At 59.8% G+C, this 57,671-nt stretch carries 45 protein-coding genes, 5 tRNA genes and 2 pseudogenes (2 of these 52 cut by a window edge); 17 read left to right on the top strand and 35 right to left on the bottom strand.

All coding sequences use genetic code 11. The annotated features are described in order from the left end of the window. The 7 genes from PspR84_RS10175 to leuC all read right to left on the bottom strand — a co-directional run. Positions 1 to 736: the 5' portion of a FimV/HubP family polar landmark protein gene (locus PspR84_RS10175; RefSeq protein ID WP_160057148.1), read on the bottom strand. Its footprint begins 1,907 nt before the window's first position; the window shows 736 of its 2,643 coding nt (coding positions 1-736); the start codon lies at positions 734 to 736; its stop codon lies off the left edge, out of view. Positions 737 to 944: 208 nt separating this feature from the next. Next, entirely contained in the window at positions 945 to 1,955 is a 1,011-nt protein-coding gene (locus PspR84_RS10170) for an aspartate-semialdehyde dehydrogenase (RefSeq protein ID WP_160057147.1), read from the bottom strand. Positions 1,956 to 2,205: 250 nt separating this feature from the next. Next, positions 2,206 to 3,318, bottom strand: a complete 1,113-nt coding sequence (gene asd / locus PspR84_RS10165; RefSeq protein WP_007913448.1) for an aspartate-semialdehyde dehydrogenase — start codon at positions 3,316 to 3,318, stop codon at positions 2,206 to 2,208. 66 nt (positions 3,319 to 3,384) lie between these two features. Then, positions 3,385 to 4,467 (bottom strand): 3-isopropylmalate dehydrogenase, encoded by a 1,083-nt coding sequence (gene leuB, locus PspR84_RS10160; protein ID WP_160057146.1) that lies wholly within the window; start codon positions 4,465 to 4,467, stop codon positions 3,385 to 3,387. 54 nt (positions 4,468 to 4,521) lie between these two features. Continuing rightward, a complete protein-coding gene (locus tag PspR84_RS10155) occupies positions 4,522 to 5,289 on the bottom strand; it encodes a class I SAM-dependent methyltransferase (protein WP_160057145.1) in 768 nt (255 codons plus the stop codon). Positions 5,290 to 5,426: 137 nt separating this feature from the next. Then, a complete protein-coding gene (gene leuD / locus PspR84_RS10150) occupies positions 5,427 to 6,071 on the bottom strand; it encodes a 3-isopropylmalate dehydratase small subunit (protein ID WP_007913445.1) in 645 nt (214 codons plus the stop codon). Positions 6,072 to 6,082: 11 nt separating this feature from the next. Further along, positions 6,083 to 7,501: a 3-isopropylmalate dehydratase large subunit gene (leuC, locus tag PspR84_RS10145; RefSeq protein WP_016984527.1), complete on the bottom strand. Its 1,419-nt coding sequence runs from the start codon at positions 7,499 to 7,501 to the stop codon at positions 6,083 to 6,085. A gap of 140 nt (positions 7,502 to 7,641) precedes the next feature. Here leuC and PspR84_RS10140 point away from each other — a divergent pair, with 140 nt between their 5' ends. From PspR84_RS10140 to PspR84_RS10130, 3 genes are all read left to right on the top strand, one after another. Further along, the gene (locus tag PspR84_RS10140) at positions 7,642 to 8,526 is read left to right on the top strand and encodes a LysR family transcriptional regulator (protein WP_160057144.1); all 885 of its coding nucleotides are present in this window, start codon (positions 7,642 to 7,644) and stop codon (positions 8,524 to 8,526) included. A gap of 74 nt (positions 8,527 to 8,600) precedes the next feature. Then, the gene (locus PspR84_RS10135) at positions 8,601 to 11,879 is read left to right on the top strand and encodes a bifunctional diguanylate cyclase/phosphodiesterase (RefSeq protein ID WP_160057143.1); all 3,279 of its coding nucleotides are present in this window, start codon (positions 8,601 to 8,603) and stop codon (positions 11,877 to 11,879) included. A gap of 86 nt (positions 11,880 to 11,965) precedes the next feature. Further along, positions 11,966 to 13,657, top strand: a complete 1,692-nt coding sequence (locus tag PspR84_RS10130) for a molecular chaperone HscC (RefSeq protein WP_160057142.1) — start codon at positions 11,966 to 11,968, stop codon at positions 13,655 to 13,657. Here the strand turns inward: PspR84_RS10130 and PspR84_RS10125 are convergent. From PspR84_RS10125 to gltX, 12 genes are all read right to left on the bottom strand, one after another. Further along, positions 13,654 to 16,356, bottom strand: a complete 2,703-nt coding sequence (locus PspR84_RS10125) for a DUF805 domain-containing protein (protein WP_160057141.1) — start codon at positions 16,354 to 16,356, stop codon at positions 13,654 to 13,656. The genes PspR84_RS10130 and PspR84_RS10125 overlap by 4 nt on opposite strands. Beyond that, complete coding sequence (locus PspR84_RS10120) at positions 16,353 to 17,048, bottom strand: DUF1266 domain-containing protein (protein ID WP_160057140.1); 696 nt, start codon at positions 17,046 to 17,048, stop codon at positions 16,353 to 16,355. Before PspR84_RS10120 ends, PspR84_RS10125 begins: the two co-directional genes overlap by 4 nt. Before the next feature lie 188 nt (positions 17,049 to 17,236). After that, on the bottom strand, positions 17,237 to 17,683 hold the full coding sequence (locus PspR84_RS10115) for an Hsp20 family protein (RefSeq protein ID WP_016985252.1): 447 nt from the start codon (positions 17,681 to 17,683) through the stop codon (positions 17,237 to 17,239). Positions 17,684 to 17,804: 121 nt separating this feature from the next. Then, the gene (locus tag PspR84_RS10110; protein ID WP_160057139.1) at positions 17,805 to 18,764 is read right to left on the bottom strand and encodes a tRNA-dihydrouridine synthase; all 960 of its coding nucleotides are present in this window, start codon (positions 18,762 to 18,764) and stop codon (positions 17,805 to 17,807) included. Between the two features lie 165 nt (positions 18,765 to 18,929). After that, complete coding sequence (locus PspR84_RS10105; protein WP_160057138.1) at positions 18,930 to 19,379, bottom strand: thioesterase family protein; 450 nt, start codon at positions 19,377 to 19,379, stop codon at positions 18,930 to 18,932. A gap of 46 nt (positions 19,380 to 19,425) precedes the next feature. Continuing rightward, positions 19,426 to 20,259, bottom strand: a complete 834-nt coding sequence (locus tag PspR84_RS10100; protein ID WP_160057137.1) for an alpha/beta fold hydrolase — start codon at positions 20,257 to 20,259, stop codon at positions 19,426 to 19,428. Positions 20,260 to 20,289: 30 nt separating this feature from the next. Then, positions 20,290 to 20,829, bottom strand: a complete 540-nt coding sequence (locus PspR84_RS10095; RefSeq protein ID WP_007913421.1) for a TetR/AcrR family transcriptional regulator — start codon at positions 20,827 to 20,829, stop codon at positions 20,290 to 20,292. 182 nt (positions 20,830 to 21,011) lie between these two features. Further along, positions 21,012 to 21,087: transfer RNA gene (locus tag PspR84_RS10090), tRNA-Glu, on the bottom strand. Between the two features lie 78 nt (positions 21,088 to 21,165). After that, positions 21,166 to 21,241 (bottom strand) — tRNA-Ala (locus tag PspR84_RS10085). A 53-nt stretch (positions 21,242 to 21,294) separates the two neighbouring features. Continuing rightward, positions 21,295 to 21,370, bottom strand: a tRNA-Glu gene (locus tag PspR84_RS10080). Between the two features lie 79 nt (positions 21,371 to 21,449). Continuing rightward, positions 21,450 to 21,525 (bottom strand) — tRNA-Ala (locus PspR84_RS10075). Between the two features lie 256 nt (positions 21,526 to 21,781). After that, complete coding sequence (gltX, locus tag PspR84_RS10070) at positions 21,782 to 23,263, bottom strand: glutamate--tRNA ligase (RefSeq protein ID WP_160057136.1); 1,482 nt, start codon at positions 23,261 to 23,263, stop codon at positions 21,782 to 21,784. A 228-nt stretch (positions 23,264 to 23,491) separates the two neighbouring features. Between gltX and PspR84_RS10065 the strand changes: the two genes are divergently transcribed. Together PspR84_RS10065 and PspR84_RS10060 are read left to right on the top strand one after the other, a co-directional pair. Next, positions 23,492 to 24,541: an HlyD family secretion protein gene (locus PspR84_RS10065; RefSeq protein ID WP_127926569.1), complete on the top strand. Its 1,050-nt coding sequence runs from the start codon at positions 23,492 to 23,494 to the stop codon at positions 24,539 to 24,541. Further along, positions 24,531 to 26,081: an MDR family MFS transporter gene (locus tag PspR84_RS10060; RefSeq protein ID WP_160057135.1), complete on the top strand. Its 1,551-nt coding sequence runs from the start codon at positions 24,531 to 24,533 to the stop codon at positions 26,079 to 26,081. The genes PspR84_RS10065 and PspR84_RS10060 overlap by 11 nt, the downstream gene beginning before the upstream one ends. Positions 26,082 to 26,194: 113 nt before the next feature. On the opposite strand, the gene uvrB is transcribed toward PspR84_RS10060, so the two are convergent. After that, entirely contained in the window at positions 26,195 to 28,210 is a 2,016-nt protein-coding gene (uvrB, locus tag PspR84_RS10055; protein WP_008083013.1) for an excinuclease ABC subunit UvrB, read from the bottom strand. A 336-nt stretch (positions 28,211 to 28,546) separates the two neighbouring features. On the opposite strand from uvrB, the gene PspR84_RS10050 reads away from it, so the two are divergent. Together PspR84_RS10050 and PspR84_RS10045 are read left to right on the top strand one after the other, a co-directional pair. Then, a complete protein-coding gene (locus tag PspR84_RS10050; protein WP_160057134.1) occupies positions 28,547 to 29,743 on the top strand; it encodes an amino acid aminotransferase in 1,197 nt (398 codons plus the stop codon). A 224-nt stretch (positions 29,744 to 29,967) separates the two neighbouring features. Further along, complete coding sequence (locus PspR84_RS10045; RefSeq protein WP_053118898.1) at positions 29,968 to 30,168, top strand: hypothetical protein; 201 nt, start codon at positions 29,968 to 29,970, stop codon at positions 30,166 to 30,168. Here PspR84_RS10045 and PspR84_RS10040 read toward each other — a convergent pair. After that, entirely contained in the window at positions 30,165 to 30,395 is a 231-nt protein-coding gene (locus tag PspR84_RS10040) for a hypothetical protein (protein ID WP_160057133.1), read from the bottom strand. The two genes, PspR84_RS10045 and PspR84_RS10040, sit on opposite strands and share 4 nt — an antisense overlap. 220 nt (positions 30,396 to 30,615) lie before the next feature. Between PspR84_RS10040 and PspR84_RS10035 the strand changes: the two genes are divergently transcribed. Further along, positions 30,616 to 30,691, top strand: a tRNA-Asn gene (locus tag PspR84_RS10035). A gap of 226 nt (positions 30,692 to 30,917) precedes the next feature. On the opposite strand, the gene PspR84_RS10030 is transcribed toward PspR84_RS10035, so the two are convergent. Next, positions 30,918 to 32,441, bottom strand: coding sequence for a nucleobase:cation symporter-2 family protein (locus PspR84_RS10030; protein ID WP_007913403.1), 1,524 nt, complete (start codon positions 32,439 to 32,441; stop codon positions 30,918 to 30,920). Positions 32,442 to 32,651: 210 nt separating this feature from the next. On the opposite strand from PspR84_RS10030, the gene PspR84_RS10025 reads away from it, so the two are divergent. From PspR84_RS10025 to PspR84_RS10015, 3 genes are read left to right on the top strand one after another with little or no spacing between them, the layout of a single operon-like run. Further along, positions 32,652 to 33,146 carry a PAAR domain-containing protein gene (locus tag PspR84_RS10025; RefSeq protein ID WP_102900938.1) on the top strand — a complete coding sequence of 165 codons (495 nt, stop codon included), beginning with the start codon at positions 32,652 to 32,654 and terminating at the stop codon, positions 33,144 to 33,146. 49 nt (positions 33,147 to 33,195) lie between these two features. Then, positions 33,196 to 33,945, top strand: coding sequence for a hypothetical protein (locus PspR84_RS10020; protein ID WP_160057132.1), 750 nt, complete (start codon positions 33,196 to 33,198; stop codon positions 33,943 to 33,945). Next, a complete protein-coding gene (locus tag PspR84_RS10015) occupies positions 33,946 to 34,371 on the top strand; it encodes a DUF4952 domain-containing protein (RefSeq protein WP_150751578.1) in 426 nt (141 codons plus the stop codon). Here the strand turns inward: PspR84_RS10015 and PspR84_RS10010 are convergent. Further along, the gene (locus PspR84_RS10010) at positions 34,353 to 35,195 is read right to left on the bottom strand and encodes an arylamine N-acetyltransferase (protein WP_160057131.1); all 843 of its coding nucleotides are present in this window, start codon (positions 35,193 to 35,195) and stop codon (positions 34,353 to 34,355) included. The two genes, PspR84_RS10015 and PspR84_RS10010, sit on opposite strands and share 19 nt — an antisense overlap. 101 nt (positions 35,196 to 35,296) lie before the next feature. Continuing rightward, complete coding sequence (gene xth, locus PspR84_RS10005) at positions 35,297 to 36,091, bottom strand: exodeoxyribonuclease III (RefSeq protein WP_160057130.1); 795 nt, start codon at positions 36,089 to 36,091, stop codon at positions 35,297 to 35,299. A 129-nt stretch (positions 36,092 to 36,220) separates the two neighbouring features. On the opposite strand from xth, the gene PspR84_RS10000 reads away from it, so the two are divergent. After that, positions 36,221 to 36,796, top strand: coding sequence for a GNAT family protein (locus PspR84_RS10000; RefSeq protein WP_160057129.1), 576 nt, complete (start codon positions 36,221 to 36,223; stop codon positions 36,794 to 36,796). A gap of 4 nt (positions 36,797 to 36,800) precedes the next feature. Here PspR84_RS10000 and PspR84_RS09995 read toward each other — a convergent pair whose 3' ends face one another. The 3 genes and pseudogenes from PspR84_RS09995 to PspR84_RS09985 all read right to left on the bottom strand — a co-directional run bounded on the left by PspR84_RS09995 (position 36,801) and on the right by PspR84_RS09985 (position 39,838). Then, positions 36,801 to 38,243, bottom strand: a complete 1,443-nt coding sequence (locus PspR84_RS09995) for a mechanosensitive ion channel family protein (protein ID WP_160057128.1) — start codon at positions 38,241 to 38,243, stop codon at positions 36,801 to 36,803. A 209-nt stretch (positions 38,244 to 38,452) separates the two neighbouring features. Next, positions 38,453 to 38,885 (bottom strand): annotated as a pseudogene (locus PspR84_RS09990) (hypothetical protein). 86 nt (positions 38,886 to 38,971) lie between these two features. Continuing rightward, positions 38,972 to 39,838, bottom strand: a complete 867-nt coding sequence (locus PspR84_RS09985) for a pirin family protein (RefSeq protein ID WP_160057127.1) — start codon at positions 39,836 to 39,838, stop codon at positions 38,972 to 38,974. A gap of 104 nt (positions 39,839 to 39,942) precedes the next feature. Here PspR84_RS09985 and PspR84_RS09980 point away from each other — a divergent pair. Together PspR84_RS09980 and dkgB are read left to right on the top strand one after the other, a co-directional pair. Beyond that, a pseudogene (locus PspR84_RS09980) lies at positions 39,943 to 40,491 on the top strand (LysR substrate-binding domain-containing protein); the annotation flags it as partial. A gap of 218 nt (positions 40,492 to 40,709) precedes the next feature. Beyond that, positions 40,710 to 41,513 (top strand): 2,5-didehydrogluconate reductase DkgB, encoded by an 804-nt coding sequence (gene dkgB / locus PspR84_RS09975; protein WP_160057126.1) that lies wholly within the window; start codon positions 40,710 to 40,712, stop codon positions 41,511 to 41,513. A gap of 18 nt (positions 41,514 to 41,531) precedes the next feature. Here dkgB and PspR84_RS09970 read toward each other — a convergent pair whose 3' ends face one another. The 7 genes from PspR84_RS09970 to PspR84_RS09940 form a co-directional block, all read right to left on the bottom strand. After that, positions 41,532 to 44,750, bottom strand: coding sequence for a transporter substrate-binding domain-containing protein (locus PspR84_RS09970; RefSeq protein WP_160057125.1), 3,219 nt, complete (start codon positions 44,748 to 44,750; stop codon positions 41,532 to 41,534). A 10-nt stretch (positions 44,751 to 44,760) separates the two neighbouring features. After that, on the bottom strand, positions 44,761 to 45,387 hold the full coding sequence (locus tag PspR84_RS09965; RefSeq protein WP_160057124.1) for a response regulator transcription factor: 627 nt from the start codon (positions 45,385 to 45,387) through the stop codon (positions 44,761 to 44,763). A 135-nt stretch (positions 45,388 to 45,522) separates the two neighbouring features. Further along, entirely contained in the window at positions 45,523 to 45,966 is a 444-nt protein-coding gene (locus PspR84_RS09960) for a chemotaxis protein CheY (RefSeq protein WP_160057123.1), read from the bottom strand. 113 nt (positions 45,967 to 46,079) lie between these two features. Next, entirely contained in the window at positions 46,080 to 46,796 is a 717-nt protein-coding gene (locus PspR84_RS09955) for an MgtC/SapB family protein (protein WP_007913384.1), read from the bottom strand. A 128-nt stretch (positions 46,797 to 46,924) separates the two neighbouring features. Continuing rightward, entirely contained in the window at positions 46,925 to 49,624 is a 2,700-nt protein-coding gene (gene mgtA, locus PspR84_RS09950; protein WP_160057122.1) for a magnesium-translocating P-type ATPase, read from the bottom strand. Positions 49,625 to 50,196: 572 nt separating this feature from the next. Next, entirely contained in the window at positions 50,197 to 51,531 is a 1,335-nt protein-coding gene (locus PspR84_RS09945; protein ID WP_160057121.1) for a SidA/IucD/PvdA family monooxygenase, read from the bottom strand. Between the two features lie 134 nt (positions 51,532 to 51,665). Next, a complete protein-coding gene (locus PspR84_RS09940; protein ID WP_160057120.1) occupies positions 51,666 to 52,148 on the bottom strand; it encodes a sigma-70 family RNA polymerase sigma factor in 483 nt (160 codons plus the stop codon). 322 nt (positions 52,149 to 52,470) lie between these two features. Here PspR84_RS09940 and PspR84_RS09935 point away from each other — a divergent pair, with 322 nt between their 5' ends. Genes PspR84_RS09935 through PspR84_RS09925 form a run of 3 tightly spaced genes read left to right on the top strand, consistent with a single transcriptional unit; the run spans position 52,471 to position 57,013 of the window. Beyond that, on the top strand, positions 52,471 to 53,643 hold the full coding sequence (locus tag PspR84_RS09935) for an efflux RND transporter periplasmic adaptor subunit (RefSeq protein WP_160057119.1): 1,173 nt from the start codon (positions 52,471 to 52,473) through the stop codon (positions 53,641 to 53,643). Further along, the gene (locus PspR84_RS09930) at positions 53,644 to 55,617 is read left to right on the top strand and encodes a MacB family efflux pump subunit (RefSeq protein ID WP_160057118.1); all 1,974 of its coding nucleotides are present in this window, start codon (positions 53,644 to 53,646) and stop codon (positions 55,615 to 55,617) included. 7 nt (positions 55,618 to 55,624) lie between these two features. Then, entirely contained in the window at positions 55,625 to 57,013 is a 1,389-nt protein-coding gene (locus PspR84_RS09925) for an efflux transporter outer membrane subunit (protein WP_160057117.1), read from the top strand. A 131-nt stretch (positions 57,014 to 57,144) separates the two neighbouring features. Here PspR84_RS09925 and PspR84_RS09920 read toward each other — a convergent pair whose 3' ends face one another. After that, positions 57,145 to 57,671, bottom strand: partial view of a PvdJ/PvdD/PvdP-like protein gene (locus PspR84_RS09920; RefSeq protein WP_160057116.1) — the 3' portion only. It continues 1,093 nt past the right edge of the window; the window shows 527 of its 1,620 coding nt (coding positions 1,094-1,620); its start codon lies beyond the right edge, outside the window; it ends in the stop codon at positions 57,145 to 57,147.

Genomic DNA, 57,671 nt, shown 5'->3' with positions numbered 1-57,671 from the left:
GACGGCCCTGACGCCAGGCTTCGTTCTGCGCCGCCACTTCGGCAATCGCTTTCGATTGTGGCAACGCAGTGCTTTGCACCGAATCCGGCAGGCGCAGCACTTGACCGGTTTTCAGGCGGTTGATGTTGCCGCCGATGAACGCATCCGGGTTCAGCGCTTGAATGGCCAGCATGGTCTGCTGCACCGAACCGCCGGTACGCGCCTTCGCGGCGATTTCCCACAGGGTATCGCGCGGCGTGGTGGTGTACTGCGTCGGGTGCGTGGCGCCAGTAGTCGGCGCAGCAACGGTCTGCGACGGCGCCGGTTGCGCGGCGGCGTCAGCGGTCTGCGGCGAGAACTTCGACGGATCGAGCAGCACACTGTAGTCGCGCAGCAGACGGCCGTTCGGCCACATCACCTGCACGAGGAATTTCACCATCGGTTCCGACAGCGGCTTGCTCGACGTCACGCGCAGCACGCTTTTGCCGCTGGCGTTGAGCACCGGAGTGAAAGTCAGGTCATTGAGGAAGGCCTGGCGATCGACGCCGGCCTTGGCAAAATCTTCAGGTGAAGCCAGGCTCGGCACCACTTCGGCAGCGGTGAGATCCTTGACGTCGAGCAGCTCGATTTCAGCCACCAGCGGCTGGTTCAGGGTCGACTTCAGGGTCAGCTCCCCGAGCCCGAGGGCATGCGCCATACCGGAGGACAGCGCCGAGGCGGCCGCTATTGCTAACACCAGTTTGCGAACTTGAACCATAGCCTCATCCTTTGTTTGAACGTTCCTCGGCCAGCGAGAAGATGTTGAATACCGCTGCCGTAAGGCATTGCGCGCGACGACGACAGATGTCGCGCGCGATCATTTCTTTGATGCCCCGGAATGTCCCGGAGGGTGACACGTTATCGATCAATCTGGGCAAGCATAGCGCTCACCTAGAATCAGTCGACAAATTGTTGCCAAGTATCTTTTACAGCAGGTCTTTTATCAACAATTCAGCCACCTGCACAGCGTTAAGGGCCGCGCCTTTGCGTACGTTATCTGACGTCAGCCACAGATTTAGTTCCGCCGGGTCGTCGACACCACTGCGCACGCGACCGACATAGACAACATCCTGCCCTACCGCGTCACCGACTGCAGTCGGGTAATCACCGGCTTCGACCAGCTCGATACCCGGCGCATCTTCGAGTGCAGCGTTGACTTTCGCCAGGTCGACAGCCGACGTTGACTGCAAGGTCACGCTAAAGCTATCGCCAAAAAACACCGGGGCTTGAACGCAAGTTGCGGAAATCTTTAATAAAGGCTTGGCCAGCACCTGACGCAACTCGCGCACCAGACGTTTTTCCAGCAGCGTATGGCCCTGCGCGTCGGGCGTGCCGACCTGAGCCAGCAAGTTGAACGCCATCTGCCGATCAAAGAAAGTCGGCTCCAGCGGGCGCATGTTCAACAGCTCGGCGGTCTGCCGCGCCAGCTCGGAAACGGCTTCGCGACCCTGGGCGGAAACGGCCAGATTGGCGGTGACATTGACGTATTGCAGGTCAATGAGATCGAGCAGCGGCGCCAGTACCACGGCCAGCGAAGTAGCCGACGGGCTCGGGCTGCTGACCTGGAACGGTGCTTTCAAACCAGCGAGCACTTCGGCGTTGGCTTCCGGTACCACTTGCGGCGCTTGATCGGCCGGCAAGGCGCCGGACAGGTCGATCAGCGAGCAGCCGGCAGCGTGGGCACGGGCGGCGTAACTCAGGGTAATGGCCGGGCCGGCGGCGAAGAACACCAGTTTGACCTTGCTGAAATCGAACTCGTCGACTTCGCGAACGCGCACGTTCTTGTTGCGGTACAGCACCGAGCTGCCGGCGGATTCGCTGCTCGCCAGCAGGTGCAGGGTGCCGACCGGGAAGCTGCGCTCTTCGAGAATCTGTACGAGGGTTTCGCCGACAGTACCGGTGGCGCCGATCACGGCAATATCTAGGGTCTGGGTCATGGTGCGAGCCTCTGGCGAAACGGGGGGAGCGGCACTTTACCGGGTGACTGGCGCACAGGCAATTTCTGCCGGGATTTGCGGTGTCTGGACCGGCCTCTTCGCGAGCAGGCTCGCTCCCACATTTGAAATGCATTCCCCCTGTGGGAGCGAGCCTGCTCGCGAAGGGGCCAGACTAGGCAACCGAGAAATCCAAGGCATAAAAAAACCCGCACCTCTCACAAGGCACGGGCTCTTTCATTGCCGCAAACGATCAACGCTCAAGCAAAATCCGCAGCATGCGACGCAGCGGTTCGGCCGCACCCCACAGCAGTTGGTCGCCGACGGTGAAAGCACCGACGAATTGCGAACCCATGTTCAGCTTGCGCAGACGACCCACCGGAACATTCAGGGTGCCGGTGACCTTGGTCGGACTCAGCTCCTGCATGCTGATTTCGCGCTGGTTCGGGACCAGCTTGACCCAAGGGTTGTGCTGGCTGATCAGCCCTTCGATATCGGCGATCGGTACGTCTTTGTTCAGCTTGATGGTCAGCGCCTGGCTGTGGCAGCGCATGGCGCCGATGCGCACGCAGATGCCGTCGACCGGGATCGGGCTCTTGAAGCGACCGAGAATCTTGTTGGTCTCGGCCTGAGCTTTCCACTCTTCGCGGCTCTGGCCGTTCGGCAGTTCCTTGTCGATCCACGGGATCAGGCTGCCGGCCAGCGGCACACCGAAGTTTTCGGTCGGGTACGCTTCGCTGCGCATGGCATCCGCTACGCGACGGTCGATGTCGAGGATCGCGCTGGCAGGATCGGCCAGTTGATCGGCGACAGCGGCGTGGGTTGCGCCCATTTGCTTGATCAGTTCACGCATGTTCTGCGCGCCGGCACCGGAGGCCGCCTGATAGGTCATGGCGCTCATCCACTCGACCAGACCGGCTTCGAACAGACCGCCCAGGCCCATCAGCATCAGGCTGACGGTGCAGTTGCCGCCGATGTAGTTCTTGGTGCCCGCGTCGAGCTGCTGGTCGATGACCTTGCGGTTGACGGGATCGAGAATGATCACCGCGTCATCGTTCATGCGCAGGCTCGAGGCCGCGTCGATCCAGTAACCCTGCCAGCCGGCTTCGCGCAGTTTCGGGAACACTTCGCTGGTGTAGTCGCCGCCCTGGCAGGTCAGAATCACGTCGAGGGTCTTCAGCTCATCAATGCTGTAAGCATCCTTGAGCGGAGCAATGTCCTTGCCCACGGACGGGCCTTGGCCACCGACGTTGGACGTGGTGAAAAACACCGGCTCGATTAGATCGAAATCCTGCTCTTCCAGCATCCGCTGCATGAGCACGGAACCGACCATCCCGCGCCAACCGATCAGACCTACACGTTTCATCGCAACTACACCTTCTTGAAAAGTGGGCCGCTGCTTTGTATTGAATTTCGCAGCGGGCCCGAGAGATTACAGATTCCGCAGCGCGGCGACTACTGCGTCGCCCATTTCCTGCGTACCGACTTTGCTGCAACCGGCCGAATAGATGTCGCCAGTGCGCAGGCCTTGATCCAGCACGACGCTGACGGCTTTCTCGATGGCATCAGCCGCGTCATGCAGATTGAAGCTGTAACGCAGCATCATCGACACCGACAAAATGGTTGCCAGCGGGTTGGCAATGCCTTTACCGGCGATGTCCGGAGCGGAACCGTGGCAAGGCTCGTACATGCCCTTGTTGTTGGAATCCAGCGAGGCCGACGGCAGCATGCCGATGGAACCGGTGAGCATCGACGCTTCGTCGGACAGAATGTCGCCGAACATGTTGTCGGTGACGATCACGTCGAACTGCTTCGGCGCGCGCACCAGTTGCATCGCGGCGTTGTCGACGTACATGTGGCTGAGTTCGACTTCTGGATAGTCTTTCGCTACTTCTTCAACAATTTCACGCCACAGTTGGCTGGACGCCAGCACGTTGGCTTTGTCCACCGAGCAGAGTTTCTTGCCGCGAACCATGGCCATGTCGAAACCGACGCGGGCGATGCGGCGGATTTCGCTTTCGCTGTAAGGCAGCGTGTCGTAGGACTGACGCTCGCCGTTATCCAGAGTGCGGGTGCCGCGCGGCGCGCCGAAGTAGATGCCGCCGGTCAGCTCACGGACGATCAGGATGTCCAGACCAGCGACGATTTCCGGCTTAAGGCTCGAAGCGTCGGCCAGTTGCGGGTACAGGATCGCCGGACGCAGGTTGCCGAACAGGCCCAGTTGCGCACGGATTTTCAGCAGACCACGCTCAGGGCGGATGTCACGCTCGATGGTGTCCCATTTCGGACCACCCACAGCGCCCAGCAGCACAGCATCGGCAGCACGAGCGCGGTCGAGGGTTTCGTCGGCCAGCGGCACGCCGTGCTTGTCGATGGCGGCGCCACCGATCACGTCATGACTCAGCTCGAAACCCAGGCTGTACTTGTCGTTGGCAAGTGTAAGAACCTTGACCGCTTCGGCCATGATTTCCGGACCAATACCGTCACCTGGGAGAATCAGAATCTGCTTGCTCATGCTTTCCTCGTGTCTTCAGTCGGTGCGCCATATTAGACGCGCCCGGAAAAATTCTTATCGCTCGGCCATCAGCACGATGACATCTGTACTGAACGAGCCGTCGGCATCAATCTCGAAATATTCGCGCACTTCGTGGCCCATCGACTGCTGCAACTGGCGGATCGCGGCGCGCATCACTTCCGGTGTGCGCATGCGTTCAACCCAACTGGTGTATTCCAGACGCAGGCGCTGACGGGTGGTGCTGCGCACGTGCAAACCGGCCTCGCTGACCTGACGCAGCCATTCGGCGGCGGAATAATCGCGCACGTGGCTGGTGTCGCGCAGCACTTCGACGCTTTGCAGGTAAGTGTCGAACAATGGGCTGCCCGGTGACAACACGTCAACGAACGCCGCCACACCGCCCGGCTTCAGCACCCGGCGCACTTCACGCAGGGCCACGCCGAGATCGCTCCAGTGATGCGCCGAATAACGGCTGAACACGAAGTCGAACTCGCCATCGGCAAACGGCAGACGCTCGGCGGCGCCGTTGACCGTGGCAATGTTGCTCATCCCCCGATCAACGGCAGCGGCGGCGACCACGTCGAGCATTTGCTGCGACAGGTCGTAGGCGACCACTTCCGCGACCAGCGGTGCGACGTGGAAACTGACGTGACCGGCGCCGCACCCCAAATCCAGTACCCGGGCGTTGCCCTGCCCGGCCAGCTCAGCCTGTAGCAGTGCGAATTCGCTGCCCTGCGCGTGAACAGCGCTGCTCAGGTAGGCGGCGGCCTGCTCACCGAATTGCTTTTGTACGACCTGAGTGTGCTGGGCGGTGCTGGTCATGGTCACATCCTGATATTTGTGTTGTTCGAGCTGCCGTCTTCGCGAGCAAGCTCGCTCCCACACTTGAAATGCATTCCCTGTGGGAGCGAACTTGCTCGCGAAGAGGCCAGCCTGAACTGCATCAATTCAAAACTTGCTTACGCGTCGCGGAACAACCACGGCTGGCTCACACGATGCTTGGCCTCAAACGTCGCAATCGCATCACCGTCCTGCAAGGTCAAACCGATATCGTCCAGACCGTTCAACAAGCAATGCTTGCGGAACGCATCGATTTCAAAGCTATACACCTTGCCATCCGGACGCGTCACAGTCTGCGCTTGCAGATCGACCTGCAATTGATAGCCCGGCTCGGCCTCAACCTGCTTAAACAATTCATCCACTTCAGCATCGCTCAAGATGATTGGCAGCAAGCCGTTCTTGAAGCTGTTGTTGAAGAAAATGTCGGCGTAGCTCGGCGCGATGATGCTGCGGAAACCGTATTCTTCCAGCGCCCACGGCGCGTGTTCACGGCTGGAGCCGCAACCGAAGTTCTCGCGAGCGAGCAAGACGCTGGCGCCTTGATAACGCTCGGCGTTGAGGACGAAGTCCTTGTTCAGCGGACGCTTGGAATTGTCCTGATACGGTTGCCCGACATCCAGGTAACGCCACTCGTCGAACAGATTCGGACCGAAACCGGTGCGCTTGATCGACTTCAAGAACTGCTTTGGAATGATCTGATCGGTGTCGACGTTGGCACGATCCAAAGGCGCGACAAGACCAGTGTGCTGAGTAAAAGCTTTCATGCTGCGCTCCTTTAAATCAATTCACGAACGTCGATGAAACGACCGTTCACCGCTGCCGCCGCCGCCATGGCCGGGCTGACGAGGTGGGTACGGCCACCGGCGCCCTGACGGCCTTCGAAGTTACGGTTGGAGGTCGAGGCGCAATGCTCGCCGGACTCCAAACGGTCCGGGTTCATCGCCAGGCACATCGAGCAACCCGGCTCACGCCATTCGAAACCGGCTTCGAGGAAAATCTTGTCGAGACCTTCGGCTTCTGCCTGAGCCTTGACCAGACCCGAGCCCGGCACCACGATCGCTTGCTTGATGGTCGAAGCGACTTTGCGGCCCTTGGCAATGACGGCAGCAGCGCGCAAGTCTTCGATCCGCGAGTTGGTGCAGGAACCGATGAACACGCGATCCAATTGAATGTCGGTGATCGCCTGATTGGCGGTCAAACCCATGTATTTCAAGGCACGGACGATCGAGTCGCGCTTGACCAGGTCCATTTCTTTGGCCGGGTCCGGCACGTTCTGATCAACGGCCAGAACCATTTCCGGGGAAGTACCCCAGCTGACTTGCGGCTTGATCTGCGCAGCGTCGAGCTCAACCACGGTGTCGAACTTGGCGTCAGCGTCGGAGACCAGGTCTTTCCAGGCTTCGACGGCCATGTCCCATTCCGCGCCTTTCGGGGCGAATGGACGGCCCTTCACATAGTCGACGGTCTTCTGATCCGCTGCCACCAGGCCAACGCGGGCGCCGGCTTCGATGGACATGTTGCAGATGGTCATGCGGCCTTCGACGGACAAGTCGCGGATCGCGCTGCCAGCGAACTCGATGGCGTGGCCATTGCCGCCGGCGGTGCCGATCTTGCCGATCACCGCGAGGACGATGTCCTTGGCGGTCACGCCGAACGGCAGTTGCCCTTCAACGCGCACCAGCATGTTTTTCATTTTCTTCGCGACCAGGCACTGGGTGGCGAGCACGTGCTCGACCTCGGAAGTGCCGATACCGTGAGCCAGAGCGCCGAAGGCGCCGTGGGTCGAGGTGTGCGAGTCGCCGCAGACCACGGTCATCCCCGGCAAGGTTGCGCCCTGCTCCGGGCTGATCACGTGGACGATGCCTTGGCGCACGTCGTTCATCTTGAATTCGACGATGCCGTATTCATCACAGTTGTCATCGAGGGTCTGAACCTGCAAACGCGAGACCTGATCGGCAATGGCTTCAATGCCGCCCTTGCGCTCCGGGGTGGTCGGTACGTTGTGGTCCGGGGTCGCGATGTTGGCATCGATGCGCCAAGGCTTGCGCCCGGCCAGACGCAGGCCTTCGAAGGCTTGCGGCGAGGTCACTTCGTGAATGATGTGACGATCGATATAGATCAGCGCCGAGCCATCGTCGCGCTGCTTGACCAAATGCGAATCCCAGAGCTTGTCGTAGAGCGTTTTGCCGGCCATCAGACGGTTCCTCATCAGCTTGTTTCTATGCCCTGGGCTTATCAATAACCCTTTGGCTTGTGAGGCCGATCCTATGGGGTTAGATTAAATAACTCAAATTCATATTTTTTATGCTTTGGATAACCAACTGGAATACGACGATGGATCTGGCCAACCTCAACGCGTTTATCGCGATTGCCGAGACCGGCAGCTTCTCCGGCGCCGGCGAACGGCTGCACCTGACGCAGCCGGCGATCAGCAAACGCATCGCCGGGCTGGAACAGCAATTGAAGGTGCGCCTGTTCGATCGGCTGGGCCGTGAAGTCGGCCTGACCGAAGCGGGTCGCGCCTTGTTGCCACGGGCTTACCAGATACTCAACGTGCTGGATGACACCCGCCGCGCGCTGACCAACCTCACCGGTGAAGTCAGTGGGCGCCTGACCCTGGCCACCAGTCACCACATCGGCTTGCACCGTTTGCCGCCACTTTTAAGGGAGTTCACCCGCCGTTACCCACGGGTGGCGCTGGATATACAGTTCCTCGATTCGGAAGTGGCCTACGAAGAAATACTCCACGGCCGCGCCGAATTGGCGGTCATTACCCTGGCGCCGGAGCCTCACGCACTGGTCAAAGCCAAGCCAGTGTGGGACGACCCGCTGGATTTCGTGGTCGCGCCCGAGCATTCGCTGATCAATAACGGAGCCGTCAGTCTGGCGGACATTGCCGGTCATCCGGCAGTTTTCCCCGGCGGCAACACCTTTACCCACCATATTGTCCAACGCCTGTTCGAGGCCCAGGGACTGACGCCGAACATCGCCATGAGCACCAATTACCTGGAAACCATCAAGATGATGGTCTCCATCGGTCTGGCCTGGAGCGTTCTGCCACGCACCATGCTCGACGAACAGGTGGCAAGCATCGTATTGCCGGGCATACAGCTCAGTCGCCAGCTAGGCTATATCCTGCACACTGAACGGACGCTATCGAATGCGGCAAGAGCATTTATGGCCTTGCTGGATGCACAAATCGATCTGCCAGGGACTTAAGGCCAACTTGTGCTACTCCTATAGAGCCGCTACCCCTGTGCCTAACGCCACCATCAGCTCAAGGCCTGTCCACAATGCCGAAATCTGTTGACCGAATTCCGCCGATGCCGCGTATTCAGGCGATTGACCCGCGACATTCCGAGCAGAGCTGGGAGAGTGCGCCGCAATTGCTGGCGGCGCTCAACGGCGCGCGGCTCGGCGCCTGGTATTGGGACATCGAGCGCGGGCAGATCAGTTGGTCGCGTGGCACCCAGGCATTGTTCGGCTTCGATCCTCGGCAACCGCTGCCCGAAGATCTGGAATACCTCGATCTGCTGCCGCCGGAAGACCGCGCGAAAACCGTCCGCGCCTTCCACGCGGTGATTGCCGGGGCGCCGCTGGAACAGGCGATGCACCACCGCATCCGCTGGCCCGACGGCAGCCTGCACTGGCTGGAGATCAGCGGCAGCTTGCTGCCGGATAAACACGGCCGCCCCCGAATGATCGGGGTGATTCGTGAAATCACCCACCAGAGACAACGCGAACAGGCCCTGAGCAGTTCGGAGAAACGTTTCGCGACACTTTTCCACCTGTGCCCGAACATGGTCCTGCTGACCCGCCAGGAAGACGGCCTGATCAGCGAAGCCAACCAGTATTTCGAAAGCCTGTTTGGCTGGCCGGTACAAAGCGCCATCGGTCGTACCACGCTAGAGCTGGGCTTGTGGGTGCACCCCGAGCAGCGCGCAGAACTGGTCAAGAAGACCAACACCAAGGGCGAATTGATCAGCATGGAGGTGCAATTTCGCGCCAGCAATGGGCAAATTCACGACGGCATTCTCAGTGCGCAGAAAGTCGAACTTGAAGGTCAGCCGTATCTGCTCAGCACCTTCCTCGACACTACCGAGCGCAAAGCCGCCGAACACGCCTTGAAGGACAGCCAGGAACGCCTCGATCTCGCACTGGACTCGGCGCAGCTCGGCACCTGGGACTGGCATATTCCCAGCGGCATGCTCTACGGCTCGGCGCGGGCCGCGCAACTGCACGGCCTGGAACCGAAACCGTTTCACGAGTCGTTCGATGAGTTTTTCGAGGGCGTGCCCGGCGAAGAGCGCGACAGCATGCGCGACGCCTACCGCAGCCTGCGCGAAGGCCCGGCGGGCAATTATCAGCTGACCTATCGCGTGCAACTGCCCGACGGCAGCTCGCGCTATCTGGAAAGCCGTGCCCGCCTCTACCGTGACGACAACGGCGCGCCACTGCGCATGGCCGGCACGTTGCTCGACATCACCGATCAGGTCGAACGTGAACAGCGGCTGGTGGCCTCGGAAGAGAAATTCGCCACGCTGTTCCAGGTCAGCCCCGACCCGATCTGCGTCACCCGCCAGGACAGTGGCGAGTTCATCGAAATCAATAACAGCTTTACTCAGACCTTTGGCTGGAGCGCCCCCGACGTCATCGGCCACACCGCCGAAGAAATCGGCCTGTGGGACGCCTCGGCAAAAAGCCTGCAACGCATTGAACGGGTCATCCGCGAACAGGGTTTGAGCAATGTCGCGATCATCGTCCAGCACAAGGACGGGCAGTCGCTGACCTGCGTGATTTCCAGTCGGCAGATCAGCGTCGGCGACCAGCCATGCATCGTCACCACCCTGCGCGACATCACCCAGCAGCAGCGCTCGGAAGCGGCGCTCAAAGCCAGCGAGGAAAAGTTCGCCAAGGCGTTCCACTCCAGCCCCGACGCGATCACCATCACCGAGCGCGACACCGGACGTTATCTGGAGGTCAACGACGGTTTCTGCCGTCTCACTGGCTACCGCGCAGAAGAAGTCGTGGGTAAAACGGTTTATCAGGTGGGGATTTGGGCTGAGGAAAAACAGCGCTCGGCATTACTCGCCGAATTGCAGATCAAGGGCCGCGTGCACCATCAGGAAATGCTCGGGCGCAACAAACGCGGGGAGATGCTGACCGTGGAAGTCTCGGTCGAGCCGATCACCCTCAATGAAACTGCTTGCCTGCTGCTGACCGCGCGGGACGTCAGCCTGCTGAAAAACGCCGAAGCGCAAATTCGTCATCTGGCCTATCACGACCCGCTGACCAACCTGCCCAACCGCGCCTTGCTGATGGATCGCCTGAGCCAGCAGATCGCCTTGCTCAAGCGCCACAATTTGCGTGGCGCGCTACTTTTCCTCGATCTCGATCACTTCAAGCACATCAACGATTCCCTAGGCCATCCGGTCGGCGACACCGTGCTGAAGATCATTACCGCGCGGCTCGAAGCCAGCGTGCGCATGGAAGACACGGTCGCGCGCCTCGGCGGCGATGAGTTTGTCGTACTGCTCAGCGGCCTCGAAGGCTCGCGCAATGAAGTCAGCGCGCAAGTGCGCAATCTGGCCGACACCCTGCGCGAACTGCTCTCGGAACCGATGTTCCTCGACGGCCAGCGCCTGCAAGTGACCCCAAGTATCGGCGTGGCGCTGATCCCCGATCACGGCTCGACGCCGACCGACCTGCTCAAACGCGCCGATATTGCCCTGTACCGGGCCAAGGATTCCGGGCGTAACACCACGCAGATGTATCACAACACCATGCAGAAAGCCGCCAGCGAGCGGCTGCGCATGGAGACCGACTTGCGCCTGGCGCTGTCGCGCGGGGAATTCAATGTGCACTTTCAACCGCAGGTCGATGCCCGCGACAACCGCATCATCGGCGCCGAAGCCCTGGTGCGCTGGAATCACCCGGAACTGGGCGCGCAGTCGCCTACCGAGTTCATCAAGGTGCTGGAAGACAGCGGCCTGATTCTCGAAGTCGGCACCTGGATCCTCGACGAGGCCTGCAATGCCTTCAAACAACTGATCGCGCTGAAACTGGTCGACCCGCTGAACTTCAGCCTGTGCGTCAACATCAGTCCGCGCCAGTTCCGCCAGAACGACTTTGTCGAGCGCGTCGAACACAGCATGAGCAGCCATGGCCTGCCCTGCTCGCTGCTGAAACTGGAAATCACCGAAGGCATCGTCATCCAGAACCTGGAAGACACCATCAGCAAAATGCGCCGGTTGAAAAAGCTCGGCGTGAGTTTCGCCATGGACGACTTCGGCACCGGTTATTCGTCACTGACCTACCTCAAGCGCCTGCCGCTAGACACGCTGAAAATCGATCAGTCGTTTATCCGCGATGCAACGACCGACCCGAACGATGCCGAGATCATCCGCGCGATTGTTGCCATGGCGCGCAGCCTGGAGCTGGAAGTTATTGCCGAGGGCGTGGAAACCCCCGAACAACTGGCGTTCCTGCAAGGTCTGGGCTGCCATTTGTATCAGGGTTATCTGCACAGTCGACCGGTTGCGCTGGAGGATCTGAAAAAACTCCTGCCATAACCGGTGCACGTTGCAACAGACGCGTAATTGCCACGGTTTGCGGCAACCTGTAGGGTCGCGTTTTTTGCGCCGTTTCGAGATCTGTCATGCAGGATGCAACCCTCCCCCGCCCGGCTCTGCTGGGCATCGACCTTGGCACCACCAACAGTCTGATCGCCGTCTGGCAGGACGGTCAGGCCCGCCTGATTCCCAACGCCCTGGGTGATGTGCTGACGCCCTCGGTGATCAGCCTCGATGAAGACGACACGATTCTGGTCGGCAAAGCCGCCCGCGCCCGCCTGACCACGCACCCGGAACGAACCGCTGCAGCATTCAAGCGTTTTATGGGCAGCGACAAACAAGTTCAGCTCGGCACACGTCGGTTCAGCCCGGAAGAGTTGTCAGCGCTGGTACTCGGCTCACTCAAGCAAGACGCCGAAGCCTTTCTCGGCCACACCGTGTCGGAAGCAGTGATTTCCGTGCCGGCGTATTTCAGTGATGAGCAACGCAAACGCACGCTGTTTGCCGCCGAACTGGCCGGGCTCTCGGTGACGCGTCTGATCAACGAACCGACGGCCGCCGCCATGGCTTACGGGCTGCATGAGCAGAAGTTCGAACGCACGCTGATCTTCGATCTCGGCGGCGGCACCTTCGACGTTACGGTGCTGGAATACGCTTTGCCACTGATCGAAGTGCACGCCTCCACCGGCGACAACTTTTTGGGCGGCGAAGACTTCACGGCGGCGCTGTTGCAGGCCTGCCTGAAACACTGGCAACTGACCCCGGCAATGGTCGATGCGCAAAGCATGGCCAGCCTCGGTGATGCCCTTGAGCAGCTCAAATGCAAACTCGGCGAAGGCACTCAACACCTGAGCTGGCGCCACGCCGACAAGACCTTCGAATGGTCACTGGACGAAGCCGCTGCGGTAAAAATCTGGGAACCGTTGCTGGCGCGTTTGCGCGCGCCGATCGAACAGGCCCTGCGCGACGCCCGACTCAAGCCCCGCGACCTCGACAGCCTGGTGCTGGTCGGCGGCGCCACGCGCATGCCGGCGGTGCAGCAAATGGTCGCCACGCTGTTCGGGCGTTTGCCTTACCGGCATCTTGATCCGGATACCATCGTTGCGCTCGGGGCGGCGACGCAAGCGGCGTGCAAGGCGCGTGACGGGGCGGTTGAAGAGTTGATTCTGACGGATGTCTGCCCGTATACGCTGGGCATCGAAACCATCCGCGGCAAAGACATCGATGGCGCGTTTTCGCCGATCATCGAACGTAACACCATCATTCCGACCTCACGGGTGGAGCGCTATTACACCACCCGCCCTCAGCAGGCAGTGCTGCGCATCGCGGTCTATCAGGGTGAGCGGCCGTGGGTATGCGACAACATTCTCATTGATGCTTTCGATGTCACCTTGACGCCCACCGCGCACATTCAGGCGCTGGATGTGCGCTTCAGTTATGACATCAACGGTTTGCTCGAGGTGGACGTCACCCTGCTCGAAACCGGCGAGCGTCACAGTCATAGCATCGACCGCAGCCCCACGGGCCTGGATGAGCAAGCGCGCCGCGACAGCCATAACCGGCTGTCGACGCTGAAGGTCCATCCACGCGATGCGCTGCCCAACCGCACATTGCTGGCTCGTCTGGAACGGGCATGGATGCAGAGCCTCGGCGCGCAACGCGAGCACATTGCCGAATGGCTGCACAACTTCACCACGGTGCTCGGCGGCCAGCAATCAGCGGAGATTGCCAGCCATCGCTCGGAGCTGAACAAGGCGCTGGATCAACTGCGCCTCTAGCCGTTGAGCCGCCGTAAAGCAGCCTGTAGGCCGCTGGACAGCATCTCGCTATCGCCGCTGTCCGGCGGCACACCATAACGGTTGGGCAGCTTGTCACCGGGAAAGCCGAACAGCACCAATGGCAGGAATGGCAAAACCGGCGTCAGCGCCAGGAAGATCAGCAACGTCGGGGTGCCCCGGCCCATGTCGTGCAAGCGACGCAGAATGGCGCCGAACAACAACAGCACGGCCAATAGCAAGATAAGAATGCCAGCGCCCGTGGTGCCACTGATCAGCCCTGCCACCGGCGCAATCACCAGACACCCCAAGACCTGAGCGATAAAAGCCTTGCGCCCCAACCGCGATCCCAGGCGCCAGATCGCTGTCGCCGCTACCGGCTGAACATCGCTTTTCGCCAGCAGTAATCGTTCCGACCAGGACAATATCGCGCACAGGGCCAGGCGCAGGCCGATGCTGTTCTGCACATCGTCCTTGCCCTGTTGCAGTTGGCGCAAGACGCGCGTTTTCGGCACCCCGGCAGCGCCATAGCGAAGCAAGCCCTTGAGCGCATCCAGCGCTTCATACGCCAGCAGTTTGTCGACACCAAAATCGTTCAGCACTTTGCGCGGCGGCCACACCGGTTCGCCTTTGATCAAACCGTCGCGGAAGCCTTCGAACCATTCGTCCTCACAACTGATTGCCGCAATCGATTGCAACAATGCGCGATGCTGCTCGGCACTCAGGCTCGGGTCGTGATAGAGCACGCCCCAGAACATCATCAACCCCAGCAAATCATCGCCGCAGGCAGCACGATCGCTTTCGAGGCAGGTGTAAAGCAGGGTATTGGCCGGCAACCGGGCACTGTCGAGTGCCTGCTGTACGCTGAACAATTGCTGCACCAACAAACCGTGCACCGGGTCATTGCCTTGCAGCCATCCGAGCAAACCGTGGAAATTGCCTTGCTCGCGCAGCAAGCGCCGCAACAAAGGTTGCAGGCGACTCAACGGATGGGCCGGATTGAAAGGCAGGCGCTCCACGCACTGCACATCAATCATTTGCAGCCAGCGTTCGGGCTGGTCCAGCAATGCCAGCAAGAACAAGGTCTGCGCGTGCCACTCCCAGGTGGCCTCACCCAGCCCGACCGGCGACAACTGAATCCCGCGACGGCTCAACTGGAGCATCAAGTCGAGCTCGGACAGGTCACAGTCGTCTTTGACCGCAGCCAGCTTGAACGCTTCGGCGATTCGTTCCAGCGCAGCATCGTTGTAGGGCCGCAAGCGGCGTAACCACAGACGACAGACCTTATGCGGCTCGCCTTGTGTCAGCACCTGCGGCAATGGCCGCGAACCTGAATCCACGTCGCTGAACGCGCTCATGGCCAGCGCAATCGGCGCCCTGCCCAACCAACGCAAGTGTTGGGCGGACTGATATTTGAATCCGCTCATCACCAGGCTTTCGAGGGCATCGATCGGCAGCGGTGCATCCACAATCTGCTGCAACAACGCCGAATCACCCCGATGCAGCGCCCAGGCGTAGCGGTACAGATGCAGCAATCGGCTGTCGGCATTTTCGCCCAGCAATTGCGCGAGCAATGGCAGCTCATCACCGCTCATGCGCCAATCGACAAAACTTTGCGCAAGGCTCTCAAGCTTCAACCGCCCGACACCCAGCCAGCGGTTCAGCGTCTCGGGATGTTGAGACGGACAGCCATACACTTGGGCGTCATCCCCAAGATCCTCTGGCCAGTCAGAAATAGCCTGCAGGCGATCGAATGCCTGAATCAGCAGCGGCAGAAAAGTCGGCTGGCGCTTGGCGCACAACTCCAGCAGACGACTTTCAGCCATCGGATGGCGGTGCTCGTTCCACAGCCGGATCCAGCACGGTAATGCCTGATCGTCGCGCCCCTGCAGACTGTTCTGACATGCCAACAGGTAAAGCCAGTCGACATCATCCGGTGCAGCAAGCTGCTGTTCGACACAGCACTGCAAAAATGTCGGCCCGCCAATACCTGCCTGAGTGAACTGCACCAACAGACGCTTGAGGAACGCGGCATCATTCGGCAATGGCAGACAGGTGTGCCGACTGGCGAAGTCGGCGAACTCCTGCAGTGGACGCTGATTGAAGATGAAGTCGAGACTACGGGCGTACCACAGCGCTTCAGTCTGGGCGGCCTCTGACCATGTGCACATCAGATCCGTATCGAACGGGTCCGGCGTTTCGATTCGCTGGAGAAAGAAGCCCACCTGATGCGCGTCGTCGAAGCCCAGATCCAGCAGCTGTTGATCCCAGGCCATACGCTTGGCCAACAGATTCGCGCAGCGGTACGACAACGGACCGGCGTCGGCCATCCGGTGGTACAGCGGCCAGCTGAGTTCATCGAGCACGTCCAGCGACAGCTCATCCAGCCCTCGGACAAAGGCCTGCCACGCGGCGAAATTGAACCGGCGCGCGGGATCATCCAGCAGCTCGCAAAAATCCCCGAGCACTGGAGGGACCTCAACCACAGTCTGTTCTGAGGCTTGGGACTCGTACTCGTCCTCGGGCTCTTCTTCCTCGTCTTCACGCGCCAGACGCAGGGCGTTTTCGTAGGCCATGCGCAGCGTCTGGAAGCCTTGCGGGTCAGTCTCCGGGTGATGTGCCGGCAAGCGTGCGCGGTAGGCGTTGCGAATCAGGGTTTCGTCGTTAGTAGGCTCGATGCCCAAGCGGATCCAGCAACTCATGACCAGTCGAACTCCTTGAGCGATGCCGGGCGTGGCGGCAAATAGATTTCCATATGCCACGGCAAATCAGCAAGGAACCGAGGGATGTTTTCGGCAAGGCCGCGGGCAATCCGCAGGTTAAGGGCGTTGGCGCCTTGTCGATCGAGTTCGCGCGCCAGCTCATCGTCGCTGGCGCTCAGGCAGGACCAAAACGTCCGACCCACCACAAAGCCGTCGAAGTAAGCCATCCAGCTACCGTAGTGAAATTGCGCTCTGAGGGCCAAACGACTGTGCAGCCAGTTGCTTTCGTCCAGGTCGACCCACTGATTGCGCACCGCGCAACGCAAAAGAAAACCCATGCGGCCATAGTCCCAGGACAAAATCCCGCCCGGCCCGCAACTGCCGAAGGTGCGACTGGCAAACTCATGCAGGATGCGTTCGCGGGGACTCAGGTCGTCGAGCAAGGCCTGCCATTCACTCGGCAGACAGCGCTGCCACACCATATAGGCTGCACTGAGGTGTTTGGCATGGCCGTCGTCGGTCATCCGTTCGAGCATGTCGAACAGCTGCCCACGGTCATCGATCCCCCAACTGTCTTTCAGGTCGATGTAGCGATCGTCGCAGAACGCCGGGTCGTCGTAGCTGGCGCCGGTATTGATCGCCGCCATTGGCGCAGACAGGGCGCACAGCCAGCGCTGTTGAATCTCGTCCATGAAAAAAGGCTCCAGGCCGACCGGTGCGGAATGGGGGTCGGCAAAACTGCCGCGGATTGTAGAGAAACCGCCGCCTGCGGCAAAGCCGAACAACGGTTTTCTTGCGCGCACAAAAAAGGCCCCGACGTATCGGGGCCTTCATTCAGCGGCTCATCGCCTGTTCAGACGATTGTGTTGCGGCACATGAATCAGTGCTGCAGCGCCGGCTTCTGCACCCCATTGATCGGGATGCGTTTGGCTTTCGCTTCTTCCGGGATCACGCGCAGCAGGTCGATGCTCAGCAGGCCGTTACTCAGATCGGCAGCCTTGATCTCGATGTGATCGGCCAGACGGAAGGACAGCTTGAAAGCACGCTGGGCGATGCCTTGGTGCAGGAAGGTCACGCCTTCGTTGGCATCACGCTTGCCACCACTGATGGTCAGCACACCTTTCTCGACTTGCAGTTCCAGGTCTTCTTCCTGGAAGCCGGCGGCCGCTACGACGATGCGGTATTGGTCGTCACCGTGTTTTTCCACGTTGTAAGGTGGATAGCTGCTGCCTGGCTCGTTGCGCAGGGCGGTTTCGAACAGGTCGTTGAAACGGTCGAAACCCACCGAGGAACGGAACAGTGGCGCGAGGGAAAATGCAGTACTCATGGTTCAAATCTCCTGAAAACAATCAGCAAGGTTTTTTGACTCCGCGACCCGAATTCGGCATCGCGTAACCCTTAGATAGGGACCGCTGATTTGATTTCAAGAGATTATTTGCAGATTTTTTTCAGGCCGCTTCGGCGACCGGCAGACCGAGCAAACGCGAGACGTGATCCGGCTCGGTCTCACGGCGCAGGACGGTGAACAGCTCGGTGGCCTCGGGATAATTACGCGTCAGCATGGCCAGCCATTGCTTCAAACGGCCCGGCGATTGGCGTGCGGTCATCTGCGCTTTGGCTTGCAGCCAGAAGTCCTGGATCAGCGGCATCAGCTCGGCCCAGCTCATCTCGACGACTTCTTCACCGGCGCGGGCGGCAGCAATCTGTTTGGCCAGATCCGGGCGCGACACCAGACCGCGACCGAGCATGATGTCTTCGACGCCGCTGATTTCGCGGCAGCGGCGCCAGTCTTCGACGCTCCAGATATCGCCATTGGCGAACACCGGGACTTTGACCACGTCCTGCACGCGCGGAATCCACTCCCAATGCGCCGGTGGTTTGTAGCCGTCCATTTTGGTTCGGGCGTGGACCACGATGTGTTCGGCGCCGCCTTCGGCCAGCGCTGTGGCGCAGACCAGCGAACCGTCGGGGCTATCGAAGCCAAGACGCATCTTCGCGGTCACGGGAATGTGCGCGGGTACGGCGCGGCGCACGTGCTCGACGATCTGGTTGAGCAGTTCCGGCTCTTTGAGCAGAACCGCACCACCACGAGATTTGTTGACGGTCTTGGCCGGGCAGCCGAAGTTCAAGTCAATGACTTCGGAGCCGAGTTCGCAGGCCAGTGCAGCGTTTTCCGCCAGGCACACCGGGTCGGAACCGAGCAATTGCACGCGCAATGGCACACCGGAGGCGGTGCGGGCACCGTTGAGCAACTCTGGGCCGAACTTGTGGAAATAGGCCGGCGTGAGCAACTGATCGTTGACCCGGATGAATTCGGTCACGCACCAGTCGATGCCGCCAACACGGGTCAGCACGTCGCGGAGAATGTCGTCGACCAACCCCTCCATGGGCGCCAGAGCAATTTGCATGGGAAAACACTACTTGAAGAAAAACGTGCGGCAGTTTACTGGATATCGCGCAAATCCGCAGAACAACACATTTCCCTTGTAGGAGTGAGCCTGCTCGCGATAGCGGTGTGTCAGTCAAAAATAAGTGACTGACACACCGCTATCGCGAGCAGGCTCACTCCTACATTAGATTTTCGCAGATTCTGAAATATGGATCGCCGGACCATAACCGTCAATGAATTCGGCCGGCATGCGCTTGGGCTTGCCGGTGGACAGCTCGATACAGACGAAAGTGGTTTGCGCACGCAGCAGCGTGGTGTTGTCGCTCGGGCGCTTGAGCTGGAAATGCCGGGTCATTTTCAGGCGCTGATCCCAATCGACGATCCAGGTCGCCAATTGCAGTTCGTCGCCTTCATAGGCGGCAGCCAGATAATCGATCTCGTGACGGACCACGGCCATCGCCCGATCCAATCGCCGATACTCCACCAGATCCAGGCCCAGACGCTGCGAGTGGCGCCAGGCGCAGCGCTCGAGCCAGGTCACGTACACCGCGTTGTTCGCGTGGCCCAGCCCATCGATGTCCTCGGCGCCTACTTGCAGATCAATGGTAAACGGCGTTGCCCGATCCCAGCCCATGCCACACTCCCGGTCAATGTATTCAACCGGGGCAGTGTAACGGAGCTCACGCCGATTGGCGCGCTTGAAGGCTGCGGCCAGCCAGCAGTGATAACACGCCATCAACCACGCGCGGGTCGGCCAGCACACGCTGATGCCCGCCTCCTTCAAGGCGCAGCAAGCGGCTGTCGAACCAGGATTCGTGGATCAGTTGCGACTCCTTGACCGAGACGAAGTTGTCGTCCTCGGCATGCACGATCAGACCGGGCATATCCAGCTGATAGTGAGCGACATCGAGCGTGGCAGCGCGCATGCCAACGTCTTGCTCGACCTGACGGATGAACGCGGAACGCGCTCGAGGGGGCATGCCGACATAGCGAGCGAACCCGCGCAGTACGCCAAGAATGCGTGCAGGCGCGGCGATGCTGACGAGGGTTTCGGTGCGCAAGCCCAATTGCACGGCGAGCATGGCACTGGCGCCGCCCATGGAATGACCGATCACCGCTTGCAGCGGCGGCAATTCGGCAGCGGCTTCGAGCATTGCCCGAGCGAACAACACGACATTGGCTTCACGCCCCGGCGAGCGCCCGTGGGCCGGACCATCCAGCGCGACGACGGTATACCCGGCATCGACCAGTGCAGTGATCAGCGCAGCGAACTGAGTGGGCCGCCCTTCCCAGCCATGCATCAGCAACACCGCCGGGCCTTGGCCCCAGCGCAGCGCCGAGAGACCGAAGCGCAAAGTGATCCGCTCGGAACTTGCCAGCAGCGGCAGCTCCCAATCGCGCAGTGGCAGCGCGCGCGGCGTCATGAACGCCAGACGCATTTTGCTCGCTACCCGTTGCGGTGCAATCCAGCCCAAGGTGCCATTAACGCCACGAACCCACTTCAACGTGTTCATCGCTCTCTCCTCAGGCCTGCTGCCTTCAGGTCAACGCACCGCCGACTTGGCAGCGCGCAGCAATCGATCGGATAAATCTCCCGGGCCCAGCGCCCTGGCGAGGGCCAGACCACCCACCATCAAGGCCACGTCGGCCAGGGCTTTGTCGGTGTCCTCAGGGCTGGACGCCAACTGCGCAATCATCAATTCCAGGTGCTCGTTCAGCGCGATGCGGAACGACTCCGGCAAACGGCCCAATTCACCGATCGAAGCTGGAATCGGGCACGCCGCGTCGCTGGAGTCACGATGCTTGCGCGACAGGTAGAACGCAGCGACCAGGGCGCGGCGCTCTTCGCCGGTCAACTCGGCATCCATGTCGGCAATCAGGTCGCGGCGGCGACCGAGCAATTGCTTGAACGCTTCGAGCATCATTGCGTCCTTGCTTTCGAAGTGCGCATAGAAGCCACCGACGGTGAGGCCGGCGGCGCCCATCACTTCGCCCACGCTCGGGTCAGCCGGGCCGCGCTGAATCAGTGCGGCGCTGGCAGCCTTGAGGATGCGTTCGCGGGTTTGAGCTTTTTTATCGTTCATCGTAGCCTCCGAATATTACGACTAGAATATTATTCGCATAATAATATTCTGCAAGTCAAGGATATGACCGCTGGTCTGAAGCACAGTGTAAGGAAAAAGGAGAGTTGGCCAAACGCCAGACAAACAAAAGGGCCATTCAATAATTGAATGACCCTTATAAAATCCCGCAGAGCGGGTAATCGTGGCGTCCCCTAGGGGACTCGAACCCCTGTTACCGCCGTGAAAGGGCGGTGTCCTAGGCCACTAGACGAAGGGGACACAAACCTTCTATACAACTGATCAGTGCTGAGATCTGATCGATTCAAGGCCGGTGTGGCCAGACCTTGAACTGTAAATTGGTGGAGCTAAGCGGGATCGAACCGCTGACCTCCTGCATGCCATGCAGGCGCTCTCCCAGCTGAGCTATAGCCCCGGATTTTTCGCCTCGCGGCGGAGCGAAGTTTTGCAACATCGCTTCTGTAAAACTGGCGTCCCCTAGGGGACTCGAACCCCTGTTACCGCCGTGAAAGGGCGGTGTCCTAGGCCACTAGACGAAGGGGACGCAAACCCTTCTATACAACTGATCAACGCTGAGTGTTGATCGCTTCGGAGCCGGTGTGGCCAGGCTTCGAAGTGTAAATTGGTGGAGCTAAACGGGATCGAACCGTTGACCTCCTGCATGCCATGCAGGCGCTCTCCCAGCTGAGCTATAGCCCCTCATCGTTGATGTCATCGCTGAGGACGGGGCGAATCTTAAGGGCGTATCGAAAGCCTGTCAAACTTATTTTTGAAAAATTTCAAAGTTTTTCGTCGGCATAACAATCACTTACCGCCCTCCTCCCGAAAAACCGGGACTTGGGATAAAGCATGCCCCTGTAGGAGCTGCCGCAGGCTGCGATCTTTTGATCTGGTTTTTAAAAGCCAACATCAAAAGATCGCAGCCTTCGGCAGCTCCTACAGGGGGGTTAAGCTATCAGGCGATAGCGCCCAGCAGCTTTTCCCACTCTTTGTTTTCTTTCTTCGATACGCCGCCCAGCAGGTCGATCGCCTGACGCAGACGATAACGCGTCAGATCCGGGCCAATGATTTCCATCGCATCGAGTACCGACACCGAACTCGCCTGCCCGGTGATCGCGGCAAACATCAACGGCATCGCATCGCGCAGTTTCAGCTCCAGCGATTCAACCACCGCCTGAATCGTTGCGGTGATGTTGTCCTTCTCCCACTGACGCAGGCTTTCCAGTTTCCACAGGATCAACTGCATCAACTGACGAACCTGATCACCCGAGAGTTTCTTCGACTCAAAAAGCTTGGCATCCGGATTGACGCCACCAGCGAAGAAGAACCCGCCCAGCGGCGCAACCTGGCTGAAGGTTTCAACGCGCCCCTGCACCAGCGGCGCGATCTTCATCATGTATTCCGGGTTCAGCGCCCAGGTCTGCAGACGGCTGGCAAACTCTTCCACCGGCAGATCACGCAGCCACTGGCCGTTGAGCCACGACAGTTTCTCGATGTCGAAGATCGGCCCGCCCAGCGAGACACGCTTGAGGTCGAAGTTGTCGACCATTTCCTGCAGCGAGAACTTCTCGCGCTCGTCCGGCATCGACCAGCCCATGCGACCGAGGTAGTTGAGCATCGCTTCCGGCATGAAGCCCATGCGTTCGTAGAAAGTCACCGAAGTCGGGTTCTTGCGCTTGGACAGCTTGCTCTTGTCCGGGTTACGCAGCAGCGGCATGTAGCACAGCTCTGGTTGTTCCCAGCCGAAGTATTCGTACAGCAGAATCAGTTTCGGCGCCGATGGCAGCCATTCTTCGCCACGCAGCACGTGGGTGATGCCCATCAGGTGATCGTCGACGACGTTGGCGAGGAAGTACGTCGGCAAGCCGTCGGTCTTCATCAGCACTTGCATGTCCATGCGATCCCACGGGATCTCGACATCGCCACGGAGCATGTCCGGCACCACGCAAACGCCTTCGCTTGGCACTTTCATGCGGATTACGTGCGGTTCGCCAGCGGCCAGGCGGGACGCGACTTCTTCTTTCGACAGCAGCAGCGCGCGGCCGTCATAGCGTGGGGTTTCGCCGCGAGCCATTTGCTCGGCGCGCATCTGATCGAGTTCTTCAGCGGTGCAGAAGCATGGGAACGCGTGCCCCATGTCGACCAGTTGCTGGCAGTACTTCTGGTAGATGTCGCCGCGCTCGCTCTGCCGGTATGGACCGTGCGGGCCGCCAACGTCCGGGCCTTCGCTCCAGTCGATACCCAACCAGCGCAGGGCGTCGAAGATCTGCTGTTCGGACTCGCGGGTCGAACGCAACTGGTCGGTGTCTTCGATCCGCAGGATGAACTCACCGCCATGCTGCTTGGCAAAGCAGTAGTTGAACAATGCGATGTAAGCGGTACCTACGTGGGGGTCCCCGGTAGGCGATGGCGCGATGCGAGTGCGGACGGTGGTCATGGCATGTCTCGAAAAGAATGAAAAGCAAAACAATCAAGCGGCGAATGGTAACAGGCGACACCCGCCCCGCTCCAGCGGGCAGGGCATTTAAGCCAAGTTTGCGTCTGTAACGCCCGTAAGCCGTGGTGAATGGGCAAATATCAACGGATGGCATTTACCGTTTATCGGCTGTATGCCAGATTCGCCTGCTGATAACTTTCCTTACAATTCCTCGACTACAGTTTGCCCATGCCTGCCCAACTCAAGCGTCGCCTGTTGATTTTCCTGCTGCTCGTCCTGCTGATCGCCGGGGGCTTTTTCGCCCATTGGTTTTTCAAGGGACGCTTTTATGAAAGCACCGACAACGCCTATGTCCAGGGCGAAATCACCCGTGTCTCGAGCCAATTGAGCGCGCGCATCGACGAAGTGCTGGTGCAGGACAATCAACACGTGGAAAAAGGCCAACTGCTGGTGCGCCTGGAGCCGAATGATTTCCGTCTGGCCATTGATCGGGCCAACGCCGCCCTCGCGACGCGCGAGGCGGAACGCCTGCAAGCGCAAAGCAAATTGACTCAGCAAGCCAGTCTGATTGCTTCCAGTGACGCGCAAGTGGCGACTACACAAGCAACGCTGGGCCGCTCGCAGATGGATTTGTCGCGCGCCGAAACCCTGCGCAAACCCGGTTATGTTTCCGAAGAACGCGTGACCACCCTCTCCGCTGACGCGCATATCGCCCGTTCGCAAGTAGCCAAGGCGCAAGCCGACGCACAGGGCCAGCGCCAACAGGTCAACGCCCTGAACGCGGAAATCAAACGCCTCGACGCACAAATCGCCAACGCCCGCGCCGATCTCGCGCAAGCCGAACTCAACCTGACCCGCAGCGAAATCCACGCGCCAATCAGTGGTCTGGTCGGCCAGCGCGCCGCGCGTAATGGTCAAGTGGTGCAGGCCGGCGCCTATCTGCTGTCGATCGTCCCGGACGAAGACATCTGGGTGCAGGCCAACTTCAAGGAAACCCAGATCGGCCACATGCAGCCCGGGCAAAAAGCCGAGCTGACCTTTGATGCGTATGGCGACACGCCGATCGAAGCGCGGGTCGACAGCCTGTTCGCTGCTTCCGGCGCGCAGTTCAGCCTGCTGCCGCCGGACAACGCCACCGGCAACTTCACCAAGGTCGTGCAACGGATTCCAGTGAAACTGACCTTCAAGGCTGACAACCCGCTGCACGGCAAAATCCGCCCGGGCATGTCCGTCACCGCCACCGTGAACATCAAAGACGCCCCGGACAATGGCCGGTGATTCACTGATCCGCCCGGTCGGCGAACCAACCCGGCGCGATTGGATTGCGGTAATGAGCGTGATGCTTGGCGCCTTTATGGCGGTGCTCGACATCCAGATCACCAACTCGTCGCTGAAAGATATTCAGGGCGCGCTGTCGGCGACGCTGGAAGAAGGGTCATGGATTTCCACCTCTTATCTGGTCGCGGAAATCATCATGATTCCGCTGACCGCGTGGCTGGTGCAGTTGCTCTCGGCGCGACGTCTGGCGGTGTGGGTGTCACTGGGCTTTCTGGTTTCCTCGCTGCTGTGCTCGATGGCCTGGAGCCTGGAGAGCATGATCGTCTTCCGCGCCATGCAGGGTTTTACCGGCGGCGCGCTGATCCCGCTGGCGTTCACCCTGACCCTGATCAAACTCCCCGAACACCACCGCGCCAAAGGCATGGCGATGTTCGCCATGACCGCCACCTTCGCGCCGTCCATCGGCCCGACGCTGGGCGGCTGGCTCACGGAAAACTGGGGCTGGGAATACATTTTCTACATCAACATTCCGCCGGGCCTGATCATGATCGCCGGTTTGATGTACGGGCTGGAGAAGAAAGAAGCGCACTGGGAACTGCTGAAAAGCACCGACTACACCGGCATCCTCACGCTGGGGATTGGCCTCGGCTGCTTGCAGGTGTTTCTGGAAGAAGGCCATCGCAAGGACTGGCTGGAATCAAGCCTGATCGTGACGCTGGGCAGCATTGCGCTGGTGAGCCTGATCACTTTTGTGATCGTGCAGATATCCAAACCCAATCCGTTGATCAACCTCGGCATTCTGCGCAATCGCAACTTCGGTTTATCGAGTATTTCCAGCCTGGGCATGGGTGTCGGGTTGTACGGCTCAATTTATCTGTTGCCGTTGTACCTGGCGCAGATCCAGAACTACAACGCGCTGCAGATCGGCGAAGTGATCATGTGGATGGGCGTGCCGCAGCTGTTTCTGATTCCGCTGGTGCCGAAGCTGATGAAGATTGTTTCGCCGAAATGGCTGTGCACGCTTGGCTTTGGATTGTTCGGGCTGGCGAGTTTTTCGTCGGGAGTGCTAAACCCGGATTTCGCCGGGCCGCAGTTCAATCAGATCCAGATCATTCGCGCGCTGGGGCAGCCGTTGATCATGGTGACCATCTCGCTGATCGCCACGGCGTACATCCTGCCGCAGGACGCAGGGTCGGCGTCGAGTCTGTTCAATATCCTGCGTAACCTGGGCGGTGCGATCGGGATTGCTCTGTTGGCGACGCTGCTGGATGCGCGCACCAAGACTTACTTCGACTATTTGCGCGAGGCGGTGGTGCCGACCAATCCGCAGGTGGCGGAACGGTTAGCGTCGATGACGGATCGGTTTGGTAGTGACACGGCAGCGTTGGGCAAGTTGAGCGAGATCGTCCATCAGCAGGCGGCGATCATGGCCTACAACGATGCATTTCACTTTGTCGGGATTGCGTTGGGGATCAGCATGTTGGCGATTTTGTTGACCAAAAAACTGCCGCAAGGGCTGAAGGCTGGGGAGTCTCATTAAGACCGAGTCGCCCCATTCGCGAGCAGGCTCGCTCCCACAGGGGTTTTGTGAACGACACAGATCCAAGGTGGGAGCGAACCTGCTCGCGAAGAGGCCCGCTCAGGCAATGAAGATCAAACAGCCAAAAGCCGCTCACGCAGTTTGGCAATCTCATCGCGCATCTGCGCCGCCGCTTCAAACTCCAGATCCCGCGCCAGTTGATACATCTTCTCTTCCAGCGCACGAATGCGCTTGGTGATCTCGCTCGGCGAGCGCAATTCGGCTTCGTACTTGGCGTTCTCTTCGGCGGCCTTGGCCATGCCTTTGCGCTTCTTGCTGCGCGAGCCCGGCACGGTGGCGCCTTCCATGATGTCGGCGACGTCCTTGAACACGCCTTTCGGGGTAATGCCGTTTTCCAGGTTGAAGGCGATTTGCTTGTCGCGACGACGCTCGGTCTCGCCAATCGCTCGCTCCATCGACCCGGTCATGCGGTCGGCGTAAAGAATCGCCCGGCCATTGAGGTTACGCGCCGCGCGGCCGATGGTCTGGATTAACGAACGTTCGGAGCGCAAAAAACCCTCCTTGTCCGCATCAAGAATCGCCACCAGCGACACTTCCGGCATGTCCAGGCCTTCGCGCAGAAGGTTGATGCCGACCAGTACATCAAAAGTGCCGAGACGCAGATCGCGGATGATCTCGACCCGCTCGACGGTGTCGATGTCCGAGTGCAGGTAACGTACGCGCACGCCGTGGTCAGCGAGGTAATCGGTCAAATCTTCAGCCATACGCTTGGTCAGCGTGGTGACCAGCACACGCTCTTCGATTGCCACGCGCTTGGAGATTTCCGACAGCAGATCGTCGACCTGCGTCAGCGCCGGACGCACTTCAATCTGCGGATCGACCAGCCCGGTCGGACGCACCAGTTGCTCGACCACACGCCCGGCGTGCTCGGCTTCGTAGTTGCCCGGCGTCGCCGAGACAAAAATGGTCTGCGGGCTGACCCCTTCCCACTCGTCAAAACGCATTGGCCGGTTATCCAGCGCCGACGGCAAGCGGAAACCGTATTCGACGAGGGTTTCCTTACGCGAACGGTCGCCCTTATACATCGCGCCGACCTGCGGCACGCTGACGTGGGATTCGTCGATCACCAGCAAAGCGTCAGCAGGCAGGTAATCGTAAAGGGTTGGCGGCGCGGCACCGGCCGGACGCCCGGACAGGTAGCGCGAGTAGTTTTCGATGCCGTTGCAGTAACCCAGTTCGAGGATCATCTCCAGGTCGAAACGGGTGCGCTGCTCCAGCCGCTGGGCTTCCACCAGTTTGTTGTTGCTGCGCAGATATTCGAGACGCTCCTGCAGTTCGACCTTGATGTGTTCGATGGCGTCGAGCAGGGTTTCCCGTGGCGTCACGTAGTGGCTCTTCGGGTAGAAGGTGAAGCGCGGCATCTTGCGGATGACTTCGCCAGTCAGCGGGTCGAACGCGGAAATGCTTTCGACCTCGTCATCGAACAACTCGATGCGGATCGCTTCCAGGTCGGATTCCGCTGGGTAAATGTCGATCACATCGCCGCGTACACGGAACGTCGCACGGGCAAAATCCATGTCGTTGCGGGTGTATTGCAGGTCGGCCAGACGCCGTAGCAACGCACGCTGATCGAGTTTGTCACCGCGATCGACGTGCAGCACCATCTTCAAATAGGTTTCCGGGCTACCGAGACCGTAGATGCATGACACCGTGGTGACGATGATCGCGTCCTTGCGCTCAAGCAGCGCTTTGGTCGCGGACAGGCGCATCTGTTCGATGTGGTCGTTGATCGACGCGTCCTTCTCGATGAAGGTGTCGGACGACGGCACATAGGCTTCGGGCTGGTAGTAGTCGTAGTAGGAAACGAAGTATTCGACGGCGTTGTTCGGGAAAAACGCCTTGAACTCACCGTACAACTGCGCGGCGAGGGTTTTGTTCGGCGCCAGCACCAGCGTCGGGCGCTGAATCTGCGAGATGACATTGGCGATGCTGAAGGTCTTGCCCGAGCCGGTCACACCGAGCAGCGTCTGGTGCGCCAGGCCGGCTTCGATGCCCTCCACCAATTGGCGGATGGCTTCCGGCTGATCGCCGGCGGGCTCAAAGCGAGTGACGAGCTGGAATTCGGACATATACACCTCTGGAATCGCGGCATTCCGAACAAAGCGGAGCACCACGGGGACGACCGCAAACGACCGGTGTCGCGCAAGAAAAACCTGGATTGTGCTCAATGTGGTGGCGATTGCCCCACCTTTCAAGGCAAACGTCCTACATCCGGTAAAGACTCTGACACGCGCAGTCGACTAACGGTCAAGAAATAATCGGAAAAACTTACCCGAAAAGCCGAATCGCCTGTCGCCATTGTTCAGTAATGGCCTCTATACTAGCTCCCCGTTTGTGCACCGCTCTAGTGCATCCGGCTGGAGCGCGACACGTCCCTCCATTCTCCATTCAGAGCCGCCGCAATAATGAGCCTGTTCTCCGCTGTCGAAATGGCACCCCGCGATCCAATCCTGGGCCTCAACGAAGCATTCAACGCCGATACCCGGACCACCAAGGTCAACCTGGGCGTGGGTGTTTACTGCAACGAAGAGGGGCGAATTCCACTTCTGCGCGCCGTGATCGAAGCCGAGACGATTCGCGTCGCTCAACACGCTTCGCGCGGTTACCTGCCGATCGATGGCATCGCTGCCTACGACCAGGCCGTACAAAAGCTGCTGTTCGGTAACGACTCGCCGCTGATCAGCGCCTGTCGCGTCATCACCACTCAGGCTGTCGGCGGGACCGGCGCACTGAAAATCGGTGCCGACTTCCTCAAGCAACTGCTGCCGAACGCCGTTGTGGCGATCAGCGACCCAAGCTGGGAAAACCACCGCGCGCTGTTCGAAACCGCCGGTTTCCCGGTGCAGAATTACCGTTACTACGACGCCGCCACCCACGACGTTAACCGTGCCGGCATGCTCGAAGACCTCAACGCCCTGCCGAACGGCTCGATCGTTATCCTCCACGCGTGCTGCCACAACCCGACCGGCGTCGACCTGACCCCGGCGGACTGGAACAACGTACTGGAAGTGGTCAAGACCAAAGGTCACGTGCCGTTCCTCGACATGGCTTATCAGGGTTTTGGCGACGGTATCGACGAAGACGCCGCTGCCGTGCGTCTGTTCGCTGAATCCGGCCTGACCTTCTTCGTCTCGAGCTCGTTCTCCAAGTCGTTCTCGCTGTACGGCGAGCGCGTTGGCGCCTTGTCGATCATCAGCGAATCGAAAGAAGAAAGCGCGCGCGTGCTGTCGCAAGTCAAACGCGTGATCCGCACCAACTACTCCAACCCGCCGACCCACGGTGCAAGCATCGTCGCTGCTGTACTGAACAGCCCGGAACTGCGCGCGCAGTGGGAAGCCGAGCTGGCCGAAATGCGCCTGCGCATTCGCGGCATGCGCGAGCAGATGGTTGCCCTGCTGACCGAGAAAGCACCGGGCCGCGATTTCAGCTTCGTTGGTCGTCAACGCGGCATGTTCTCCTACTCCGGCCTGACCACTGAGCAAGTGCATCGCCTGCGTAACGAGTTCGGCATCTACGCCCTGGACACCGGCCGCATCTGCGTGGCGGCGCTGAACCAGAGCAACATCAAGGCTGTAACGGATGCGATTGTTCAGGTCATCTGATTTCGCCGCGTGATGAAAAACGGGAAGCCTTGGGGCTTCCCGTTTTTTATTGTCACGAATAACGCCCCATACCCTCTAGACTGCACACAAATCAAACTGTAGGAGTGAGCCTGCTCGCGATAGCGGCGTGTCAGGTAATGAATCTTCGGCTGACACGACGCTATCGCGAGCAGGCGAAGGCCTACAGGTTTTGTGTACACCCGAGATTTCTGAAGAGACCCCATATGAAAAACGACAACCTGCGCGCCGACCGTGACGATCTGGATGATTTCATCCCTCGCGCCTCGGCCAAACGCGAAAAAAGCCTGGTGCTGCAAGTCGCCGCCGGGGTGTTCCTGGGTGGCCTGGTCCTGTGGCTGGTGCAACTGGCAGCCACAGCGGCTTACGCCAAACTGATGCTGGGCACCATTACCTTCGGCAGTTAAGCCAGTTCGCTCGCGCGCTGAGTGGCGGCATCGTCATAAGCGACATACAGCGATTCGGCGATCTGGCTTTTGATCGCCTTGGTGCTTTCCAGGCCGAGGACAAAACCTTCAGCCTTGCCGCCGGCGCGGTTCAATTCTTCAGCGGTGCCAGCCTGAGTGATTGCGTCGAAGAGTTTTTCGGCGTGTGGACCGACGCCTTTAGGCAGGCTGATTTGCGCGATGCTCATGCGAACACCTCGTTGTTGCGGGACAAATGGTTCATGACGCGGACCTTTTTCGGCGAATGGCCGGCAGCGCGTGTGACCACTTCCGGGCGGCCATGGTAGACCTCTGCTACGGTTCTGGTAACCGCCAATCGCTGACAAACCACCGTCCGTCCCGAGAATTCACTCGTTTTTGCAACCGGCGCTTGACTTCTCTTTTTGAATCAGTAACATACGCACCAATTCCGCAATAGCTCAGTTGGTAGAGCAAATGACTGTTAATCATTGGGTCCCTGGTTCGAGTCCAGGTTGTGGAGCCAAATAGCAAAGCCCCTGAATCGAGAGATTCAGGGGCTTTTTTGTGGGCGCTCGAAAAGCTCAAAAGATCGCAGCCTTCGGCAGCTACAGGTTCAGCGTTCATCCGCAGAATCGGCAAAGTATGAGATCTGTGTAGGAGCTGCCGAAGGCTGCGATCTTTTGATCTTGAAATGAAGAAGGGCCGATCTGTGGTTAACAGATCGACCCTTTTCTATTCAGCCACAGCGGTCAGACATGCTCGCTGCTTTTCACCTGCACCTTCGGCGCACCGTGCCCATGATCGTGATCATCAGGCTCGATGACTGGCACTTCCTTGCCATCGCAGTCGTGCAACTTGCCGTCGCTGAAGTAATCGCCTTCACGCAGCGCTGCCAGATCGCGATAACGCAACGTCCGCTCTTCGGCTGCGGCAAACACCGATTGCTGATCCGAGTTACCGGCGGTGAAGTGGTTGAAGGCCAGGTTGAGCAGGATCGCCATGATCGCCGACGAGCTGATGCCCGAGTGGAAAATGGTCGCGAACCAGCTTGGGAAGTGATCGTAGAAGTTCGGCGCAGCAATCGGGATCATGCCGAAACCGATCGAGGTGGCGACAATGATCAGGTTGACGTTGTTGCGATAATCAACCTTGGACAAGGTACGGATGCCGCTCGCTGCCACGGTGCCGAACAGCACGATACCGGCACCACCGAGTACCGAAGTCGGCACTGCCGCAATGACCCGACCCATGAATGGCAGCAGGCCGAGGATGACCAGGAAGATACCGCCTGTGGCCACCACGTAACGGCTCTTGATCCCGGTGACCGCCACCAGCCCGACGTTCTGGGCGAACGCACTCTGGGTGAACGAACCGAAGATCGGCGCAAACATGCTCGACAGCATGTCCGCCCGCAGTCCATTGCCCAGACGTTTGGAATCGACCTTGGTGCCGATGATTTCACCGACCGCCAGAATGTCCGCCGAAGTTTCCACCAGCGTCACCATGACCACGATGCACATCGACAGGATCGCGGCGAAGTGGAAGGTCGGCATGCCGAAGTGGAACGGCGTCGGGAAGCCGAACATCGGCCCCGTGGTGACACTGGAGAAATCCGCCATGCCGAGGAACACCGCCAGCACCGTACCGATCACCATGGCCAACAGGATTGACAGACGCGAGATGGTCGAGCTGCCGACCTTGCTCAGCAGCAGCACCAATACCAGCGTGACCGCCGCCAGACCGATGTTCTGCATGCTGCCGAAGTCCGGCGCATGGCTGTTACCGCCCATGGCCCAGCGTGCGGCCACCGGCATCAGCGTCAAGCCGATGGTGGTGATCACGATTCCGGTAACCAAGGGCGGGAAGAACTTGGTGATGCGCGAGAACACCGGTGTGATCAATAAGCCTATCAAGGACGCCGCAATCACTGCGCCCAGCACCGACTGAAAGCCGCCCTCCCCGCCACTGCTGACGATCGCGACCATGGTCGCCACGCCGGAGAACGACACGCCCTGTACCAGCGGCAACTGACAGCCAAAAAACGGCAGACCCAGGGTTTGCAGCAGTGTCGCCAGCCCCCCAGCAAACAATGAAGCAGCAATCAGCAAACCAATGTCCGCCGGCGACAGGCCGGCCGCCTGGCCGATGATCAGTGGCACCGCAACGATACCGCCGTACATGGTCAGAACATGTTGCAGGCCGTAAGCCATATTCGCGCCGACCCCGAGATTTTCGTCCTCGGGCCGTTGGTGTGAAACATGGGGCGTTTTCATGGTGGGGGGTTCCCTGGTTTTTGTTATGCGCACACTGTATTCAAAACTCGCGACAAGTGTCCATGGTTTTGTATACAAAAAAACAGCGGAGGGTTACTCATCACTCAAACGGCCTGACCACTTGAGTGCTCCCCTATCACGTGGCAGGATCAAGCACCACGCCGTACGGATTAATGGATGCCCGCTGCCGGGCAAGAAAAGGACATCACCATGAGTGGAAAGCCCGCTGCACGCGCAACAGATGCCACAACATGCCCTGCCCATGCGGCACAGAAAATAGTTGCCGGCTCCCCCGACGTATTCTTCGATGGTTTGCCAGCCGCGCGCCTCGGCGACCCCGCCTCTTGCGGCAGCTCCATCAGCGGCAACATTTCCGCGACCGTTTTCATCAATGGTAAAAACGCCGCCACGCAAGGCAGCCTGGGCAGCCACGGCGACGTTATCGTCGGCGGTTCCGGCACCGTCATCATTGGCCAGAGCGGCGGTGGCGCAGCGATCAGCCCCGTTCCGCCGATCAACTTGGGTTTCGACGAACAGTTCACGTTGCTGGACGCCGATGGCGAGCCCGTACCCGACTTCGCTTACAAGATCACCACCGCGTCGGGCAAGGTAATCCGCGGTGTCACCAATGAGCGCGGACTGACTCAAAGAGTGTCGACCCGCGCGAGCGAAATGCTGCATCTGGAGCCTGACGACCTAGCCTGAGTAGAAAAAAACCAGCGGCTGAATTCACCTGAAAGGAGCTGTAACCAGCATGGCGCAGGCAATCCTCAACAATAACCAGGCTCCCTCGAACCGACAGGGTGGTAGTACGCATCCGGCGGTCGTTGTCACCAAATACACCAAACGGGCTGACGAAAACGGTTGGCTGAGTGTCAAACTCGAGCCTAAGGGCACACTTGTCGCCCTCTGCGAATACACCAAAGTGACCTTCACCAAGGAATCCGGTGGTCGGACCTACTTCCGCATCGCCGACGGCAATTCTGAGTTCGTCGGGCAGACGGCCAGCCTGAAAACCGAAAATGCCTTGAAGTACCTGATGGATACCCCGCCAACGGCGCCGGCCACCGTCAAGGTCAAGTACACCGGTGCACCGGCTCATGCGGTCTCGGAGTTCAAAGGCAAACTCCTGCAGCAATGGGCACAGGTCAGCTTCAATGGAAAAACGGCGAAGGTGACGCTGAACAGCCAGTGGGGCGGCGAATTTACCCCGATTCCTCCCGGACGCCACCGGATCATGGCACCCGACCGCTCCCACGGAAATATCTCCACAGGTGGCTACAAGGCACAAGGTAATCTGCATTGCACCGACGTCTGGTTTCCCATTGAACTGCAAGGCACAAAAGGCAACAGCAGTCGTTACATCCACGTCGGCCATTTGTCCGACGGCTGTGTAACCTTTTATGAGCTGATCAAATGGAACGATGTTTACGACTACCTGATCTGCCGGCGAGTCAAAGGTGAAGGCGGGAAATATGTCGGTGAATTGCTGGTGGAGAAATAATTGAAACGGTTGCTACTTATCCGATTGATACCCGCGCTGTTGCTGGTCATTGCCAACAGCGCCAGTGCCGACTTTGGCTGTGATGACTTTCTGTCGAAGCTCGCAGACAAGCCATCGTTTGTTGAATTCAAAGGCTGCACACAGGCGCTTGATCGCATGGGCCAGCCATTTTCCGCCAGCTATGAAGTATCCGGGGCCAATGCTTCGAAAGCCGAACAGTACCTTGAACAGCACTTCGGGATTTCGCCGATCACGCGCGCCTGTTGTGTCTGGGACTCGACCCAAAATGGATTCAGAGATCCAGCAACAGGCATCAACTACCTGATCAGCATTGGCTCAGAGGAAACAGAGGTCAGGCAACGGGAGTCGTGGGCGAAGATCAATCGCTTCACGATCCAGGTCGATGCTTACGCTGAGGATCCCTGACCAGGCTGGATAAGGTGTCCGAGCACCGGCCTTAACAACTCTGGGCGCGCGACACGCATCCCGAACTCAACCTCAAGCAGATCGAGTAGATCCTCGACGTCCGCGACCTCACGCCGCTCGCTCTCGGCGCCCATGCGGTGAACAGCGAAACTGCCGTTATTCAGCGTCTTGCGCCAGCCCTCCCCGGTGCGCGCCACCATCAGACGCTGGCTGAACGGTGACTCAGGGTGAGTCGAGACATACCAATTGCCGACGGTGTAATCGATGTCTTCCTGGCGTTGCAGATCGAACAGGTACATCGGCCGCCATTCCCCCGCCACGTTGGCACGCAGCATGTAGCCGTCGGCCTGTTTTTCAATGCGATAAGGTTCGTGTGGCGTTGGTTGCTCCGCTTCGGTGTCGAGCAGCAGCGGTGCAGTCGGCACCATGCCACCAAAACCGACATCGGTGATGTAGCGCACATCGTCGATGGTCACCAGACTCAAGCGGTGCGTGCGCGCCGTCCAGCTGCCTTCCGGCTGATTCATCACCACGCGCCCGCTGATGGCCCGTGTATCGAAGCCCAGCTCCAGCAACAGGGCAAAGAACAGGTTATTCAGTTCATAGCAGTACCCACCGCGCCCACCGAGCAAGACTTTTTCTTCAATGGACGGCAGATCAATCAGCACCGGTGCACCGGTTATCGTCGCCAGATTCTCGAAAGGGAAGACGCCGGTATGGCGCAGTTGCAACTGCCGCAGGCTGTCCAGCGCCGGCGCGGGCGGTGTGTCGAAGCCCAAACGTTGCAGGTACAGCTTCAGATTCGTCAGGCGTGGCTCACTCATTGCTCGATCCTTATGCATGGGGCCGCAGGTCACTGCGTTGATGGTCGCCATGTATACGGGATCGGGCACTGTTTTCGACAATTGATTTCGCCAATCGCCCGCTAGCGTTTCTTGCGTGAACCGATACGAATCCACGTCGGCGCATGGTCGCTGGCATGCGGCTCGTTGCGCACCCAGGCGTCGACCCCGGCCTCGTGCAAATAGGGACTCAGCGCCGGGTTGAGCAGCAGATGATCGATGCGCAGTCCGGAGTTGGTTTGCCAGTGCTGGCGAAAGTAGTCCCAAAACGTATAGAGGCGATCCTCGGGGTACAGATGCCGCAGCGAATCGGTCCAGCCTTGATCGAGCAGGCGCTGGTAGCACTCGCGACTCTGCGGTTGCAGCAGCGCATCCTTGAGCCAGGAGCGGGTGTTGTAGATGTCCATATCAGTGGGCACGACGTTGTAATCACCGGCCAGCACCACCGGGTGATCGCTGCTTTGCAGGTCTTTCGCATAGCTGATGAGCCGCTCGAACCAAGCCAGTTTGTAATCGAATTTCGGACCGGGCTGCGGATTGCCGTTGGGCAGGTACAGGCACCCGACCAGAACGCCGTGCACCGCTGCTTCCAGATAACGGCTGTGCTTGTCATCCGGATCGCCCGGCAGACCGCGTCGACTCTCCAGCGGTTGCGCATCACGGGCGAGAATCGCCACGCCGTTCCACGACGCCTGGCCTTGCCAGATCGCGCCATAACCGGCGGCTTCCAGTTCTGCGGCGGGGAATGCCGTGTCGACAGATTTGAGTTCTTGCAGGCAGGCGATGTCCGGTTGTTCGCGCTTGAGCCAATCCAGCAGATTTGGCAGACGCGCGCGCAGGCCGTTGACGTTGTAGGTGGCGATCCGCAGGTTTTTCATCGGCTGAGGCTCCTGCCCATGGGCTGTGAAAATTGTGACCTCGTGAACATCGCCACGGTTGCATCGGATCCACCCACTGCGGCGTAATAGACACTCGTCATTCGCCCGTTCCGCCGAGACCTGAATCCCATGCCAACCACGCTGCAAGGTCAGCGCATCCTCTTGCGCCCGCTTCAGTATTCAGATGCCGCCGCCCTGCTCCAGGCTGCCGCCGATGGCGAGTTGTGGAACCTCACCGTCACGGTTGTGCCTTCAGCAAGCACCGTCGACAGCTACCTGAAAAAAGCCCTCGACGGCCGTGACGCCGGCACGGTGCTGCCGTTTGTCATTGTCTTGAAAGACACCGGGGAAGTGATCGGCTCAACCCGCTTCTGGAAGATTGACCCGCTCAATCGCAAGCTGGAAATCGGCAGCAGCTGGATCGCGGCGAGCTGGCAGAAATCCTTCGTCAATACCGAAGCCAAGTACCTGATGCTGCGCCACGCCTTCGAAGTGCTCGATTGCGTGCGCGTGCAGTTCACCACCGACGAGACCAACCAGAAGTCGCGCAACGCGATTCTGCGCCTTGGCGCGCAACAGGAAGGCATCGTCCGCCATGAGCGGATCATGCCGGATGGACGCAAGCGCAACTCGGTGCGCTTCAGCATCATCGACGACGAGTGGCCGCAGGTGCGCTTGCATCTGGAGCAGAAACTCGGCGCCTGACCCTTCAGGCGCGATTGCGCAGCCACTGCAAAAAGCCTCTTTTCGGTACCACCGCCGGCGCTTCCTCGGTCAGGGACTGCGCCTTGTGCAGGCGGAAATCGAGCAGCGTCTGCATCGCGTCGTGGATGTCATGGCGCGCATCGAGGCACGGTTTAAGGTAGGACTTCTCGATGCGATACAACGCGCAAAAGGTCTTCGCCGAAAAGTCCGCCGGCAACGCGGTGTCGGACAAGATCCCAGCCTCGCCAATCACCTCGCCCGGCCCCATGCGCCCGGACTCGAATGGTGTGCCGTGGCGCTTCAATGTCACCGAAACCACTCCGGACTCGATAATGAACAGGTGATCGCTGACCTCGCCGCCCGCAAGAATGATTTCACCGGCGCGAAAGGTTTGCAGGCTCATGTTCTGGCTGAAGGTGTCTTTCTCTTCCTGACGCAGGGTGGAAAAAATCGGCGAGCTGTCGAGCAACGCCCGGGGCCGCGACAAATTGGTCGGTGCAGAGCTTTCATCGCTCGACAGCAGATTGACCCCGGACGCCTGCAAGTGCCGATAGGCCAGATCGAACAGCTGATTGCGCACTACACGCTTCTCGCCCATCGACGCGACGAACCCGCTGATTTCGTATTCCGCACCGCTGCTGCTGGAGCTTTTCAGTGCCACGCTCGGCGCTGGCGTATCGAGCAGCTGCCGACAGCCCTGCATTGCCCGCTCCAGCGCATCGATTACCGAACTGGGCCGGGCATGCGGGCTGACCTGCACGCTGACCGCGACACCGAACATATTGCTCGGTCGACTGAAGTTGATGATCTTGGCCTTGGCCGCCAGCGAGTTAGGGATCACCGCCATGCTGCCCTGACTGGTTTGCAGACGCGTAGCGCGCCAGTCGATGTCGGTGACCCGCCCCTCCGTGCCGTCGATGGAAATCCAGTCATCCAGTTGATATGGCTTGGTGGTGTTGAGGACGATCCCGGAGAACACATCGCTGAGTGTGCTCTGCAAAGCCAGACCGACGATGATCGCCAAGGCGCCAGACGTCGCCAGCACGCCTTTGACCGGCAGATCCAGCACATAGGCCAGCGCGGCAATGATTGCGATGAGGAAAATCACCGCGCCGAGCAAGTCCTGCAACAGCCGCCCGGTGTGGCCGACCCGCTGCATCATTACCGCGCCGATCAACACCGTCAGAGTGCGCGCGCCGAACAGCCACCAGCCAATCTGCAATCCGGTCGCCGCCAGATGCAGCGGCACGCTGTCGGCCCACGGCGCCGGCTCCATCGGGTTGAGGCCTTCGTTGAACAGCAGCACGCTGAACAACGTGAAAATCAGCACCCGCACCAGCAGTTTCCACTCGCTGCCGTGGGAGGAGATCAGACGCCACAGGCCCAGATCGAGGAGGATCAGGATCAACGCGCAGAACAACGGATGTTCGGTGAGCAGAGACAGCATCAAACAACTCCGACGGGGGCCAATCGCGAGAAGATCGCACAGATTGAGCAAGTGTAGGAGCAATTGATTTCAGAGCCTGAACACCCACGCCAAAACACCGCGAAACCCATGTAGGAGCTGCCGCAGGCTGCGATCTTTTGATCTTTAAAAAACAACATCAAAAGATCGCAGCCTGCGGCAGCTCCTACACAGGTTTACGGGGTGGCAGATTACTTACCGTTAGTCAGGGTGCTGTAGCTGGTCATCAGGTTGCGGTAGTCCGGGATGTGGTTGGAGAACAGCGTGCCCAACCCTTCGATGTCGTTGCGCCAGTCGCGATGCAGCTCGCAGGCCAGACCGAACCAGGTCATCAATTGCGCACCGGCGCTGGACATGCGGTTCCACGCCGATTCGCTGGTCAGTTCGTTGAGCGTACCGGACGCGCCTTCAGCTCTGGCACCAACGGGCGTTGGAGCCGGTTTCGAAACTGGTGGTGAGGATCGTCGGCAGTTTGAAGTACTTGGCCAGATCGGCCAGCGCCAGCACGTTGTTCTTGAATTTGTCCGGTTCAATGTCGCGCACCAGTGACAGCAGTCCGGCTTGATGGTCGACCAGCAGCACCGCAGCGTTGTTCTTGTCCAGACGTTTGTATTGAGTGGTCATGTGCGTTTCCTCTTTTCTATAGGCAACAGCCATCCCTGGCCTGCGAACCGGCCTACGCGTCCTGTGTAGAGCGGAGTGGTGATGCGTTAAGCGTGCATCTGACCGAAGCGGCCGGACTGGAAGTCGGCGAAGGCCTGGTGAATTTCCTGCTCGGTGTTCATCACGAACGGGCCGTGGCCGACGATCGGTTCGTCGATCGGCTCGCCGCTGAGCAGCAACACCACCGCGTCCTGGCTGGCTTCGAGCGTCATCTGATGGCCGTCACGTTCGAACAGCGCCAACTGCCCTTCACGCACCGATTCCACACCGTTGACCTGCACCGAGCCTTTCAACACCACCAGCGCGGTATTGCGGCCTTCGTGCAGATCCAGCGTCAGCAACTTGCCGGCGTTGAGGCGCAGATCCCACACGTCGATCGGTGTGAAGGTGCGCGACGGGCCTTTGTACCCCTCGAATTCACCGGCGATCAGGCGCAGGCTGCCGGCGTTGTCCTTGAGCGCAATGCTCGGAATGTCGCTGTCGAGAATCGTCTGGTAGCCCGGCGCGGCCATTTTGTCCTTGGCCGGCAGATTGACCCACAACTGGACCATTTCCAGTTTGCCGCCGGTTCTGGCGAAGTTTTCCGAATGGAATTCCTCGTGGAGGATCCCGGAAGCGGCAGTCATCCATTGCACATCGCCCGGGCCGATGACGCCGCCACTGCCGGTCGAATCGCGATGCTGCACTTCGCCTTCATACACGATAGTCACGGTTTCGAAACCACGGTGCGGATGCTGACCAACGCCACGCCGTTCAGTCGTCGGGGTGAAGTCGGCCGGGCCGGCATGATCGAGCAGCAGGAACGGGCTGATGTGTTTGCCCAGGTTGTCGTAGGAAAACAGCGTGCGAACCGGGAAACCATCGCCGACCCAATGGCCGCGCGGGCTGGTGTAGATACCGATGATGTTTTTCATGGTTGTCTCCAATGGGGTGAGTGATGCGATGGATTAAGCTTAAATCCATGACCATTAATGCACTAGACTGCAAAAATCAGCCTTAGCGTTCTATCTGGAGAACGATGGTGGAGTTGTTTATCGAGAGCACCAACCGCCGTGTCGATCTGTTGCATGAAGGCATTGACATTGCCTTGCGCGTGCGTTTCCCGCAGCCGGAAAACACCGACATGGTCATGAAAGTGCTGGGCAACAGTACGCAATCAGTGGTCGGCAGCCCGTAGTTCGTCGAACGTCTGTCATCACCGCCCTCGCCTGCTGACCTCAATGGCCTGCCGAGCCTGCATTGGGGGGCGGCGCAGCGCGAATATCAATGGGAACTGCTCGGGCCGAATGGCAACACGGCGCTGAATCGGCATACGCCGCGGATGGTCACCGATGATTTGATTGCCTTGCGTCAGGCGGTGATTGCCGGCGTTGGCGTGGCGCATCTGCCGAGCGTAGTCGTGCGAGAGGACATTGCTACCGGACGAGTCGTGGAGTTGATTCCGGGCTGGGCTCCGAAATGCGGGGTGGTGCATGCGATCTTTCCGTCGCGGCGCGGGTTGTTGCCGTCGGTGCGCACGTTGATTGATTTTCTCGGGGAGGAGTTTGCGCAGAGCGATATAGCCTGAGACCGAGTCGCGACCATCGCGAGCAGGCTCACTCCTACAGGAGACCGCGTTCCAATGTAGGAGTGAGCCTGCTCGCGATAGGGCCAGTCCAAACAACAAAAATCAATGGGTGGATTCATGACTTGCGGTCAACAGTGCTTTGCCCCGCCAGCGGTTTTTCTCAACGATGCAGACGCGGATACTCCCGGCCATTCCCACTGCAACCCCTGGAGTCTTTCATGTCTGTTCCCGCTTTTGGCCTTGGCACGTTTCGCTTGCAAGGCCAGGTCGTCATTGACTCAGTGAGCACCGCCCTCGAACTCGGCTACCGGGTCATCGACACCGCGCAAATCTACGAAAACGAAGCCGATGTCGGCCAGGCCATCGCAGCCAGCGGCATCCCGCGTGAAGAGCTGTTCATCACCAGCAAGATCTGGGTCGCCAACTTCGCCAAGGATCGCCTGATCGACAGCCTCAAGGAAAGCCTGGAAAAACTGCAGACCGGCTACCTCGACCTGACGCTGATTCACTGGCCATCGCCGGAAAACCAGGTCCCGGTCGAAGAGTTCATGGCCGCCCTGCTGGAAGCCAAACGCCTGGGCCTGACCCGGCAGATCGGTGTGTCCAACTTCACCATCGAGCTGATGCAACAGGCGATCGCCGCGGTCGGTGCCGACCACATCGCGACCAACCAGATCGAACTGCACCCGTACCTGCAAAACGGTAAAGTCGTCGAGTTTGCACAGAGCCAAGGCATCCACATCACGTCGTACATGACCCTCGCCTACGGTGAAGTGCTGAACGATCCGCTGATCCTGCAAATCGCCGAGCGCCTGCAGGCTACTCCGGCGCAAGTCACTCTCGCCTGGGCAATGCAGTCGGGCTATGCCGTGATTCCTTCGTCGACCAAACAGGCCAATCTACAAAGCAACCTCGCCGCCACGGCGCTGACGTTGAGCGACGCCGACATGGCACTGATTGCCAAACTGGATCGCGGCCATCGCCTGACCAGTCCGAAAGGCATCGCGCCAGACTGGGACTGATCCAGCGATATTGCCCGTTCAGGCCTGCAGACGTTGCGCGAGACCGGTCATGGCCTTGCGCAACGTCTCGACTGCGATGCCCAGCGTGGCCGCTTGCGCCTGTTGACTCGCCAGCTCCAGATCAACACACGCCGCCACTACTTGCGCCGCGCCCACCATCTGCGCCCCGCCCTTGATGTGATGAGTGAGTTCACGCAGCCCTGCACGATCCAGCTCAGGCTGCAAATCATCAAGACGTTGCAGATCGAGTTGCAAACTGTTCAACACTTCCTTGCGCAACTGTTCGATCATGGCACGATTATCCCCGGCCATTTGCTCCAGGGTGCTCAGGTCGATTTCCGCCAGCGCCAGCACCTCAACGGGGTCAACCGCGATGTCGCAATGACTGGCCGCCGCCAACGCCTGCGCCAGGTCGTGCAAGCGGATCGGTTTGAACAGACATTCGTCCATGCCGGCATGCAGGCAACGCGTTCTTTCTTCGGCCTGTGCATTGGCGGTAAACCCAAGAATCAGACAGGCTTCGCGACCGGTGATAGCTTCTTCATCACGAATGGTCCGCGCCAGTTGATAACCGTTGCGCCGCGGCATGTTGCAGTCGGTGATCACCACATCAAACGCCTGCGCCCGCCAGCGCTCCAGGCCTTCATCGCCGTTCTCGGTGTCGACCGTGTGATGGCCGAGTTCACTCAACTGCCAGCACAACAGCAAACGGTTCACCGGGTGATCGTCCACCACCAGCACGCTCAGTGAACACGTATCAGCAGCCGCAGCTCGTGGGGTTGCCGGGGGCTGAGCGAGTACGACCAACAGTGGCAGTTCGAGACTCACTTCGACCTGCGTTCCCTCGCCCCGCGCACTGTCGAGCCGCAGCGTGCCGCCCATCATTTCGCAGAGACTGCGACTGATGACCAGCCCAAGTCCGGAACCACTGCGTACCGACTGCGAGTGATTGCTCGCCTGCACGAAAGGGCTGAACAGCCGCTGCCGATCATCGTGGCTGATCCCTATTCCGCTGTCCTCGATCAGCACCTTCACGGCCAGGCGCTCAGTCATCCTTGCACTCACCGTCAGCCGCAGACTGACCTCACCCTCCTCGGTGAACTTGATCGCGTTGCTGAGCAAATTCGACAGCACCTGTTTGAAGCGCGTCGGATCAATCAGCACGTCCACATTGCTGCGCGCATCGAGTTCGATGTGCCACAGCAAGCGTTTCTGCCGCGCCAGCCCTTCAAACACCCGACACACCGACACCACCAGTTCACGCAGGTTGGCGCGTTCGGGCGCGAGTGACAAATGCCCGGTCTCGATCCGTGCGATGTCAAGAATGTCGCCGATCAGCGCCAGCAATTGTTGCCCGGCGTTGGACGCCACCTGAATGGCCAAACGATCGGTCACACCCTCTTCTGCGCGCTTCAGGGCCAGTTCGAGCATACCGATCAAGGCATTCATCGGCGTGCGGATTTCATGGCTCATGGTCGCCAGAAAGGTGGTTTTCGCCCGATTGGCGTCGTCCGCCGCATCCTTGGCTTCCTGCAATTGCTGCAACCATTGCTGGCGCCGGCGAATCTGCTGGCGCTGAAAAACGATCCAGGCCAGTGCCAGCGCCAACAAGACCGCTGCACCGGCAAAGCCAAGCAGGATTTCCTGGCGATGTTTTAACCAGTAACTGTCATCGACCACCACATCGTGGCTCCAGCGTTCAACCAGTTCGTCCATCTGTTGCGGGGCGATACTCAGGAGTGCCTTGTTCAGGATCGAATGCAGCGCGGGCATTTGCGGTGTGGTCGCCAGCGCAATGCGCGCCGGTTGATCGCCGACGGTGCCGCTGATCCGCAGGTGTTCACGGTAGTGACGGGCGATCAGAAAGCGTGCGACCAGTAGAGAGCTCACCGTGGCGTCGACTTGACCTTTGGTAATCATCGCCATGCCTTCAGCGGGACTTTTGACGTCGACCAGACGAACGCGCGGCACGCGTCCCAGGAGATAACTGCGCAACGGATGGCCGCGATAAATCGCTAGTCGCTTGCCTGCCAGGTCATCAAGGTTGAGCGGCCCCTGCGCAGTGTTTGCGCTGACCAGCACAAACGGATTGTTCAGATAGGCGCGAGTAAATTGCAGTTCGGTTTCGCGCTCGCTGCTCGGCGTCACCACCGGCAATACATCGAGTTCACCGGCCTTGAGCTGTTCTATCTGGCGATCGAGCGATGCTCCGCGCACGATATCGAACTTCAGGCCGCTGCGCTGGCTGATCAAGTTCAGCAGTTGCGCCGACAGCCCGCTGAAACGGCCATCGGCATCAAAAAAAGTCAGCGGTGCGAAATCTTCGATGGCACCGACGCGCACCACCGGATGCTGCTCCAGCCACTCCCGCTCACTGGCACTGAGTTGCACCCGCGACTGTTCAGCCATTTCGGCAAGGCCAGCGCTCCAGCGTTGCTCGATACGTTGACGGCGCTCCATGGGGATGGCCGCCAACGCTTTATCGACGATGCGTTTGAGGTGCGGGTCGCTGCGCAACAGGGCAAAGCCGAACGCATTGGCGTCCAGTCCCGCCGGGCCGGCCAATTGCAGGTCGTTACGATAATTGGTGTTGATCAGGTAGTTGGCGCTGATGAAGTCACCCAGATAAACGTCATCCGCGCCAAAGGCCACCGCGCCCAGCGCATCCATCGCCGAAGGATAACGCTGCACGCTGGCGTGGGGATAAAACGCTTGCACGCTCGCCAGCGGCAGATAGTCCTCGACCATGGCCAGACGCTTGCCGGCCAGATCGCTCGGCAATTGTTCTTCGAGCCGGGTCACCAGCATCGGCTGATCTTCGGCGTAAGCACGGGACAGGATGATGTCCGGGTCGGCGGTCTCAAAACTGTTGGAAGTCCCCAACACATCGAGATCGCCGCGCTTGAGCGCCGCCATCACCGCATCGCGATTGGCAAAACGCAGGACTTCGATGCGCACGCCGAGTAATTGCGCCAGCAGATCGGCGTAATCAGCGGTCAGCCCTTCGAGTTCCTGTTGATTGCGGGAGATCTCGAACGGCGGGTAATCCGGTCCGGAAATGCCCATGCGCAACACCGGGTGCAAACGCAGCCATTGCCGATCCTGTTCGTCCAGACGTAGCTGGACATTTCCCGGTCCCGTGCGGGTCAGCACTTGCAGCACTTGCGGCGCTTCACTCGCCCAACAGGTGGCCATCAGGCTCAACCACCACCAGACAATCCAGCATCCTGGCTTCATGTGCGATCGCTCAGATCAAATGATTGCGCTTGGCGAAGTCGCGCAAGTGCATCGCCGAAATCACCCCGAGTTTTTTCATCAGGCGGGTCTTGTAAGTACTCACGGTCTTGTGGCTCAGGTGCATGTCCTCGGCAATCGCCTTGTTGGACTTGCCCTGCGCCAGCTGCTGGAAAATGCTCATCTCACGATCAGAGAGCTGATCGATCATCTGTTTTTCCGTGGCCTGCACGGCATTCAGCGTGCTGAAATAGTCCGGGAGTGCGGCAAAATAGGTATGCCCTGACATCACCGCACGAATGGCATTGCGCAACTGCTCCAGTTGATTGGTTTTGGTCACGTAAGCCATGGCCCCGGCACGCACACAGCGCTCCTGATAGAACGCAGGTTCGTATGTACTGAAAACCACCACCGGGCTTTGAAGATTATTGACCCTGATTCGCTCCAGAACGTCCAGTCCATCGAGTACTGGCAAATTCAGATCGAGTATCACCAGTTGAGGCTTGTGTTCACGAATAAGCGACACCACCTCGTTGCCTTGAGATGCTTCGTAGATCAGTTTGAAACCCGCAGCTATTAACACGATTCGGATGGCGGCGCGCACCACCGGATGATCATCGACGATCAGCGCTGACTTCATGGCCACTCCCGATGCAAAGTCTGGCGAACGAGCCACCGATGGGGGCTGATCCAGACTCAGTGGCTGCGCAGGGACTGTTACATGGAACGGCGAGCGAATCACCTGTCAGACCTGACAGTTGTGGTCAGGGATTTTTTATGCATGTGCAGCATTTTGCACCGACGGGCACACCTTGCGCACGGCCGGTTCGTGTGGCTTTGCGGGTACATCGACCAGCGCCATCAACTGGCGGATCGACTGCTTTGAGGGCAGTGACAAATGACTGACGTGTACATTTTCCTGAGCGAAGCCCGAAGCCTGCTGTAGCGGTGCCGTGCCTTCGTTGTAGATCAACGCCTGACGAACCTGCGGGTTATCGAGGAAGAACCCCAGCAGATCCAGCGAGCCCGCCGCCAGTTCGGCGTTGATGACCACCACATCGAAGGGCTCGCAACCGTAATCCACCAGCGTCATCAGTTCGATAAGGCTTTGCGCCGGCGCCACGCGGTAATAGTCGAGGCTGTTGAACAAGCGCTCGACTTTCATCCGGTGGAAGTGCTGCGAGTCGGCGATCAGGATGCGCAGGGCTTTATTGATCATGGTCAATCTCCCGGGGTCACGGTTTCTGGGTGCGGCAAGACTACGCAAGCCTCGTGGCGGGATCTGTAGGAATATTCCGAAAAAAACAGCTACTCATCGGAGGGTGAGGCAGTTTACTCAGTGGTACTCGGGCTCCAGAACGCCTGCACTACCAGCGCCGACGTGGAAATTCGCGCCACCAGTGCGTCGAGTTCATCGCCATCGACCGACGTTGTCGCCAGCGTCGCTTCGATCTCGATTTCATCGGCACCGAACGCATGCACATCAACATCGCTGGCCGGGTAGTTGCTGCGTTCAAGCTCGGCTTCGAGCAAGGCAAACACGGCGGTTTGCTGTGAGCGTCGGGCGATGACATAGACGATGTTGGTGACTTCCGCCGAGACCACGTCCAGTGGCTGGCGGTTGATGTTGTTGACGATCGGCCGCAGCAAGGTGTTGGCGGCCAGAATGAACAGCGTGCCGAGTACGGCTTCGGCGAGCAGATCGGCGCCGGCACAGGCGCCGACCGCCGCTGAAGTCCACAGAGTCGCGGCGGTGTTGAGGCCGCGCACGTTGCCCTCTTCGCGCATGATCACCCCGGCGCCGAGAAAACCGATCCCGGACACCACGTAGGCGACCACACGCACCGCGCCTTCAGCGCCGGCGAGACGGTTGGCCATGTCGACGAAAATCGCCGCACCGACCGCGACCAGCACATTGGTGCGCAGGCCGGCGGTGCGTTGCCGGTACTGGCGCTCGAAGCCGATCAGACCGCCGAGAATGAACGCAGCGCTGAGGCTGACGAGGGTGTCGAGCAGCGAATCGAGGTTGAGGTTGTTGATGGCTTGCATCGTCATCTCCCTGAAAAAATACACAGCCCTGTAGGAGCTGCCGAAGGCTGCGATCCTTTGATCTTTGGAAGCAGAATCAAAAGATCGCAGCCTTCGGCAGCTCCTACAGGGGGCAGCGTTCTAGCTGTTTATTGCCAGCCGAACCGGCGGATGTAAAAACCTTTCACCGCCTGGGTCAGCGCCATGTACGCCAGCAGAATCACCGGCAGGAACACGAAGTACAGCGACGGCAGCGCCTGCAATTTGAAGTAGTGCGCCAGCGGCCCCATCGGCAGGAAGATGCCAACCGCCATGATGATCCCGGTCATCACCAGCAGCGGCATGGCGGCACGGCTTTGCAGGAACGGAATCTTCGGCGTGCGAATCATGTGCACGATCAGCGTCTGGGTCAGCAAGCCGACCACGAACCAGCCGGACTGGAACAGCGTCTGGTGATCCGGCGTGTTGGCGTCAAACACGTACCACATCAAGGCGAACGTGGTGATGTCAAAGATCGAACTGATCGGGCCGAAGAACAGCATGAAGCGCCCGACATCGCCCGGCTGCCAGCGTTGTGGTTTTTTCAGCATTTCCTCGTCGACGTTATCGAATGGAATGGCGATCTGCGAAATGTCGTAGAGCAGGTTCTGCACCAGCAGGTGCATCGGCAGCATCGGCAGGAACGGAATGAACGCACTGGCGACCAGCACCGAGAATACGTTGCCGAAGTTGGAACTGGCAGTCATTTTGATGTACTTGAGCATGTTGGCGAAGGTGCGCCGGCCTTCGAGCACGCCCTCCTCCAGCACCATCAGGCTCTTTTCGAGGAGGATGATGTCGGCCGCTTCCTTGGCGATGTCCACCGCACTGTCTACCGAGATACCGATGTCAGCCGTACGCAGCGCGGGTGCGTCGTTGATGCCGTCACCCATGAAACCGACCACGTGACCGTTGCCTTTGAGGATGCGCACGATGCGCTCCTTGTGCGACGGCGTCAGTTTGGCGAACACATTGGTGGTTTCCACGGCTACCGCCAGTTCGGCATCGCTCATGCGCTCAACGTCATTGCCCAGCAGCAGGCCTTGTTGCGCGAGGCCGACTTCGCGGCAGATCTTCGCAGTCACCAGTTCGTTGTCACCGGTCAGCACCTTCACTGCCACACCATGTTCGGCCAAGGCCTTGAGCGCTGGCGCGGTGCTTTCCTTCGGTGGATCGAGGAACGCCACGTAACCGATCAGCGTCAGGTCCTGCTCATCGGCCAGGCTGTAAATCTCGCGACCTTCGGGCATTGAGCGGGCAGCCACCGCCACCACGCGCAAGCCTTCAGCGTTGAATGCTGCGGTGACCTGACGAATCCGGGTCAGCAATTCATCGCTCAAGGCTTCATCGACCTCGCCGTGACGCACGCGGCTGCACACCGCCAACACTTCTTCCACCGCACCTTTGCAGATCAACTGGTGTGGCTGGCCACGCCCTTCGACCACCACCGACATACGCCGACGATTGAAGTCGAACGGAATCTCATCGACCTTGCGAAACGCCGTGCCGACTTTCAGTTCACGGTGAATTTCCACGTGTTCCAGCACCGCGACATCCAGCAGGTTTTTCAGGCCGGTCTGGTAGTAGCTGTTGAGGTAAGCCATTTCCAGCACGTCATCGGAGTCTTCACCCCAGACGTCGACATTGCGCGCCAGGAAGATCTTGTCCTGAGTCAGCGTGCCGGTCTTGTCGGTGCACAGCACGTCCATGGCACCGAAGTTCTGAATCGCGTCCAGACGTTTGACGATGACCTTTTTGCGTGACAGAAACACCGCGCCTTTGGCCAACGTCGAGGTGACGATCATCGGCAGCATTTCCGGGGTCAGGCCGACGGCAATCGACAGTGCGAACAGCAGCGCTTCGGTCCAGTCACCCTTGGTGAAACCGTTGATGAACAGCACCAGCGGCGCCATCACGAACATGAAACGGATCAACAGCCAGCTGACTTTGTTGACGCCTTGCTGGAAGGAAGTCACTGCGCGATCAGTAGCGCCAACACGCTGGGCCAACGCACCGAAATAAGTGCTGTTGCCGGTGGTGAGAATCACCGCCACCGCTGTGCCGGAGACGACGTTGGTGCCCATGAACAGGATGTTGTCCAGCTCCAGAGGATTGCGCGTGTCGCGATCAGCCTGACGTGGAAACTTTTCCACCGGCATCGATTCGCCGGTCATCGCCGCTTGGCTGACGAACAGATCCTTGGCGCTGAGCACCCGGCAATCGGCAGGAATCATGTCACCAGCCGATAGCACGATCAGGTCGCCCGGCACCAATTGTTTGATCGGCAATTCGCTGCGTGGCGCGTCACGGCGCATCACCGTCGCGGTGTTGCTGACCATGGCTTTGAGCGCATCGGCGGCCTGGTTGGATTTGCTTTCCTGCCAGAAACGCAGCAGCGTCGACAGCACCACCATGGAGAAAATCACCACGGCGGCTTTGAGGTCTTCGGTCAACCACGAGATCACCGCCAACAGGGTCAGCAGCAGGTTGAACGGGTTTTTGTAGCAGTGCCACAGGTGAATCCACCATGGCAGCGGCTGCTCGTGTTCAACTTCGTTGAGGCCGTATTGCGCACGCAGCGCATCTACTTCGAAATCGGTCAGGCCATCGGAATGCGTACCCAGTGACGACAGCAACATACCGCTGTCGCACTGCGCGGCATCGACCAGGGTGTTGGCCAGAGTGGGCGGGACTTCACGGCTGACCGTGGAGTCGCTGATCGATTCCAGCAGCGCCAGGCGACGGAAGTGCCGGGCGATGTGGCGGGTCCGCAGAAAACCTGCGAAGAATTCCTTGAGCGTAAGTTTCATGGCTGTTGCACCTATGGTCAGCCGGGAAACCGTCAAGCAGGTACCGCCGCGCCTCGTCCGCCGGAAAAACCGGCACGGCAAGGCTTGGCGCGCCGGTCAGAAAAGACAGGCGTGTCGATAGGGCTGCGATCACAACAATGAAGTCGCAATCACGCTCTGTTCAGCGTCGATGAGAAGGACGTCTAGCCATGGCCCAGGACGGGTCATGCACGGGATGCCGCTGCTCGCTTTTACGGCGAGACAACGACAGAGAAAGTCTGCGCGTTATCTTGCCGAGAATCTGCCGGTTACCGAGACCGGCCGACAACTGTCACTCGAACAAGTACCCACTGTGGGTCTCCGCTATTGATGAAAACGCGCGAAGCTTACGCCCCGATGTCTGGAGAGTAAACCCGCAAAAGGAGGTGTATCGGGGAATGTGGGGGATGTTCAGGAAGGGTTCAGGATTGTGAAACTCTGGTGTTTTCGAAGGCCCCATCGCGAGCAGGCTCACTCCTACATTGGTCCTGCGTACACAGAACATTGTAGGAGTGAGCCTGCTCGCGATAGCGGTCTTTCCAGCGCCGCTGGTCTTAGCTGGCAGTCGCCAACAACAGGTCCGTCATGGAACGATGCCCACGGTTCTTGCCATGCTCATACAAAGAACCGGCAATCTCGTCCGCACGAATCGGTAGCACCGATAGCAACGTATCGCTCAGACCGTGGCTGGCCTGGCAGAAGCCCTGCATGTAGATGCCGGCCTTGCAGCGTTCGTCGGTGATCACTTTGTAGTTGCGATCGACCTCGAAGTCGCCCAGGTATTCTTCCAGCGGTGCCAGCAGTTTGCGGTGCATCTGCCGTTCGTAGCCGGTCGCCAGAACAACGGCATCGTAGTTGCGCACGGTGACTTCGCCGGTGGCGTTGTTGCGCACGGCCAGTTCGATACCGTTTTCGGTCGCGGTAGCGCTCTCGACAGTGGTCAACGTACGGAACGCGTGACGGGCAACCCCGGACACCTTCTGACGATAGAAGATGCCGTAGATGCGCTCGATCAGGTCGATGTCGACCACCGAATAGTTGGTGTTGTGGTACTCGTTGACCAGACGCTCACGCTCGGCGCTGTTCTGCTGGAACACCAGGTCGGTGAACTCCGGGGAGAACACTTCGTTGACGAACGGACTGTCGTCGGCAGGCTTGAGTGCCGAGCCGCGCAGGATCATGTCGACCTGTACCGACGGGAACGAATCGTTCAGATCGATAAAGGCTTCCGCCGCACTCTGTCCGCCACCGATGATCGCGATGCTCATCGGTTTATTGTTGACGCATGGCTGCTTGGCCATTTGCGACAAGTACTGCGAATGGTGGAACACACGAGTGTCGCCCTTCAGCGCCTTGAACGCCTCCGGAATGCGCGGCGTGCCGCCGGCGCTGACCACCACCGAACGGGTGGTCCGCACATGCTGCTGGCCATCGCTGCCACGGGAAATCACCCGCAGCGCTTCAACCTGGTGGTTGTGCAGGACCGGCTCGATGGTCAGCACTTCTTCGCCGTAACGGCTCTGCTCGGCGAATTGCCCGGCAACCCAGCGCAGGTAGTCGTTGTACTCCATACGGCACGGATAGAAGGTGCCGAGGTTGATGAAGTCGACCAGACGACCGTGATATTTGAGGTAATTGACGAACGAGTACGGGCTGGTTGGATTGCGCAGGGTCACCAGATCCTTGAGGAAGGAAATCTGCAACTCGCTCTGCGTCGACAGGGTGTTGCCATGCCAGCTGTAGTTGGCCTGCTTGTCGAGGAACAGCACATCCAGCTCGCCTTGGGTCGGGCCGCGCTCTTGCAGAGCGATGGCCAGTGCCAGGTTCGAAGGGCCGAAACCGACGCCGATCAGGTCGTGAACGATGGGCGATGCAATTGCCTGAGTCATTTCCAGTGTCCTCTGGATGAACCCCTCAACAAGGGGCAAGGAGAGCCTAAGTGACCTGACTGGCCTTGAGCAGGACAGCAGGTCGTCTGTTGAGTAGGAACGAGGACAGTGAATTAAAATTTAACGCGGACGGCTCAATGGGCATCCCATTGCTTGATGCGCAGGCGGCAATGCTTCATGGCATTGACGATGTGCTTTTCCACCAGAGCCTTGGAAATGCCGAGCTGCCCGGCGATTTCCGGGTGTGACAGGCCTTCGATCTTGCGCAGCAGAAAACTTTCGCGACACAGCGGTGACAACTCGGCCAACGCACGCTGAAGCATCTCCAGGCGCTGGCCATGATCAAGGTTGCCGTGGGGAGACGGGGTGAAATAGCGCTCTTCATTATCGAGCACGTCGAGTGACTCGACCTGGCGCAAAGCGTTGCGCCGATGATCGTCGATGACCAGATTCAGCGCGGTTCGGTAGAGAAAGGCGCGGGGTTGCTCGATCGGTGTGTCGCTGGAACGTTCCAGCACTCGCAGATAGGCGTCATGCACCACATCTTCGGCAACCTGACGGTTGCCGAGCTTGGCGTTCAGGAAACACACCAGCTCGCGATAGTAGTTTTCCAACATGACTCCCGGCCGCAAACCTGCGGGTTCTGTCCTTGAGCTCACTGATTGACCCCTGCGCAAAACGCAGTAGCAAGATAGTGGCAACTTGAGGTGCGTAATTTATAGTAATTCTCATATAGATTTAAAGTGGTGTTTATCGTTGACCGACAAATAGTGCTGCTCTATAGCTGTAACTTCGTATGTCCGCAGTTAAATTCTCCTGCACTTCCATCGTTTACAGGACAGCTCCCCGTGTCTGTCGCACCTTGCGACAGCGTTCAGTGCTGCCCGAATCTGTGTGCCAGCCGAACGACGGGCCGATTTTCACTGGCCGGAACCCTGCATGAAACGTCCCCGCCCCGCCCGACGCGCCCTGCTCGTAGTCCTTTGTCTGATCCCCGCTGTCGCGTACGCTGCGTGGCAGATCCTGCCGCCAGGTCGGGATAAATTCACCACTGTGCAAGTGACCCGTGGCGACATCGAAAGCAGCGTCACCGCGCTTGGCACACTGCAACCGCGTCGTTACGTGGATGTTGGCGCGCAAGCCTCCGGGCAGATTCAGAAAATCCATGTCGAAGTCGGCGACGTGGTCAAGGAAGGACAGTTGTTGGTGGAAATCGATCCATCAACGCAAAAGGCCAAGCTTGACGCCGGCCGCTTCTCGGTCGAGAACCTCAAGGCGCAATTGCAGGAACAACGTGCCCAGCACGAATTGGCGCAACAGAAGTATCAGCGCCAACAGAATCTGGCGGCTGGCGGTGCAACCCGCGAGGAAGACGTGCAGACCGCCCGCGCCGAACTGAAAGCCACGCAAGCGCGCATCGACATGTTCCAGGCGCAGATCCGTCAGGCCGAAGCCAGCCTGCGCAGCGATCAGGCCGAGCTCGGCTACACGCGGATCTATGCGCCAATGGCCGGCACCGTGGTCGCCCTCGATGCCCGCGAAGGCCAGACCCTCAACGCGCAACAGCAGACGCCGCTGATTCTGCGCATCGCCAAGCTGTCACCGATGACCGTTTGGGCCGAGGTTTCCGAGGCAGATATCGGCCATGTCAAACCGGGCATGACGGCTTATTTCACCACCCTCAGCGGCGGCAACCGGCGCTGGAGCAGCACCGTGCGGCAAATTCTGCCGGTGCCACCAAAACCGCTCGATCAGACCAGCCAGGGCGGCGGCAGCCCGGCCAGCAGCAGTAAAAGCGGCAGCGCTCGCGTCGTGCTGTACACGGTTTTGCTCGACGTCGATAACGCCGATAACGCCTTGATGGCCGAGATGACTACCCAGGTGTTTTTCGTCGCTGATCAGGCCAGGGACGTCCTCACTGCCCCAGTGGCTGCTCTGCAAGGCAGCGCTACCGCCAACCTGCAAACAGCCCAAGTGGTCGCTGCCAACGGCAAGATCCAGTCGCGCGAGGTACGTACCGGGATCAGCGATCGGCTCAAGGTGCAGGTTCTCGAAGGACTTGACGAAGGTGATCACCTGCTCATCGGCCCCGCTGACGGCAGTGGTGGTTGAATGCAAACGCCCTTGATCGATCTGCAGGACATCCGCAAATCCTACGGCGGCGGCGACGCACCTGAAGTTCATGTACTGCGCGGCATCGACCTGTCGATCCACGCCGGCGAATTCGTGGCAATTGTCGGCGCATCCGGTTCCGGCAAATCGACACTGATGAACATCCTCGGCTGCCTCGACCGCCCGACGTCCGGCGAATACCGCTTCGCCGGGGAAAACGTCGCCGGCCTCGACAGCGACGAACTCGCATGGCTGCGCCGCGAAGCCTTTGGTTTCGTGTTCCAGGGTTATCACCTGATTCCGTCAGGCTCAGCCCAGGAAAACGTCGAGATGCCGGCGATCTATGCCGGCACTCCGGCCGCCGAGCGCCACGCCCGCGCGGCCGCCCTGCTAGACCGCCTCGGCCTGGCCTCACGCACCGGCAACCGTCCGCACCAGCTCTCGGGCGGCCAGCAACAACGGGTGTCGATTGCCCGTGCGTTGATGAACGGCGGCCACATTATTCTTGCCGACGAACCGACCGGCGCCCTCGACAGCCACAGCGGCAAGGAAGTCATGGCGCTGCTCGACGAACTGGCGAGTCAGGGCCACGTCGTCATTCTCATCACCCACGATCGCGAAGTGGCGGCGCGGGCCAAACGCATCATTGAAATTCGCGACGGCCTGATCATCAGTGACAGCGCCAAGGACAACCCCGAAGCCCAGACCAGCGCCAACCCTGGCGCCTTGCAAGCCGTCGATCTGCGCAAACGCCTGGTCGAAGGCGCCGAAGCCACCGGCGCCTGGAAAGGCGAACTGGTCGACGCCTTGCACGCCGCTTGGCGGGTGATGTGGATCAATCGCTTCCGCACCGCGCTGACCCTGCTCGGCATCATCATCGGCGTAGCCTCGGTAGTGGTAATGCTTGCGGTCGGCGAAGGCAGCAAGCGTCAGGTCATGGCGCAGATGGGCGCGTTCGGTTCGAACATCATTTACCTCAGCGGCTCGGCGCCCAATCCGCGCACGCCACCGGGGATCATCACCCTCGACGACGTCCGCGCACTGGCGAGCCTGCCGCAAGTGCAACGGATCATGCCGGTCAACGGCGCCGAGGCCGGTGTGCGGTTCGGCAATGCCGACCACTTGAGTTACGTCGGCGGCAACGACACCAACTTCCCGGCGATCTTCAACTGGCCGGTGGTGCAAGGCAGCTATTTCACCGAGGCCGACGAGGCGAACGCCGCCGCAGTGGCGGTGATTGGCCACAAAGTCCGGAGCAAACTGCTCAAGGACGTGATCAACCCGATCGGCCAATACATCCTGATCGAGAACGTACCGTTTCAGGTGGTCGGTGTACTGGCGGAAAAAGGCGCCAGCTCTGGCGACTCCGACAGCGACAACCGCATCGCCATCCCCTACTCGGCCGCCAGCGTCAGGCTGTTCGGCACCCGCGATCCGGAATACGTGGCCATCGCCGCCACCGACGCACGCAAGGTCAAGGACGCCGAAGAAGCCATCGAGCAGCTCATGCTGCGCTTGCACAACGGCAAGAAGGATTTCGAGCTGACCAACAATGCCGCAATGATCCAGGCCGAGGCGCGCACGCAAAATACCCTGTCGCTGATGCTCGGCTCGATTGCCGCGATTTCCCTGCTGGTCGGCGGCATCGGCGTGATGAACATCATGCTCATGACCGTGCGTGAACGTACCCGCGAGATCGGTATCCGCATGGCCACCGGTGCGCGGCAGCGCGACATTTTGCGCCAGTTTCTCACCGAGGCAGTGATGCTCTCGGTGGTCGGCGGCATTGCCGGCATCGCCCTGGCGTTGATCGTTGGCGGCGTGCTGATTCTGAGCGAAGTGGCCGTCGCGTTCTCGTTGATGGCAGTGCTCGGCGCTTTCGGCTGCGCCCTTGTCACCGGTGTTGTCTTCGGCTTCATGCCGGCCCGCAAAGCTGCCCGGCTCGACCCGGTCACGGCCCTTACCAGTGAATGATCGATCTATGAAACCGCGCCTCAGTTTATTGACCGTGTGCCTGATCCTCAGCGCCTGCGGCAGTCCCGTGCAACGCCCCGACAGTGGCGTGCAAGCGCCCGCGATCTGGCAGTCGCCGCACAGCGCCAGCAGCGCCCGCAACAACCTGCAGTGGTGGACGCAGTTCGGCAGCCCCGAGCTGGATCGCCTGATCGAACAGGCCCGCGTCGGCAGTTTCGACCTCGCGGCCGCCGTTGCCCGCGTGCGCCAGGCGCAGGCCGGCACGGTGATCGCCGGCGGCTCACTGCTGCCGGAGGTCAAGGCCGGGCTCAATGCCAATCGGCAGAAACTGCTGCGCGGCAATGGCTACAGCCAGCTCGATGCCAACAGCAGCAACAAAGCCGTGGACTACTTCGACACCAATCTGAGCGCCACTTACGAAATCGATTTCTGGGGCGGCAAACGCGCCTCGCGGGACAGCGCGCAGTTCACTTTGCAGGCCAGCGAATTCGACCGGGCAACCGTCGAGCTGACATTGCTCAGCGGCGTAGCCAGCACGTATGCGCAAACCCTGTCACTGCGCGAGCAGAGCCGCATCGCCGAACTCAATCTGGCCAACGCACAAAGCGTGCTGAAATTGGTGCAGACGCGTTTTGATTCAGGCTCGGCGACCGCGCTGGAACTGGCACAGCAGAAGAGCCTGGTCGCCACCCAGCAGTGGCAATTGCCGCGCGTGCAACAGCAAGCCCAGGAAGCGTTGATCAGCCTCGCCGCCCTGCTCGGCAGACCGGTGCAGCAACTGTCGCCGACAGAGTCCTTCGATCACCTGCAATGGCCTGATATTGCCGCCGGCGTGCCCAGCGAGTTGCTCACTCATCGTCCGGACATTGCTCGCGCCGAAGCGCAACTGGCCGCCGCCGAAGCTGACGTCAAAGTCGCCCGAGCGGCGATGTTGCCAGCACTGACCCTGACCGCCCAGCTCGGCTCAGGCGCCAACCAGTTCGACGATTTGATTCGCAGCCCTTTCTACAACCTGACCGCCGGGCTGGTCGCACCGATCTTCAACAACGGTCGCCTCGGCGCGGAACGCGACAAGGCCACGGCACGCCAGCAAGAGCTGCTGGAAACCTATCGTGGCGCGATCATTAACGGTTTCGCCGACGTGGAAAAAGCCCTCAACAGCATTCGTCGGCTGGACGAGCAGCGGTTGTGGCAGAACGAAGAATTGAATCAGGCGCAGACCGCTTTCAACATTGCGCAAAGTCGATACGAGGCCGGTGCTGAAGATTTGCTCACGGTATTGGAAACCCAGCGCACGCTGTATGCCGCGCAGGACCAGAATGCGCAACTGCGGCTGTCACGAGTGCAGGCAAGCATTGCGCTGTACAAGGCGCTGGGCGGTGGGTGGACGCAGTAATAGCGTTGCCTGGCAGACCGTTTTCGCGAGCAGGCTCGCTCCCACAATGAATGGCGGTGTTTACGCAATCTGCGAGCAACACCTGATCCTGTGGGAGCGAGCCTGCTCGCGAATGAACGATGACGCAGCCCTCAAGCCGGGCTGGTTTTAGCCTTCAGATTGCGCGCATACCACGGTCGTTGCGGCACGCGGCGGAACAGCCCGGCGAGTTTTTCTTCGTCGGTGATGAAGGTGATGCGCAGCGCCAGTTTCATGGTTTCCGGATCCATTTCCACCGACTTGCCCACCTGCAGGCCCGGCGTGGTGCTGCAGCCATGGGTGATCGGCCCCAGCCACGGATCATCAACCTCGACCCAACGCCCCGGCGCAAACCACTGCACGCCATTGACCTGCAGGCGGCTGACTTCACCCGGATGAAAACGCTCATGGGCGCGGAACCAGTCTTCGATGCGATCGTCGATCCAGCCATGAAAGTGCCAGAACGCCGGGTTGACGTGGGATGAAAACGGGTCACCGAGGAAGTCGTTTTCAGCGTTGTACCAGCGCGCAGCGAAGTCTGCCGGATCCCGTGCAAACGGCACCGGTTGCCCATTGGAAGGATCGCGCGGCACCGAAGCCCAACGCATGTGCAGCCAGTCGTGCAGCCCCAGCTCCACTT

Origin of the sequence: Pseudomonas sp. R84 (genome assembly GCF_009834515.1) — a bacterium.
Lineage (GTDB): Bacteria > Pseudomonadota > Gammaproteobacteria > Pseudomonadales > Pseudomonadaceae > Aquipseudomonas.
The sequence above is the reverse complement of the archived record's forward strand: the minus strand, read 5'-3'. Positions and strand labels throughout refer to the sequence as shown.

Coding starts and splice junctions, on each gene's coding strand:
- PspR84_RS10170 (WP_160057147.1), bottom strand. CDS start 1,955: ATGACCCAGACCCTAGATATTGCCGTGATCGGCGCCACCGGTACTGTC.
- asd (WP_007913448.1), bottom strand. CDS start 3,318: ATGAAACGTGTAGGTCTGATCGGTTGGCGCGGGATGGTCGGTTCCGTG.
- leuB (WP_160057146.1), bottom strand. CDS start 4,467: ATGAGCAAGCAGATTCTGATTCTCCCAGGTGACGGTATTGGTCCGGAA.
- PspR84_RS10155 (WP_160057145.1), bottom strand. CDS start 5,289: ATGACCAGCACCGCCCAGCACACTCAGGTCGTACAAAAGCAATTCGGT.
- leuD (WP_007913445.1), bottom strand. CDS start 6,071: ATGAAAGCTTTTACTCAGCACACTGGTCTTGTCGCGCCTTTGGATCGT.
- leuC (WP_016984527.1), bottom strand. CDS start 7,501: ATGGCCGGCAAAACGCTCTACGACAAGCTCTGGGATTCGCATTTGGTC.
- PspR84_RS10140 (WP_160057144.1), top strand. CDS start 7,642: ATGGATCTGGCCAACCTCAACGCGTTTATCGCGATTGCCGAGACCGGC.
- PspR84_RS10135 (WP_160057143.1), top strand. CDS start 8,601: ATGCCGAAATCTGTTGACCGAATTCCGCCGATGCCGCGTATTCAGGCG.
- PspR84_RS10130 (WP_160057142.1), top strand. CDS start 11,966: ATGCAGGATGCAACCCTCCCCCGCCCGGCTCTGCTGGGCATCGACCTT.
- PspR84_RS10125 (WP_160057141.1), bottom strand. CDS start 16,356: ATGAGTTGCTGGATCCGCTTGGGCATCGAGCCTACTAACGACGAAACC.
- PspR84_RS10120 (WP_160057140.1), bottom strand. CDS start 17,048: ATGGACGAGATTCAACAGCGCTGGCTGTGCGCCCTGTCTGCGCCAATG.
- PspR84_RS10115 (WP_016985252.1), bottom strand. CDS start 17,683: ATGAGTACTGCATTTTCCCTCGCGCCACTGTTCCGTTCCTCGGTGGGT.
- PspR84_RS10110 (WP_160057139.1), bottom strand. CDS start 18,764: ATGCAAATTGCTCTGGCGCCCATGGAGGGGTTGGTCGACGACATTCTC.
- PspR84_RS10105 (WP_160057138.1), bottom strand. CDS start 19,379: ATGGGCTGGGATCGGGCAACGCCGTTTACCATTGATCTGCAAGTAGGC.
- PspR84_RS10100 (WP_160057137.1), bottom strand. CDS start 20,259: ATGAACACGTTGAAGTGGGTTCGTGGCGTTAATGGCACCTTGGGCTGG.
- PspR84_RS10095 (WP_007913421.1), bottom strand. CDS start 20,829: ATGAACGATAAAAAAGCTCAAACCCGCGAACGCATCCTCAAGGCTGCC.
- gltX (WP_160057136.1), bottom strand. CDS start 23,263: ATGACCACCGTCCGCACTCGCATCGCGCCATCGCCTACCGGGGACCCC.
- PspR84_RS10065 (WP_127926569.1), top strand. CDS start 23,492: ATGCCTGCCCAACTCAAGCGTCGCCTGTTGATTTTCCTGCTGCTCGTC.
- PspR84_RS10060 (WP_160057135.1), top strand. CDS start 24,531: ATGGCCGGTGATTCACTGATCCGCCCGGTCGGCGAACCAACCCGGCGC.
- uvrB (WP_008083013.1), bottom strand. CDS start 28,210: ATGTCCGAATTCCAGCTCGTCACTCGCTTTGAGCCCGCCGGCGATCAG.
- PspR84_RS10050 (WP_160057134.1), top strand. CDS start 28,547: ATGAGCCTGTTCTCCGCTGTCGAAATGGCACCCCGCGATCCAATCCTG.
- PspR84_RS10045 (WP_053118898.1), top strand. CDS start 29,968: ATGAAAAACGACAACCTGCGCGCCGACCGTGACGATCTGGATGATTTC.
- PspR84_RS10040 (WP_160057133.1), bottom strand. CDS start 30,395: ATGAGCATCGCGCAAATCAGCCTGCCTAAAGGCGTCGGTCCACACGCC.
- PspR84_RS10030 (WP_007913403.1), bottom strand. CDS start 32,441: ATGAAAACGCCCCATGTTTCACACCAACGGCCCGAGGACGAAAATCTC.
- PspR84_RS10025 (WP_102900938.1), top strand. CDS start 32,652: ATGAGTGGAAAGCCCGCTGCACGCGCAACAGATGCCACAACATGCCCT.
- PspR84_RS10020 (WP_160057132.1), top strand. CDS start 33,196: ATGGCGCAGGCAATCCTCAACAATAACCAGGCTCCCTCGAACCGACAG.
- PspR84_RS10010 (WP_160057131.1), bottom strand. CDS start 35,195: ATGAGTGAGCCACGCCTGACGAATCTGAAGCTGTACCTGCAACGTTTG.
- xth (WP_160057130.1), bottom strand. CDS start 36,091: ATGAAAAACCTGCGGATCGCCACCTACAACGTCAACGGCCTGCGCGCG.
- PspR84_RS10000 (WP_160057129.1), top strand. CDS start 36,221: ATGCCAACCACGCTGCAAGGTCAGCGCATCCTCTTGCGCCCGCTTCAG.
- PspR84_RS09995 (WP_160057128.1), bottom strand. CDS start 38,243: ATGCTGTCTCTGCTCACCGAACATCCGTTGTTCTGCGCGTTGATCCTG.
- PspR84_RS09985 (WP_160057127.1), bottom strand. CDS start 39,838: ATGAAAAACATCATCGGTATCTACACCAGCCCGCGCGGCCATTGGGTC.
- dkgB (WP_160057126.1), top strand. CDS start 40,710: ATGTCTGTTCCCGCTTTTGGCCTTGGCACGTTTCGCTTGCAAGGCCAG.
- PspR84_RS09970 (WP_160057125.1), bottom strand. CDS start 44,750: ATGAAGCCAGGATGCTGGATTGTCTGGTGGTGGTTGAGCCTGATGGCC.
- PspR84_RS09965 (WP_160057124.1), bottom strand. CDS start 45,387: ATGAAGTCAGCGCTGATCGTCGATGATCATCCGGTGGTGCGCGCCGCC.
- PspR84_RS09960 (WP_160057123.1), bottom strand. CDS start 45,966: ATGATCAATAAAGCCCTGCGCATCCTGATCGCCGACTCGCAGCACTTC.
- PspR84_RS09955 (WP_007913384.1), bottom strand. CDS start 46,796: ATGCAAGCCATCAACAACCTCAACCTCGATTCGCTGCTCGACACCCTC.
- mgtA (WP_160057122.1), bottom strand. CDS start 49,624: ATGAAACTTACGCTCAAGGAATTCTTCGCAGGTTTTCTGCGGACCCGC.
- PspR84_RS09945 (WP_160057121.1), bottom strand. CDS start 51,531: ATGACTCAGGCAATTGCATCGCCCATCGTTCACGACCTGATCGGCGTC.
- PspR84_RS09940 (WP_160057120.1), bottom strand. CDS start 52,148: ATGTTGGAAAACTACTATCGCGAGCTGGTGTGTTTCCTGAACGCCAAG.
- PspR84_RS09935 (WP_160057119.1), top strand. CDS start 52,471: ATGAAACGTCCCCGCCCCGCCCGACGCGCCCTGCTCGTAGTCCTTTGT.
- PspR84_RS09930 (WP_160057118.1), top strand. CDS start 53,644: ATGCAAACGCCCTTGATCGATCTGCAGGACATCCGCAAATCCTACGGC.
- PspR84_RS09925 (WP_160057117.1), top strand. CDS start 55,625: ATGAAACCGCGCCTCAGTTTATTGACCGTGTGCCTGATCCTCAGCGCC.